We start from the raw sequence: 56581 nt of genomic DNA on the forward strand, positions 1-56581 counted from the left end.
CACCATCAGCATATTCGGGGCGGGCAGTTGCGCGTTACCTGGGCCGAACAGCTCACCGCGACTGCAGCGCAGCAGGTCTTCCCGGGTAAAGGCGTTTTGTTTGGTCATGCGAGCTCCTCAATAATCCCATGCGGCAGGGCCGGGTAAATCTTCCCGACCGACTGAAGCGTGCTTGCCTCACGTCGGCAGCCTACAGGTAGACTATTGCGTTGTAGTGAAAGTCACAGCATCAAGGACATGAATGTACACTTGTGCACTGAAATTTTAAACCGGACTTATTTATAGGCCCGCTTGGGTGCCTAAGACTGCCGCACTTTCGTCTTTCACGCCAGTCGCAGTTGGCTGATGGTGCCCATCTAATGCACCCAGCGTTGCAGGATTTGCTGCAAATCCGTGCGTTTGAACGGCTTGGCCAGGTAATCGTTCATTCCCGCGGCCAGGCATGCCTCGCGATCGCCTTGTAGCGCATTGGCGGTCAGGGCAATGATCGGCAGGTCGGCGCAGCCGGGCAACTGGCGGATCTGGCGTGTCGCTTCATAGCCGTCGATCACCGGCAGCCGGCAGTCCATCAGGATCGCCGTGAAAATCAGGCTTTCGGCGCTGCGAATCGCTTCGGCGCCATCGGTGGCGATGCTCACCTCGAACCCCAGGCTGCGCAGCATGGCTTCGACCACGGTGCGGTTGACCGGATTATCCTCCACCAGCAACACATGGCGGCCTTCACCGGCGCTGGCTTTGTGCTGGGTGTCCGGGGCGATCTGCGGCAGGCTCTGCTGGTAGATCGCCAAGGGGATTTCCAGGGTGAACACCGACCCCAGGCCTTCCTCGCTCTGGGCACGCAAGGTGCCGCCCATGCGCTCGGCCAGGGTGCGGGCAATCGGCAGGCCCAGGCCGGTGCCACCGTAACGCCTGGAGATAGAACTGTCCGCCTGCTGAAAGGCGTCGAACATCAGTTCCAGGCGCTCGGCCGAGATGCCAATCCCGGTGTCGCGCACCGTGCAGGTAAACCACAGCAGCTCATGGTCCAGGGTCTGCCAGTTGGGCTCGACGCTGACCGTGCCTTGCTCGGTGAACTTCAGCGCATTGCCGATCAGGTTCACCAGGATCTGGCGGATCCGCGTCGGGTCGCCCTGTACGCGCAAAGCGTCCATGCCCGGTGGGATCGACAATTCCAGGGCCAGCCCGCGTTGTATGGCGCTGTGCTGGAAGGACTGGGCGCAACTGTTGATCAGGTCCACCAGGTTGAACGGAATATGCTCAAGCTCCAGGGCTGAGCGTTCGATACGCGAGAAGTCGAGGATATCGTTGATGACTTTGAGCAGGTGCTCGGTGGACTCCGAAGCCAGTGCGGCGTACTCGGTCTGCTCGTCGGTCATGGACGTGGTTTCGAGCAATTGCAGCATGCCCAGCACACCGTTCATCGGTGTGCGCAGTTCGTGGCTCATCATCGCCAGGAAGTCGGACTTGGCACTGTTGGCGCGCTCGGCCTCTTCCCGTGTCTGGATCAATTGGGCCATGGCCTGCTGCTGTTCACGGCTGGCGTGGTGCAGGCCTTCGGCGAGGTTGTTGATGTGCCGTGACAGGTCGCCCAGCTCGGAGTCGTCGACAATCGGCAGTGGGGTCTTGTAGTCCCCCTGCTGGATCGCCTTGACCGCATTGCCCATGGCGCTGATCGGTTGCGACAGGCTGGCGGCCAGGCGCCGTGCCAGCAGGAAGGTAAAGAGCAGGGCAAACAGTGCGAGGATTGCGGCCTTGAAGAGGATTTCCTGTTGGCGCTGGCTGAAGGCGTCATTGGACATGCCGACGATCACCCGGCCCAGATAGTCGGCCCGTGGCGCCTTGGGTTGCGCGGTGCTGTCCTGGAAAAAGTCGTTGCCCAGCTGGATATGCTGCAGGCGGATCGGCGCCTGGAAGATCTTTACCGACAGCGAGCGGTCGTGCTTTTCCGAGGGCTGCTCGACGTACACCAGGATGTTTTCTGCGCTGTCCTGGATTTCCAGGAAGCGCACATGGGGCGTGGCCAGGGTGGCCCGCAGCAGGCTGTCGAGCACGTCGTTGTTGCCCGAAATCACGCCGTACTCGGTGGCCGGGGCCAGTTGGTTGGCGATCAGTTGGCCGGTGTGGTCCAGTTCCTGGCGCAGATCCTGGATCCGCACGAAGGTAAAAAAGCTGATTAAAAGCAAGGTCAGCAACAGGGCCGGGCCCAGGGTGATGATCTGAGTACGGGTGTTGATATCCCAACGGCGACGCAAGGTCATGGGTGTTTCTCCCCTTCGGCCAATCGGGTCGCGACGGCGGTTTCGTCCACCTGTTCGATTCCCAGCGAGCGCGCCACTTGCGGGTTGCCCACGACTTTGAAGTGATCCGGGTACAGCGAGCGCGGCCAACCGGCCTGCGGGCGATCGAGCAGGCGGTCAAGCACATTCAGCCAGTCGGCCTGGTCGCTGTAGGTGCTGGCCAGGCTGCCGGCCCGCACGAAGCCGGCGTTGGGCCCGATCAGTGGCAATTGCCTGGCGTAGCTGCTCAACAGCAGGTTTTTCACGGTTTTGGGGTTGTACAACTGCGGATCATCCAGCCCTAGCAACACATCGCTGTTTTTGAACAGGCTGAGCAGCGGGCGGCTGTCGTTGATGTTGTCCCAGTGCTGGGCGACGATTTCCAGGCCCAGGGCCGCCGCATGCTGGCGCAGCTCCGGCAGCAGGAATTCGCTATCGCTGCCGTACAGCACGCCAATGCGCCGGGCCTGGGGCAGGATATTGGCGATCAGGCGCAGCTGCCGGTCCACCGGCGGGTCGCTCCACAACAGGCTGATCTTGGCGGGCACATGATTGCCCAGGCGCTCGCGGGCTTGCAGGCGGCTGATGCGCAGCACCAGCGTCGCCGGGCCCTGGGTGTCCTGCAGGCGCCAGTCGAGGCTGGGCAGGTCCAGCAGGATCAGGCGGGTGTTGCCCGGCAGTTGGCCGGGGGCGGGCATGTCTGGCAGGGCCTTGAACGTGACGCTGTCGGCAGGACGTTGCTCGCGCAGGGCCTGGGCGAAGGCCTGTACACCGGGGCCATCCTCGGCAGCGGTCAGCAGGATTTCGGCGCTCCACGCGGGCATGGCCAATGCCAGGCTGGCAAGCAGCAGGCAGCGGCGCCAGAACCTGGCGCCAAAGAGGGCGCTCATCCTTGACTGGGCAGGGTTCATGTCAGAACTCTAACTCGGCACTGAAGTAGAGCACATGGCGCTGGTCGTAGTGATTGTCGAGCTGGGTGGTGGGCTGGTGGTCGAGGCGTTGTTGCAGCATGCCGGCCAGCTCCAGATTGGCCTTGCCCAGGGCGATGCGTTTGGCGACCCGCATGTCGACCCGTTCAAAGCGATATTGGTTGAGTGCATCGTTGCCATAATAGAACAGCGCACTGGACCAGCCATGGCCCCATTCGCGCATCCAGCCCGCCGAACCGCTGTTGCGCGCGGTCTGTTGCCGGTCCAGCGGGTTGCTGGCGTCGGCATCCACATAAGCATAGGTCAGGCGCAGGCGGTCGGCGGTACTCAGGTGCCAGTCCAATTGGGTCTCGGTGCCGGTAAAGCGCGAGCTGTTACTGTTGCTGGCGATGTATTGGTTATTGCGCAAGGGCTCGCTGATCATGCCGGTGATTTCGTCATAGAACAGTTTGACGTCGACGTTCAGCCCGATATCGGCAAAAAAACCGTTGTAGCCCAACTCCCGGGAGCGCATCAGCTCTTTGTCGAGATCGCCCGGGCCCCGGGTCTTGACGAAATACTGGCCGACGTTCTGCCCGTAGGTGGGGGAGCTGAGGTTCGTGACCTTATAACTCCAGTTGACGTTGTTCTCGAACATGTCCGGCGAGCGGATGGCTTCGGAGTACACCGCGCGCAACCCGTGGCGCGGGTTGATCAAGTAGTTGACCGCGACCCTGGGCGTCAGCGAGTTGCCGCTCAGGTCGGTGTTTTCGTACATCGCCCCACCCTGCAACAGCCAGTGCTCGCTGGCGCGCCATTCCAGGTGGCCGAACAGGCGCCAGGTGGTGTCGTCCAGCCGGCCATTGAAGTAGGTGTCGGAGTCGGCGCGGTCGTAGCGGTAATTCATGCCGCTGACCAGGCGCAGGCTGTCGGACAGGCTCAGGGTGTCCTGGACTTCCAGGTCGTAGCGGCTTTCCTTGGTGCTTTGGTCGATGTTGCCGCAGACACTTTCCTTGCCGCCGTTATTCCATTGTTTCAGGACTTCTTCGGCCAGCGCCTGCTCTGCTGCGGAGCCTTGCGGGGGCCTACCGTTTTCATAGTCCTTCATATGCCGCGCCAACTTTTCAGCGTAGTTGGGGTTCATTTGCCACAGTTGCGTCAACTCCGGGCTGAACGAGACCTTGGCATCACAGGCCGTCCAGACCTGGCGGCGATCCCATTGCTGCGCCGAACCCTGGACATACAGGCTATGGTCGGGGTTGAAATCGAAGTTCCAGCGCAGGGATGCGGCGTAGTCCTTGGCGCTGACGTCGGAATCATTGCCACCATCGGTAATCCCGGCAAACACCGGCTTGTAGGTATACGGCCGCTGGTTGGTCCCTTCCTTGGCGTTGATTTGCCAGTCGATGCTCTGCTGCTGGTCGAGGGTCTGGCTGACCTTCAGGCTGAAGCGGTTGAGGCGCCGGCTATCGCGGTAATCGGCGCCCACACGGTCGCTGTCGAAGCCGTCGTCCTGTTGCCCGGACAGCGATAGCCGCAGGTTGCCGGTGTCCCAGCCCAGGCCCTGGCTGGCATACCAGTCGTTGATCCCGCGCTCGCCCCGGGTCATTTTCATCCGCGTGCCCAGGCTGTTGGCTGGCGAGCGGGTGAGGATATTGACCACAGCCATCAGCGAATTGGCCCCGTAGCTGACGGTGTTGGGCCCACGGAACACCTCGATTCGCTCGATATCCTCCATGGCTACCGGAATATCGCTCCAGTCCACGGTGGCGAGGCCGGCGCGGTACACCGAGCGGCCATCGATCAGCACCTGCATGCGCCGGGCTTCGCTGGCGTTGGTGCCGTGATAATTGACGGCAGCCTGGTTGCCCGAGGTGTAGCCCACCATCATCCCGGGCACCAGGCGCAGCAACTCGGCAATATCCCGTGCGCCGCTGGCCTTGATCAGCTCGCTGTCGATCACCGTCATGCTGCCAGGCACCGCGGCGGCCGACTGCTTGAGTCGGGTCGCCGTGAGGACTTGGGGCAGCGGCTGGTTGTCGAGGAACAGATCGTCGGCCAGCAACGGCGTGCTGACCAACAGCGCCAGCAACAGAGATGAACGAGGAGGAGGGCCCAAATACACGGAACGGCCTTGATAATTGCGGATAGCCGCCCATGTTAACTGAGGCGGGCGCTTTTGCCAGTCGGCGCTATCGCAATTACTGTGGTCTATTCGGCCATTTTCCGACAATCGCGGGAAATTACGGAAGGGCTGGCCGCCATCGGGCCGGCCCGTATAATGCCGCCATCGCCACTGCTATGGATTAACGGATTGCATATGACTGAACAGCGCCCAATTGCGGTCCTGGGAGGCGGAAGTTTTGGTACCGCCGTGGCTAATCTGCTGGCCGAAAACGGCCATCAGGTCCGTCAGTGGATGCGCGATCCTGAACAGGCCGAGGCCATCCGGGTCAACCGCGAAAACCCCCGTTACCTCAAGGGCATCAAGATTCATCCGGCCGTTACGCCGGTCACGGACCTACAGGCCACCCTGGATGATTGCGACCTGTGCTTCGTCGCGTTGCCCTCCAGCGCTTTGCGCTCGGTGCTGGCGCCCCATGCCGAACGGCTGGCGGGCAAGATGCTGGTCAGCCTGACCAAAGGCATCGAAGCCCAGACCTTCAAGCTGATGAGCGAAATCCTCGCGGACATCGCGCCCCAGGCCCGCATCGGTGTGCTCTCCGGGCCGAACCTGGCGCGGGAAGTGGCCGAACACGCCCTGACCGCAACCGTGGTCGCCAGTGAAGACGAGGCGCTGTGCGAACAGGTACAGGCCGTGCTGCATGGCCGGACCTTCCGCGTCTACGCCAGTGCCGACCGCTTTGGCGTGGAACTGGGCGGCGCGTTGAAAAACGTCTACGCCATTATTGCCGGCATGGCGGTGGCCCTGGGCATGGGGGAAAACACCAAGAGCATGCTGATCACCCGCGCGCTGGCGGAAATGACCCGCTTTGCGGTCAACCAGGGCGCCAACCCCATGACCTTCCTTGGCCTGGCCGGGGTGGGCGACCTGATCGTCACCTGTTCGTCGCCGAAAAGCCGCAATTACCAGGTGGGCTTTGCCCTGGGCCAGGGTTTGAGCCTGGAAGATGCCGTCACCCGCCTGGGTGAAGTGGCTGAAGGGGTCAATACCCTGAAAGTGCTGAAGGCCAAGGCCCAGGAAACCGGGGTCTATATGCCGTTGGTCGCCGGCCTGCACGCGATCCTGTTCGAAGGGCGCACTTTGAACCAGGTCATCGAGTTGCTGATGCGTGCCGAACCCAAGACTGATGTCGACTTTATTTCCACCAGTGGTTTCAACTGAGGAACGCGCGATGAACGATCCCAAAGCAGCACCCAAGTATGAATCTATCGTCCTGCGCATCCTGTGGATGCTGGTGTTTGCCCTGGTCTGGCAAGTGGCGCAGTTTATCCTCGGCGCGTTGGTGGTGGTGCAGTTGATCTACCGCCTGATCTACGGCGCACCGAACCTGGGCCTGATGAACTTTGGCGACAGCCTCAGCCAGTTCCTTGCGCAGATTGGCCGTTTTGGCAGCTTCCACAGCGAGCAGAAACCCTGGCCCTTCGCCGATTGGCCAACCCCGCGCGCCCCGGAGGGCGAGGCCGCCCACAGCGTGCCGCCGGCCCCGCACCCGGTGCGCGATGAAGAGCCCAAGCTATGAAGCTGTGGGTGTTGCGCCACGGTGAAGCCGAGTCCCATGCTTCCAGCGATGCCCAACGCAACCTGACCGAGCATGGTCGCCAGGAGGTGCTGCATAGTGCCGCACACCTGATCGGCCAGCCCATCAGCGCGATCATCGCCAGCCCTTATGTGCGGGCACAACAGACCGCGCAACTGGTGCGCGAAGCGTTGGGGTTTGTGCCAGAGATCCGCACGGTGCCGTGGCTGACGCCAGACGGCAACCCCCTGCAAGTGCTGGAAAAACTCGATACCGATGACAATGTGCTGCTGGTCAGCCATCAACCGTTGGTGGGCAACCTGATCAGTTTTCTGCAGCACGGGCACCAGCGCCAGCCCCAACCGATGCACACCGCCAGCCTGGCAGAGCTGGAAGGGAATTTTCCGCTGGCGGGGCTGATGAGCCTCAATAGCGTCAAAAACCCCTGATTGTTCAGGCACGACACAATCAACTGTGGGAGCGGGCTTGCTCGCGAATACGGTGTATCAGCCAATGAATAGAGTGGCTGACACTGCGCATTCGCGAGCAAGCCCGCTCCCACACTTATTTGTGTTGTGTCAGTAAGGAACTTGCAGTGCTCCTTTGTGCATGGAATAGTCCACCAAGCAAGTGCTTGGTTGGCTACCGTCGGAACACACAGGAGCGCGTCCCATGTCTGTCGCTTTTCGTTTGCCGCTGCAGGTTTTCTTTGAACGTGAGGCGCGCCATCCGCGCCAGCGCTTCCTGGTCCAGCCCATTGGCGGTGGCGAGGTGCAGACCCTCACCTGGGGCGAAGCCGGTCACCAGGCCCGTTGTGCCGCCCATTGGCTGCGTGCGCGGGAACTGCCCCAGGGTTCGCACATTGCCCTGATCTCGAAGAACTGCGCGCACTGGATCATCGCCGACCTGGCGATCTGGATGGCCGGGCATGTCTCCGTGCCGCTGTATCCCAACCTTACCGCCGACTCCGTAGCCCATGTGCTGGAGCATTCCGAGGCGGCGTTGGTGTTTATCGGCAAGCTTGACGACTGGCCTGCCATGGCGCCGGGCATCAAGCCTGGGCTGGCGACCATCAGCCTGCCTTTGTGCCCCAAGGGCGAATTCGACTTCACCTGGGCCGACCTGCAAGCCAGTTCGCCGATTCAGGATGACCCCGCGCCTGCGGCGACAGACCTGGCCACCATCATCTACACCTCCGGTACCACGGGTCTGCCCAAAGGCGTGATGCACACCTTCGGCGGCCTGGCGTTTGCCGCGACCCGGGGCACCGAGTTGTTCGGCCTGGGGGAGGGGGATCGCCTGCTGTCCTACTTGCCACTGTGCCATGTGGCCGAGCGCATGTTTGTCGAGATGGCCGCGATCTATACCGGGCAAACGGTGTTTTTCGCCGAAAGCCTCGATACCTTCCTTACCGACCTGCAACGCGCCCGGCCCACGGCGTTGTTTGGTGTGCCGCGGATCTGGACCAAATTCCAGATGGGCGTGTACGGCAAAATCCCGGAAAAACGCCTGGACCTGCTGCTGCGCCTGCCGTTTGTCGGCAAGCGTGTCGGCCGCAAAGTCCTTGCCGGCCTTGGGCTGGACGCGGTGCGGGTAGCCCTGTCTGGGGCCGCGCCGGTACCCGAGGCGCTCCTGCGCTGGTACCAGCGCCTGGGCCTGGATGTGCTGGAGGTGTATGGCATGACCGAAAGCTGTGGCTATTCCCATGTCTGTCGTCCTGGCCAGCAGAAGATCGGTTGGATCGGCTTGCCGTGCCCGGACGTGGAGGTGCGCATCGACCCGGCCGGAGAGGTCCAGGTGCGTAGCGGCGCGACCATGCTCGCTTACTTCAAGGACCCACAGAAGACCGCCGAGACCCTCACCGAGGACGGTTTTCTGCGTACCGGCGACAAGGGCGAGCAGGATACCGAAGGCCGTTTGCGCCTGACCGGGCGGATCAAGGAAATCTTCAAGACCAGCAAGGGCAAGTACGTCGCGCCGGCACCCATCGAAAACCGCCTGGCAGAGCACGGGCGTATCGAACAGGTGTGCGTGGTTGGCGATGGCCTGAGCGCGCCGATGGGCTTGTGCGTGCTGTCTGCGGTGGGCCAGCAGGAGGCCGCCGGCGAGGCCCGGCAATCCTTGCACGCCAGCCTGGAACGCTTGCTGGAAGAGGTTAACCAGGTGCTGGATAAACACGAGCGCTTGCGTCAACTGGTGGTGGTGAAGGACAGTTGGGCGGTGGAAAACGGCTTTCTGACGCCGACCCTGAAGATCAAGCGCAACATTATCGAGTCAACCTACGGCCCACAGTTCCCGGCCTGGAGCGCGCGCTCCGAGGCGGTGCTGTGGCAGGATTGAGCATTCAATAAAATCAAGAAGGACACTGCAATGAGCCTGTGGCGCACCGTTCCCGATATCGAGCAAATCAATGCCAGACAGAAAAACACCATTGGTGAAGTGCTGGATATTCGCTTCGAGAGCTTCGACGACCAGTCCCTGACCGCGAGCATGGTGGTCGACCATCGCACCCATCAACCCTATGGGCTGCTGCACGGCGGGGCCTCGGTGGTGTTGGCCGAAACGGTGGGCTCCGTGGCCAGCTACTTGTGCATAGACCCCGCCAAGTTCTATTGCGTGGGCCTGGAAATCAACGCCAACCACCTGCGCGGCCTGCGTTCCGGGCGGGTGACGGCGGTGGCCCGGGCGATCCATATCGGGCGCACCACCCATGTCTGGGACATTCGCCTGACCAGCGACGAGGGCAAGGCCAGTTGCGTATCGCGCCTGACCATGGCCGTGGTGCCGCTGGGCGAGACCCCGCCGGTACGATAGGCGTGGCGTGAGTGACATCATTCCTGGCAGTTACAGTCATTGCTGTAGCGGCCAGGCGTGGGGACAATCGATTTCTGTTTTTGAAGATGGGCAGGCTATGTCGCAACATGTGTTTTTCACTCATGCCAATGGCTTTCCTTCGGCGACCTACGGCAAGTTGTTCGATGCCCTGGCGCCGGAGTACGCGGTGGCGCACCTGTCGCAGCACGGCCACGACCCGCGATTTCCGGTGGATGACAACTGGCAGAACCTGGTGGACGAACTGATCCATCACCTGGAGCAACAACCGGAGCCGGTGTGGGGCGTCGGCCATTCACTGGGCGGCGTGTTGCATTTGCACGCCGCCCTGCGCTGCCCGCAGCTGTATCGCGGGGTGGTGATGCTCGACTCGCCGGTGCTGACCCTGGCTGACCGCTGGGTGATTCGCGCGGCCAAGCGCTTTGGCCTGATTGACCGCCTCACCCCCGCCGGTCGCACCCTGGGCCGGCGCGAAGAGTTCAGCGACCTGGATGCCGCCCGCCAGTACTTTTCCGGCAAGACGCTGTTCCGCGGCTTTGACCCGGAATGCCTGGAGGCCTATTTGCAGCACGGTTTGCACCAGGTGGGCGATCGCCTGCGCCTGCGCTTCGACCCGGCAACGGAAATCAGCATCTACCGGGGCGTGCCGCACACCAGCCCCGGCCAGACCCGCCAACTGAAAGTGCCGCTGGCCGTGGTGCGCGGCCGGCAGAGCCGGGTGGTGATGCGCCATCACGCCAGCGGCGTCGCGCGCCTGCCCATGGGAGAGATGCTGACCATGCCCGGCGGGCACATGTTTCCCCTTGAACGCCCGCAGGACACCGCGACCTTGATCAAGAACCTGTTTACCCGCTGGGAAGCCCGCGCGCGTGAGCGCAGTTGCGCATGACCGCACCCGTCGAAGAAGTCCGCCTGAGCCTGCCGCATATCGAGCTGGCGGCCCATCTGTTCGGCCCCGAAGATGGCCTGCCGGTGATCGCCCTGCATGGCTGGCTGGATAACGCCAACAGCTTCGCGCGCCTGGCGCCCAAACTGCAGGGTTTGCGCATTGTCGCCCTGGACATGGCCGGTCACGGCCACTCGGCCCACCGCCCGGCCGGGGCAGGTTATGCCGTGTGGGATTACGTGTTTGATGTGTTGCAGGTGGCCGAGCAACTGGGCTGGAAACGTTTTGCATTACTTGGTCACTCCCTCGGGGCGATTGTCTCCACGGTGTTGGCCGGGGCCTTGCCAGAGCGTGTGACGCACTTGGGGTTGATCGACGGTGTGATCCCGCCGACCGCCACCGGCGAGAATGCCGCCGAACGCATGGGCATGGCGTTGCAGGCGCAAATCAACCTGCAAGACAAGCGTAAACCGGTGTACGGCACCCTTGACCGCGCGGTGGAGGCGCGGATGAAGGGCGTGGTCGCCGTCAGCCGTGAAGCCGCGGAACTCCTGGCCCAGCGCGGCTTGATGCCGGTGCCGGGCGGCTACACCTGGCGCAGCGACAGTCGCTTGACCCTGGCATCGCCGATGCGCCTGACGGAAGAACAGGCCATGGCCTTCGTGCGCCGGGTGGCCTGTCCCGCGCAGTTGGTGGTGGCGCAAGAGGGCATGCTGGCCAAACATCCCGAGCTGCTTTCCCAGCTTCCTTTCGCGGTAACCACCCTTGCAGGTGGCCATCATTTGCACCTGAACGACGAGTCGGGGGCGGCTCTTGTTGCAGACTGTTTCAATCGCTTCTTCACCGCGCCTTGACTTGGCGGGGGCAACTGTCGAGGCTGGGCGGATTGAAAGGGAGTCAACCATGAACAATCCGAATATCGCGAAGGCATCCACCGGCCAAGGCGCACCGATCCGATGAGTAGTGCCAAGGGAATTATCCGTGTGCTTGGGCTGTGCTGCATCAGCCCGTTGGTTTTCGCTGCTGATCTGCCGGGAAGCCAGGATCTGCCCAGCGTGGCTCGACAGGTGGATTCGCAGATTGTCGACTACCGTCCCGCCGAAGAAAAAGAACGCATCTACCCCATGGGCGCGATCCGCAAGATCAGCGGCCAGTTGCGCTACGAAGGTCAGGCCACGGCGCGGGGCCAAGTGACAGCCATCACCTATGAACTGCCCGCCGAGCACAGCTCCAGCGCGGCCTTCAAATCCACGCGCGAGGCGTTGCAAGAGCAAGGCGCGCAGTTGCTGTTCTGGTGCCAGGCACGCGATTGTGGCGAAAGCAGCTTGTGGGCCAACGAAGTGCTGGGCAACTCCAAACTGGTTGGCGCCGATGGCCAGCAGGAGTTCCTGTTGCTGCGCCTGGCAGCCCCCCAGGACAACTCCCTGGTAGCGCTCTACGGCATTACCCGCGGCAACCGTCGCGCTTACCTGCATGTGGAACAAATGGACGCCAGCGCGCCCCTGGGGCAATTACTACCCACCTCGGCCACCCTGCTGCGCGAATTGAAAAGCACCGGCGACCTGGATTTCCCCTTGCTGGGGGCAGAACCCGACGCAACGTGGCTGACCCTGATTTCCCGTGGATTGAACCTCGATACCACCTTGCGGGTCAGTGTGAGCGGGCCTGACGCCGAAGCCTGGCGCCAGGGCCTGATCGACAAGGGCGTGCGTGCGGCGCGATTGGAAACCGGCACGGGTGAGGCCAAGGGCCTGCACCTGCAAGTTATCCGCTGATCGTTCCAGGGCGAACGGACCCGCGCCGTTCGCCTAAGCTCTCCCTCAACAGACTTCTTTTCGAGAAACCACATGCTCAACAATGATCGCCTGCTGGTGCAGATCCTGCTCCTGGTGCTGTTTGGTGCCAGTTTCTGGGTGATGGCGCCGTTCTGGTCGGCGCTGTTCTGGGGCGCGGTGCTGGCATTTGCCAGTTGGCCGCTGATGCGCCTGTTGACCCGTGCCCTGGGTGGGCGCGAGTCACTGGCAGCGGGGATCCTGACCCTGGGCTGGATGTTGCTGGTGGCAGTGCCGCTGGTGTGGCTGGGCTTCAACCTGGCCGACCATGTGCGCGACGCCGTGGCGCTGATCAAGGATGTGCAGGTCGATGGCTTGCCCGAAGCACCCACTTGGCTGGGGGCGATCCCCTTTGTCGGGGAGCGGCTGGTGGGCATGTGGGACAGCATCGACCAACAGGGCGCAGCCTTGATGGTCACGATCAAGCCGTACCTGGGGCAGGTCGGCAACTGGTTGCTGGCCCGTAGTGCGCAGATCGGCGGCGGCATCCTGGAACTGACCCTGAGCCTGGTGTTCGTGTTCTTTTTCTACCGCGACGGGCCGCGCCTGGCGATGTTCGTCCACCGCCTGCTGGAGCGCTTGATTGGTGAGCGTGCCGGTTACTACATCGACCTGGTGGCCGGCACGGTACAGCGGGTGGTCAACGGCGTGATCGGCACCGCCGCCGCCCAGGCATTGCTGGCACTGATCGGCTTCCTGATCGCCGGGGTGCCAGGGGCACTGGTACTGGGTATCGTCACCTTCCTGCTGAGCCTGATCCCCATGGGACCGCCGCTCGTCTGGATCCCGGCCACCGCCTGGCTGGTGTGGAAGGGCGACTACACCTACGCGGTGTTCCTCGGCGTCTGGGGCACGTTCATCATCAGCGGCGTGGACAACGTGCTCAAACCGTACCTGATCAGCCGCGGCGGTAACCTGCCGCTGGTGATCGTGTTGCTGGGGGTATTTGGTGGGTTGATTGCGTTTGGCTTTATCGGCTTGTTTATCGGGCCGACATTGCTGGCGGTGGCGTACAGCCTGTTGACGGATTGGAGTGCGAGCCAGGCGCAGGTTCGCCGGGAAGACAAGGTGGGCTGATCCGTTGCCGGCGATGACGGCCTTGAGGGTTGCGGTGAATCTGCAGCCGTCATCGCCGGCAAGCCGGCTCCTACAGGGGTTAACCCCTGGGTAGCCACATTTTTGCCGTCAACCCTCCGCCCGGTGTTTCCTCCAGATCCAATCTACCGCCCAACCGCTCCACCGCCTCCTTGGCAATGGTCATGCCCAACCCCACGCCCCCGGAATTGCGATTGCGCGAGCCTTCCAGGCGGAAAAACGGTTCGAATACCGCCTCGCGCTGTTCGGCAGCAATCCCCGGGCCATGGTCGATTACCCGGATCACCAACGCCTGGGGGCTGTCCTGCAGTTCGATGCGTGCCGTACCGGCATAGCGCAGGGCGTTGTCGATCAGGTTGTTCAGGCATGAACGCAAGGCCATGGGCTGTACTTGCAGCGGCGTACTGTGGCCCTGGCACTGCACGTCCGCGCCCTGGTCCTGGGCGTTTTCGCTCAGGGACTGCACAAGTGCCTGCACGTCCAGCCACTGCCGGCTTTCGCCAGTGCGTTGTTCGTGCAGGTAGCTCAAGGTGGCGTCGAGCATGCCGATCATGTCGTCCAGGTCCTGGCGCATCTGGCCCTGCAGGCGCAGATCGTCGATCTGCTCCAGGCGCAGCTTGAGCCGTGAAAGTGGGGTGCGCAGGTCGTGGGAAACCGCGCCAAGCATGCGGGCGCGCTGGCTGACCTGTTCGCGGATGCGGCGCTGCATCAGGTTGAAGGTCGAGGCGGCCTGGCGCGCTTCAAGTGGGCCGGATTCGTCCAGGGGCGGGCTGTCCAGGTCCACACTCAAACGCTCGGCGGCCGCGCTCAAGCGCTGGATCGGGCGGCTGAGCAACTTGGCGCCGAACCACGCGGCGATGATCAGCGAGATAAACTGGAACGTCAGCGGCACCACCGGGCCGCCGAACCAGGGCCGTCCATGGGCCTGGGGCGCGGCCTGCAAAGAGCCGTCCGCCTGCTCGATCATGACGTCTACGGGCGGTGGTGGCGGCGGGCCGTAGTGGTGAAACCAAAAGAACGCCAGCACATGGGCCAGCACAATGGCTATCAGCAGCACCCCGAACAAGCGGCCAAACAAGGTGTTGAAGGCGTTGCGCATCAGCCGATGTCCCGCGCGTCGAGTAGCCTTCGCCGCGTACGGTCTTGATCAGTTGCGGGGCCTTGGGGTCGTCTCCCAGTTTCTGGCGCAGGCGCGAGACCAGCAGGTCGATGCTGCGATCAAAGGCTTCGATCGAGCGTCCACGGGCCGCATCCAGCAGTTGTTCACGGCTGAGCACCCGGCGCGGGCGTTCGATGAACACCCACAGTAAACGGAATTCGGCGTTGGACAGCGGTACTACCAGGCCATCATCCGCCACCAGTTGGCGCAGCACGCTGTTGAGGCGCCAGTGATCGAAGCGGATATTGGTGCGTTGCTCAGTGCGGTCATCACGCACCCGACGCAGGATGGTCTGGATCCGCGCCACCAGCTCCCGCGGTTCGAACGGCTTGGACATGTAGTCGTCAGCCCCCAGTTCCAGGCCGATAATGCGGTCGGTGGGTTCGCAGCGAGCCGTCAGCATCAGGATCGGGATATCCGATTCGGCCCGCAGCCACCGGCAAATCGATAAACCATCTTCGCCGGGCAGCATCAGGTCGAGCACCACCACATCAAAGGTCTCGGTTTGCATGGCCAGGCGCATGGCGGCGCCGTCGGTCACACCGCTGGCGAGGATGTTGAAGCGGGCCAGGTAATCAATCAGCAGTTCGCGGATCGGCACATCGTCGTCGACGATCAACGCGCGGGTGTTCCAGCGTTTGTCCTCGCTGGCAAGTTCATGGGGCAGGGCGGAAGGGATATGCATGGTGCGATCATCTGCCAGGTTGGCCGTCAGGCCCAAGGGCCGCAGCGGGGTAATTGCGTGAGCATAGGCGCCGTGTCGGGCCGTGCGGGCAAGGCTACTGCCGGGGCATGTTGTAGGCGTGTCGTGAATGTATCGACTTTGAAATATTAGCCGGTTATTCCAGGGAAATAGGCGCTTGCCGAGGATTTACCGATCATCGGATCCCGCAAAGCCGCTGCTTGCGCTACAATCCGCGCCGATTTCGACTTGCCTGAGAGCCCATTCCAATGTCCGTCTGCCAGACTCCTATCATCGTCGCCCTGGATTACCCCACCCGTGACGCCGCACTGAAGCTGGCTGACCAGTTGGATCCCAAGCTCTGCCGCGTCAAGGTCGGCAAGGAACTGTTCACCAGCTGCGCAGCAGAAATCGTCGGCACCCTGCGTGACAAGGGCTTCGAGGTGTTCCTCGACCTGAAATTCCACGATATCCCCAACACCACCGCGATGGCAGTCAAGGCCGCCGCCGAGATGGGCGTGTGGATGGTCAACGTTCACTGCTCCGGCGGCCTGCGCATGATGGCTGCGTGCCGTGAGGTGCTGGAGCAGCGCAGCGGTCCCAAGCCGTTGCTGATCGGTGTGACCGTGCTGACCAGCATGGAGCGTGAAGACCTGGCCGGCATCGGCCTGGATATCGAGCCCCAGGAACAAGTGCTGCGCCTGGCTGCCCTGGCGCAGAAGGCCGGCCTCGATGGCCTGGTCTGCTCGGCGCTGGAAGCTCAGGCGTTGAAGGCCGCCCATCCGGCGCTGCAGTTGGTGACGCCGGGGATTCGTCCGGCAGGCAGCGCCCAGGACGACCAGCGCCGTATCCTCACGCCGCGCCAGGCGCTGGATGCGGGTTCTGATTACCTGGTGATTGGTCGCCCGATCAGCCAGGCGGCTGACCCGGCCAAGGCCTTGGCCGCTGTGGTCGCCGAAATCGCCTGATGCCCTTGGGCTAAACACGTAGGAGCTGGCTTGCCTGCGATAGCATCACCTCGTGGTTACTGAAAAACCGAGGTGTCTGCATCGCAGGCAAGTCAGCTCCTACATTGGTTTGGGGTGTCAGTTGACCTTCAGCACCAACTTGCCGAAGTTCTCGCCGTTGAACAGCTTCATCAACGTCTCCGGGAACGTCTCCAGGCCCTCGACAATATCCTCCTTGCTCTTGAGCTTGCCTTGGGCCATCCAGCCGGCCATTTCCTGCCCGGCGGCGGCAAAGTTCGCCGCATGATCCATCACCACAAACCCTTCCATGCGCGCCCGATTGACCAGCAGTGACAGGTAGTTGGCGGGGCCCTTCACGGCTTCCTTATTGTTGTACTGGCTGATGGCTCCGCAAATCACCACCCGCGCCTTCAACGCCAGGCGGCTGAGCACGGCGTCGAGGATGTCGCCGCCAACGTTATCGAAATAGACGTCCACGCCTTTTGGGCATTCGCGCTTGAGGGCGGCCGGTACGTCTTCGTGCTTGTAGTCGATGGCCGCGTCGAACCCCAGTTCATCCAGCAAAAACTTGCACTTGTCGGCGCCGCCGGCAATCCCCACCACGCGGCAACCCTTGATCTTGGCGATCTGCCCGGCAATGCTGCCCACGGCACCAGCGGCCCCGGAAATCACTACGGTATCGCCGGCCTTGGGCGCGCCGGTGTCGAGCAGCGCGAAGTAGGCGGTCATGCCGGTCATGCCCAGCGCAGACAAATAGCGCGGCAGGGGCGCCAGTTTCGGGTCGACCTTGTAGAACCCACGCGGCTCGCCGAGGAAGTAATCCTGCACGCCCAGGGCGCCGTTGACGTAATCGCCTACGGCGAATTTCGGATTGTTCGAGGCAATGACCTGGCCTACGCCCAATGCGCGCATGACTTCACCAATGCCCACCGGCGGGATGTAGGACTTGCCTTCATTCATCCAGCCACGCATGGCCGGGTCGAGGGACAGGTATTCGTTGCGCACCAGCACCTGGCCATCCGCCAGGTTGCCCACCGGTACTTCCTGGTAGGTAAAGGTGTCCCGCGTGGCCGCGCCGACCGGGCGTTTGGCAAGCAGGAATTGGCGGTTGGTCTGGGCAGTCATGGCAAGGACTCTGGGTAAATGAGCCTCAAGTGATAGACCTTCCAGGCGCCGGGAGCAAGTTCGGCCGACCGCTGCGAATGCCCGTCGATAGGCTGGCTTGATAGTGGGCACGGCAGGCTTATCACTGCTACGCATGGGGGCTCAACTGGCCTTCTGATAGTGCTGACGCGCGGTGCCGGGCCCTGGCTATGCTGGGCCCACGGGCATTCATCCAAGGATATAAGCAATGAGCATGACGTTTTCCGGCCAGGTTGCCCTGGTCACCGGTGCCGCCAACGGTATTGGCCGCGCCACTGCCGTGGCATTCGCCGCAGAAGGCTTGAAAGTTGTGGTCGCCGACCTCGATGTGGCGGGCGGCGAGGGCACGGTCGCGTTGATCCGCGAGGCAGGCGGCGAGGCGCTGTTCGTGCGCTGTAATGTGACCCTGGAGGCGGATGTGCAACAACTGATGCAGCAGGTACTGCACAGCTATGGCCGCCTGGACTACGCGTTCAACAATGCCGGCATCGAGATTGAACAGGGCAAGCTGGCTGATGGCACCCTGGATGAGTTCGACGCCATCATGGGCGTCAACGTCAAGGGCGTGTGGTTGTGCATGAAGTATCAGTTGCCGTTGCTGCTGGCTCAGGGCGGTGGGGCCATCGTCAATACCGCATCGGTTGCGGGGTTGGGCGCTGCGCCGAAGATGAGTATTTATGCCGCATCCAAGCATGCGGTGATTGGCCTGACCAAGTCGGCGGCCATCGAGTATGCGAAAAAGAAAATCCGCGTCAACGCGGTGTGCCCGGCGGTGATTGACACCGATATGTTCCGCCGCGCCTATGAAGCCGATCCGCGCAAGGCCGAGTTTGCTGCCGCCATGCATCCGGTCGGGCGCATTGGCACCGTCGAAGAAATCGCCAGTGCAGTGCTGTATCTGTGCAGCGATGGCGCCGCGTTCACCACGGGGCATGCATTGGCGGTGGACGGTGGTGCCACGGCTATCTAGGACCTGCGGCGGTGTACCGCTGAGAAAGTGATTTTAAAGGCTGTGGGGCGTTTCCGTAGGTGGCAAGATGCCCTCGGTCATTGTGTTTCACTAGGTAAATAATTCAATAAAATCAATAATTTAATAAATTTATGAACAGGGCGACCCTGACCTTCTGTGCTTAACTGTTTTGAGTTAAATGCCAAACAGTTGAAGGGGGTGGCTCATGGATTTAGGGATCAATCGGCAGGCCCCGGTACCGGTGGTTCAGCAAATTGTCAGCGCCATTGCCGCATGGATTCGGGAGAGTGGGGTCAGCCCCGGGACGCGCCTGCCTTCCATCCGGCAACTGGCCCATGACAACCTGCTCAGTCAATCCAGTGTGATCGAGGCCCTTGAGCGAATGGTGGCCGCAGGGGTGCTGGCTTCAAGGGCCGGCTCGGGGTTTGTGATCGCCGCGCAACCGGTTGCCAGCACTCCCCTGGGGGAATACCAGTGGTATGAAGGGGCGGAGCGCCGGTGGGGGGCCTTTACCGATAACCAGTTGGGTGAGTTGAAGCTGGGGTGTGGCTGGCTTCCGGATGCCTGGCGTGAAAGCGATGACATCAGTTACGCCATCCGCGAAATCAGCCGTACCGACACCGCTGGCGTCTTCAGTTACAGCACCCCTCTCGGGCTGCCGGCGTTGCGCGAACAATTGCACAAGCGCCTGACGCAGATCCAGGTGAGCACCACTGCCGAGCGGATCCTCACCACCCACGGCGCCAGCCATGCGCAGGACTTGTTGATACGCACCTTGCTCAAGGCTGGCGATACGGTGGTGGTTGAAACCCCTGGCTACGGCAACCTTTATCGTCAGTTGGCTTTCCACGGTGTCACGATGCTGGAGGTTCCCAGGGCCCGCAGTGGCCCGGACATCCAGGCCCTGGAAGCGCTGCTGGTGACCCACCGTCCAAAATGCCTGTTCATCCATAGCCTTTACCACAACCCGACCGGCACCAGCCTGTCGCTGGCGGTGGCCGAACGTCTGTTGCATCTGGCCCATAGCCGGGACTTCCTGATTGTCGAGGAAGATGTCTATGGCGACCTGCAACACGCCTCGTGTGTCCGGCTGGCGGCGCTACCCCATGATGATCGGGTGATTTACGTCTCGAGTTTTTCCAAGACCCTGAGCAGCGCGCTACGGGTGGGCTATCTCACGGGCAGTACCGCGGTCATCACTCGTTTGCTCAAGCTCAAGACCCTGACCGGTATCGGCACCTCCCGCTTCGCTGAGGCGGTGGTGGCGAGCCTGTTGGCCAACGGCACCTACCGCAAATGGCTGCAACGCCTGCGCAGGCGGTTGAGCGCGGAGATGGCCAAGACCCTGCAGGTGCTGGAGGACGAAGAGTGGGAGGTCTTTGCGGTGCCCGCGGGCGGCATGTTTGTTTGGGCCCGCCCGCAGACGGGGGGCGCGGCAATGTTGCACGCGAGGGCCAGACGGCTGGGGGTCTTGCTGTCTTCCGGGGAGTTGTTCAGCCCTGTCGGCGAGCACGCGGATTGGCTGCGGATCAATGTGGCCTATGCCGGCGATCATCGAGCGTTGGCGTTGTTCAAGGCCATGGGGCCTGCGGGATCGACCTCTACCATCCTGAAAACGACGGGCGTGTAGCTTTTTGCCATTATTGTGGCGCCAACGTCTTGTGTTGCGGGGCCCGGGGTTGCGAATCTCGTCCCATGGAAACCCGGCATGCTGGCATTCGCCACGCCAAGAGGACTTTGCGCAATGATTTTGGCCGTGCAACGACGATTTGCCAACCTTGGGCTGGCGAGGAAGCTGGGGCTGGGGTTTGCCCTGGTATTGCTGTTGACTGCACTGGTGGCGGCGATTGGTGTGTGGTCTCTGCAAAGTGTTGGCCAGCGTTTTGTGGGGCTCAAGGGCATGTCCTCGCTCAATCAGGGGCTGCTGAACGTGCGCTTGATCGAGCAGGAGTATGCGCTGCGCACCGATACCAAGTCGGTCGAGGCCCTGCATGAACGGGTTGACAGCCTGGTAGCCGAAGCCCTGGCACTCGACATGACCGAGGTCGAGCAGGCCCTGGGCGCCTATCGCAAGGCGTTTGACGAGTTTGTCGAGCTGACCCAGGCCAAGGACCTGGCGCTGGAAATGGCCAGTTGGTCGGTGTCCAGTGTCGCCAACAACCTTGATGTATTGCAGGCCGGCCTGGCCGACGACGGGGCTTATGGCCTCAAGGAAAGCCAGGGCAAGGAGGGGGCTGAGTTTATCGAGCAGGCCGGGCAGGTGGGGCAGGTTTCGCGCCTGATGTTGCAGGCCATGAATGAAGCGCGGGTGCGCCTGGATCAAAGCCGCAAGGGTGATGAGGACAGTGCCGGGCAAGGCCGTATCGAACAGGCCGATCAGGCCCTGGCCCAGGCTGAACAACTCAAGACCCTGGTCAAGGACCCCGGCTATCAGACCGTACTCAGCGAAGTGGTCGGGCATATCGGCGCCTTTAGCGAAAAACTCACCGAATACACCGACCTGCTCGCCCAGGAGAAGATCGTCTACCAGCAATTGCATGAGCGGGCGGCGCAGGTGGTTTCGCAGGTCAACCGGGCCTATGCCGAGCAGGACCAGTCGATGCAGGCGCAGTTGGCCGAAAGTAGCTTGCTGATCATTGTTTCCTCGGCCCTGGCCTTGTTGGTCGGGGTGATTGCTGCGTGGCTGATTACCCGCTTGATCGTGATGCCACTGCGCAGTGTGATCGCCGTGGCCCGGCAGATCGCCGCCGGGGATCTCAGCGGGCGCATGGATGTGAGCCGACAGGATGAAATGGGCCAGTTGATGCAGGCGATGCAGCAGATGGGCAGCGGCCTGAGTAGCATGGTCAGCGGGTTGCAAGCGGGGATTGAGCAATTGGCCAGCTCGGCCCAGTCGCTGTCCAGCGTGACCGAGCAGACCAATATCGAAGTCAGCAGCCAGAAAGAAGAAACCGAGCAGGTCGCCACCGCCATGAACCAGATGGCCGCCACGGTGCACGATGTGGCACGCAATGCCGAGCAGGCCGCGCAAGCGGCGCAGACCGCCGACGACAAGGTCGACAGTGGTCAGCAGGTGGTGCGCCAGAGCCTGCAGCGTATCGAGTTGCTGGCCAGTTCCGCGACATCCGCCAGCACCAGCATCGAGAGCCTGAGCGCGGAAATCCAGAACATCGGCAGCGTCTTGGAGGTGATCAAAAGCGTCGCCGAGCAAACCAACCTGCTGGCGCTCAACGCCGCCATCGAGGCGGCACGGGCTGGCGAGCAAGGGCGCGGCTTTGCGGTGGTTGCCGATGAAGTGCGGGCGCTGGCCAGGCGCACCCAGCAATCGACAGAGGAAATCGAGCGCCTGGTAAGCACCTTGCGCAGTGCCGCGCAGTCTTCAGTGCGTGATATCCAGCACAGCGGCGAACTGGTGAAGCTGGCCGTCAGCGATGCCCTGGAAACCGAAAGCGCCTTGGGCAGCATTGCCGCAGCGGTCTCGCTGATCCAACAAATGAACCAGCAGATCGCGGCCGCGGCCGAACAGCAGAGCTCGGTGGCCGAAGAGATCAATCGCAGCGTCACCAGCATTCGCGCCAGTGCCGATCAATCGGCGCTGAGCATGCAGGGGAACGCCGCCTCGAGTATCGAGTTGGCGCAACTGGGGGCGGAGCTCAAGGGCATGGTGGGGCATTTTCGGCTGTGATCTGAATTAGCCGCGCTGGGGGCTGTTGTGGTGAGAGGGCTAGCCTTCTCGCCACAACAGCCTTGTCGCCTCAGGCGTGATTGGCCAGAAAGGTGAGCAGCGCTTCGTTGACGAAATCAGGGTTTTCCCTGCTGGAAATATGCCCAGCGTCCGGGATCAACACCAGGTCACAACCGATCAGGTCAGCCATTTCCTGTGCTTCTGCAGGTGGGCGTGGCTGGTCATCGGTGCCACACATTACCAATGTCGTATTGGGGTCCAGGCGGGATAAACCTTCCAGTGCATCGTCACGACCGAAGATCAGGCGACCCAGGGGCACGATGCTGTGTAGCAGGCGGTCCCGGGGCAGGGCACGCAGGGACTGGCGGAAGTCCTGATACAGCGCAGAGTCGGGGTCGATACCGGGGCGGAAGAAGATCGGTACGATGATATCCAGTAGCGCATCAGAGATAGCCCCCGTGGCCTCAATCGCGCTGAGCAGTACGAAGTATTTTTCGCGGGTAGCCTCAGGCTCTGCGCCCAGGTAGGTGTCCATCAGCACCAGGCTATTGACCCGCTCGGGCGCCAGCAACGCCAGCGGCGCGCCCCACATGCCGCCGACTGACAAGCCCACCAGGTTGACCTTGGCAACGCCCAGGTGGTCCAGCAATGCCAGGGTCTGGCGCGCTAGGTCGTCCAGGCTGTGGGTCTGTGCTGGCATTGGGCCGGACTCTCCGTGGCCCCATAGCTCTGGCACGATCACTCGGTACTGTTGCGACAGCGCGGCAATCTGCGGGGCCCACATCTGCTGGTCCCACAGGTAGCTATGGCCGAGCAGGACAACCGGGCCAGAGCCTTGGTCCACGTAGTGCAAGGGTTGGTCATCAATGATGGCGACAGGCATGGCGGGCCTCCTTGGTCAAGCGCATGAAGTGCACTTTTGTACGCGAATTATAGAAGAGGGGATAGGCGCAGGATGATGGCACCGAGTGCAAGAAATGCACCCGGTGACTCAGTACAGGAGGTGATCAATCGTAGATGACTTTCTTTTTCCATTCGGCATCCGCGTCATCGGCTTTCAAGCCTGCGGTCAGTTCATTGACTTCTTCTGCGGTCTGCTGGCTGTTGGTCAGCACCATGGAGTTGGCGCGCGCCAATTGTTTTTCCAGGAGTTGCAAGTGCTGGCTGTAAGTGGCCGGCTCGGGTTGCTTGCGCAGGTATTGCACGCCGCGCTCGAAGGCCAGGCGTGCCTGGCCGGGCTGCGCCTGTTGCAATGCGTGTTGCCCCAGATTGTTGAAGAACTCGATATGCAGCAGCACCAGCAGGTGACGGATCTCACGGATCCAGTGCTTGGCCTCATTGGTGGGCAAAAAACCGTCCTGGGCGGCGCGGGTGACCTGGCCGTGCAGGGCTTCGAGCAGGAAGCGCACATCCTTGGCTTTGGCTTCGGTCTGGATCGGCCCCGGGGGGTTGTTCACCGGGATCGATTCGCCCTGGCCCACGAGGGCTTCCAGCTCGGCAATACGTGCCTTGATGGTTGCGCTGGATTTGTTGAGGTGGAGCATGCGTTGGTTGACGTTCAGTTCCAGGCGGGTCAGCAGCAGCTTGAGCTGCGGCGTCATCAGTTGGCCGGGGAACGTCTCGGTGATCTCGCCACAGCGGCGCAGCCGATCGTTGAGCTCTATCTGGGCCCGGGCTTTTTCCAGTTTGTTGTTTTCCACCACATGGTTCATGTAGCCAATGGCGATCAGTATTACGATCCCGGCTATTACCAGCAGGGTGATCATGAGTGGTGTCACCGGTGTGACCTCTTTATAGGATGTGCGTTGAAGTGTAGTGATTGGCGCATGCGGCGGATAGGACTCTTCGACGAGATGAGTCAGTGCTTTCACCTGTATATGTAGGTATCGTCTGTATAGATGCACATTGCCATCATTTGCCGGGCAGGACTATAACGCCTTGTCGGGCGCCAGAATATAGGCGCCAAAGCCTGGACGGCGAGAAACCCCGGCAGTGCCTGTAAAGCATGGCGAAGTCATTGATTTAAATAAATTTATCCTTGGGGGTTGACGACCTTTCAATCCATCCATAGAATGCGCGCCACTTACAGCGTAAAGCACACAGCGAAACGCGGTAGGGAGTGAATGTTGTACGTGTGTCCCCTTCGTCTAGTGGCCTAGGACACCGCCCTTTCACGGCGGTAACAGGGGTTCGAGTCCCCTAGGGGACGCCATTGCGGGAATAGCTCAGTTGGTAGAGCACGACCTTGCCAAGGTCGGGGTCGCGAGTTCGAGTCTCGTTTCCCGCTCCATTTTTAAACAGTGTGGCTTTCGGGCGGCACTGAGTGAAACCAGGACCAAGTCTTCGGACAAGGCCTCTGGGCACTGGAATACACACCATGTGTTTCAGTTAGCGTGTCCCCTTCGTCTAGTGGCCTAGGACACCGCCCTTTCACGGCGGTAACAGGGGTTCGAGTCCCCTAGGGGACGCCATTTGCGGGAATAGCTCAGTTGGTAGAGCACGACCTTGCCAAGGTCGGGGTCGCGAGTTCGAGTCTCGTTTCCCGCTCCATATTCAACAAAAACGCCGATCAGAAATGATCGGCGTTTTTGTTTGTCCGGGATTTAAGCTCGCAGTCAATGGACCCGCCGCAAGGGCGGGTCCAGGCCTTGGCTCAGAGTTTCGGCAACTGCCCGATACGCCCCATCATTTCGGTGACGATCTGCAGGTCCAGCAGGAACTGCTCGGTGGTCTTGAACTCGTTGTCGGTGTGCCCGGTGTACTTGGCGTCCGGCCGGGCCAGGCCGAATTGCACGCCATTGGGCAGATCATGCACGGACGTTGCGCCAGCGGAGGTGCCGAACTTGGATTCCATGCCCAGGTTTTCCGTGGCCACGGCCAGCAGTGCCTTGACCCACTCACCCTCGGGGTTGCGATACATCGGTGCGGCCACCGAGTAATCAAAGGTCGGCGAAATATGGGTCTTGTTACTCCAGGCGCTAAGCTTGTCGGCGATCTCTTTCTTGAGCGTTTCCGGGGATTTGCCTTTTGGTACTCGCAGGTTGACCGCCAGCTTGAAGGCTTTTTCATCCATGCCGACAAACGTCAGGGATGTGGTCAACGGCCCCATGAACGCGTCGGAAAAGCCCACGCCCAATTTGCCACCCAGGTAATCCAGGCCCCAGTTATCGGCGGCGTAGCGCGCAGCGTCGGTGATCTCGTTGTGCTTGAGTGCAACCTTGCCGTCCAGGCTGTTGATAAAGACCAGCATCCGCGCCACTGGGTTGATACCGGATTCGGGCTCGGAAGAGTGGGCTGACACCCCGGTAACGGTGAGCTTGACGTCTTTGCCATCAACCTTGGCATCCACCGTGAAATCGCCACCATTGGCTTTGGCAAATGCAGTGCCGGCCTGTTGCAGGCTGGCGGCCAGCTCGGCAGGTTTATCGCTGCGCAATGTGGCTACTGACGCCGAAGGAATCTGGTTGGTTGCGAGGCCGCCGGTCATGGCGATGATTTCGGCGCCCTTGCCATCGGCCTTGCGCTTGGCAAAGGTCGCCATGACCGTGCCATAACCTTTCTCGGCGATGACGACCGGGTAGCCGCCATCCAGCGCCAGGTTGTAGTTCGGCGTTGGGTTGTGTTCAAAGTAGTAGGGGATGGCGTCGCCGGTGGTTTCTTCGGTGGTGTCTACCAGCAGCTTGAAGTTGCGCGCCAGTGGCAGGTTTTCTTCCTTGATCACTTTCATGGCGTACAGCGTTACCACGATACCGTTCTTGTCATCTTCGGTGCCGCGCCCATACATGCGATCGCCAATCAATGTGACCTTGAAGGGGTCGAGTCGGGTGCCGTCTTTCAACACCCAGTTTTCCGGTGTTACCGGCACCACGTCGGCGTGGGCGTGAATGCCGACCACTTCATCGCCGGCACCTTCCAGGGAGATTTCGTAGACGCGATCATCGACATTGCGAAAATTCAGGTTGAAGGACTGCGCCAGGGCCTTGATTTTTTCGGCAATCTTTTTGAATTCGGGGTTGTCGTGCTGGGCAACACCCTCAACCTGGAAGGTCGGGATGGCCACCAGTTCACGCAGGGTTTCGGTGGCGGCTGCACCGTATTTCACCCGGGCATAGAGGCCTAGCAGGCGATGGATATCGTTCTGTTGCTCGGCGGTCAGCGGCTTGTTGTCGAGAAAGGCAGTGATGGCCGGGCCGAGATTGGCGGATTTCGCCATGTCGCTTTTGCCCAGGTTGCCGAGGAACGTGCGGAAGTCCTTGATCGAGGCGTCATTCAGCGTTTTGAGAATAGTCGCACTCTGTTGCGGGTTGATGCTGGCGACGGCAGACACACTAATTGAAGACAGGCTGGCGACCATCAGGGTGGCGGCGGCCAGGTGCTTGAGGGAGAAGTCCATTGCTGGGGCATTCCTTTGCAGGTGGTGAGTAAGAAGTTTCCGATTTTTATGTCGGAAACATTTTCACACACTAGCACCACCCACCTGCTGGAGGGGAGCCCCCCGGCAGGGTGATGTCCTATCTCAATAAGAAAACGCCGCCCGCCATCAGCCTGTCAGTCCAGGCTGTAGCGCACCGACAGCGTGCCCTTTTTCTCCGACAGGCCGAGGATCGTGACCTGGCCTACCTGGGCGAGGGCTTGTACATGCGTGCCGCCGCAGGCGTAGGCCGGCAGGTCACCGAAACCGACTTCCCGGGTGCCGCCGTCCAGCGTCATATGGCGTGGCAGGTCGGCGCCGATCCATTGGTTGACCTGTTCCTGCAAGGCATCAGCATGCATGTCTTGGGCCGATTCCCCACGGATAAAACTGATCTTGCCTTCACCGGGCCAGTGGTGGGCCTTGATCGGCATCCAGCCCAGGGTTTCACCGGCATTGCCGATCAAGTGCCCGGCAGAATGCAGGCGTGTATGCAGGGTGCGACGTTGGCCGTCGACCCGCGCTTGCACGGGGCCAAGGGCGACGGGCTGGTCGACGTAGTGCACGATGCGCTCTGCTTCCTGCACTACTTTCAATACGGTGCTTTGTCCCAGCCAGCCCGTGTCAAAGGGTTGACCGCCCCCCTGGGGGTGGAAAATGGTGGACTGCAGGACCACCGCAAACTGCTGCTCAACGGGCGTGCACTCCAGCACATCAACATCGGCAACCAGGTGGTCATGGGTAAAAAACAGGCGCTGGGTCATCGTCTACATCCGCATCAGGGTTCTACACAGCAGTATAAGTAGTGCGCCAATGGGTGATAATCCGCTGAAATCTCAATGGACTTATGCGTCATGAGCATCAATCTTCCTTTGCCACTGCTGGGCGAAATGGCGATTTTCGTCAGGGTGGTAGAAACCGGCAGTTTCTCTGCAGCAGCGCGCCAACTGGGGGCTTCGCCGTCGGCGGTGAGCCGCAGCATCTCGCGCCTGGAAAAGGCCCTGGCCACCCGGCTGTTGCAGCGCACCACGCGCAAGCTGCGCTTGAGCGAAGGGGGCGAAGAAGTCTTCAAGCGCTGCCAGGACATGGTCAATGCCGCGCGCTCGGTGATGGAAATCAGCGGTCAGTACACCCACGAGGCCGAAGGGCTGGTGCGTATCAGCGTGCCCAAGGCGGTGGGGCGGTTTGTGGTGCATCCGCATATGCCGGAATTCCTGCGACGTTATCCCAAGGTCGATGTGCAGTTGATCCTTGAAGATCGGCAGGTAGATTTGATTGATGACAATGTCGACCTGAGCATCCGCATCACCGATAGCCCGCCGCCGGGGTTGGTAGGGCGCCAGTTACTGCCCATCGAGCATCTGCTGTGTGCCACGCCGCAGTATCTGGCTGCCCATGGCACGCCGCTGCATCCCCATGACTTGCTGGAGCACAGTTGTATCTACCTGGGCGAAACCCCTGGGGACGCGCGCTGGAAATTCCGCCAGTCTGGCAAGACAGTGACGGTGGGCGTGCGCGGTCGCTATGCGGCCAATCACACAGGGGTGCGGTTGGATGCGGTGTTGCAGGATGTGGGGATTGGCAGCCTGCCGTATTTCACTGCTCGGCATGCCTTGGAGGAGGGGCGGTTGGTACAGGTGCTGGCGCAATGGGATTTCATTGCCTCGTACCATGGGGATGCCTGGTTGCTGCATTCACCCACGCGGTATTTGCCGCCAAAACTGCGGGTGTTTATCGATTATCTGGTGGAGTGCATGGCCAGGGAGCCGATATTGCGCCGGCGGTAGGAGCACGCTCGGAAATGTGTGCGGGCTTGTGTGGGAGCGGGCTTGCCCGCGATGGCGGTGTATCAGTCAACCAATGCATCGACTGACACTCAGCCATCGCGGGCAAGCCCGCTCCCACACAAGCCCGCTCTCACATTTGCTATTCAGTGTGTTCGGGATCAGTGCTTGGACTGGTCTTGGGGCATGGCCAGCAGCTGTTTTTCCTGGTTCCAGTCGAACGGTTCATCGTTCTGTTCGGCTTCGAAGCGGCGTTCTTCCAGGGCCTGGTACATATCCAGTTCTTCATCGGGCATGAAGTGCAGGCAATCACCGCCGAAGAACCAGAGCAGGTCGCGCGGCACCAGATGGGCAATCTGTGGGTAGCGCAGGATGACCTGGCTCATCATGTCCTGGCCCAGGTATTGGCTTTCGATCGGGTCGATGGGCAGCATGGCCCGCAGTTCATCAAAGCGTTCCAGGAACAAAGCGTGGCTTTCCTCGGGAACCTGTTCGGCTTCGCCGACGGCAACCAGGATACTGCGCAGGTGGTCGAGCAAGACGAGATGATCGGCAACGACGTTGGACACGAGAGTAAGTCCTCAAAAGCAAAAACGGGCGCGAGAGTATATAGCTCTCGCGCCCGCTTTTATATGACCGCCGGTATCAGCGGACTCGGCCAGGTGCCTGGGCCAACTCCTCTTTGCTGAAATCATCCACGTCGATCACCTTGCGCCGCGCAGCTTCCGCGTCCCGCAGGGTTTGTGCTTCAGCCGGTTGCAGCACGCCAGCTTCCAGTGCGGCATCGATGGCGTGTTCCCCGGCCCGTGGCTTGACCTGCCCGCTCTTGAGGGCGGCGTGCAGTGTTTTTTGCAACGGATGGCTGGCACCCAGCAGGTCGTAGGCATGTTGCAGCGCGCCAACCGGATCTTCCGCCGACTGTGGACGGTAGCAGCCTGCCAGCAGCTCTTCGAGGGTCGGATCGCCCTTGGCGCGTCCAATCACCGCCGCGACTTCGGCGTCCAGCGCATCGGATGGGCCTTTGTGGCGACGACCGAACGGGAACACGATGACCCGCATCAGGCAGCCCAGCACTTTGTTGGGGAAGTTGCTGAGCAACTCATCCAGCGCGCGCTCCGACTGGCCAAGGCTTTCCTCCATGGCCCAGGCAAACAGCGGTTCCAGATGGTCAGGGTAGTCGAGGTCGTGGTAACGCTTGAGCGCAGCCGACGCCAGGTACATATGGCTGAGCACGTCGCCCAGCCGTGCCGACAGGCGTTCGCGTCGTTTCAACTCGCCACCCAGCAGCATCATGCTCAGGTCCGCAAGCAGGGCGAACGCCGCGGCCTGGCGATTGAGTGCACGGAAGTAGCCCTGGCTCAAACGGTTGCCTGGAGCTTTTTCGAAGTGACCCAGGCCCAGGTTCAACACCAGGGTGCTGGCGGCGTTGCTCACGGCAAAGCCGATATGCTGCATCAACAGGCCATCGAACTCCTTGAGCGCCTGGTCGCGGTCTTCACGACCGGCCAGGGCCATTTCCTTGAGCACGAACGGGTGGCAGCGGATCGCGCCCTGGCCGAAGATCATCAGATTGCGCGAAAGGATGTTCGCACCTTCCACGGTGATGAAAATCGGCGCCCCTTGCCAGCTGCGACCCAGATAGTTATTGGGGCCCATGATGATGCCTTTGCCGCCGTGCACATCCATGGCGTGGCTGATGCACTCGCGACCGCGCTCGGTCAGGTGGTACTTGAGGATCGCCGAGAGCACCGAGGGTTTCTCCCCCAGGTCGACGGCATTGGCGGTGAGCATCCGTGCGCTGTCCATCAGCCAGGCATTGCCGCCGATTCGGGCCAGGGCTTCCTGGATGCCTTCGAAGGCGGAAAGTGGCACGTTGAACTGCTCGCGCACCTGGGCGTACTGGCCAGTCACCAGGCTGGTGAACTTGGCCGCACCAGTACCCACCGCCGGCAGGGAAATCGAACGGCCAACCGACAGGCAGTTCATCAGCATCATCCAGCCCTTGCCGAGCATCTCCTGGCCGCCGATCAGGAAGTCCAGGGGAATGAATACATCCTTGCCGGAGTTGGGGCCGTTCATGAAAGCGGCGCCCAGGGGCAGGTGACGGCGGCCGATTTCCACGCCAGGGGTATCGGTGGGGATCAGGGCCAGGCTGATGCCCAGGTCTTCTTCTTCACCCAGCAGGTGATCCGGGTCATGGGCCTTGAAGGCCAGGCCGAGCAGGGTCGCGACCGGGCCCAGGGTGATATAGCGTTTTTCCCAGTTCAGGCGCAGGCCGAGGGTTTCCTTGCCTTCCCATTCGCCTTTGCAGATCACCCCGGTGTCGGGCATCGCGCCGGCATCGGAACCGGCCAGCGGGCCAGTCAGGGCAAAGCACGGGATGTCATCGCCACGGGCCAGGCGTGGCAGGTAGTGGTTGCGTTGTTCATCGGTGCCGTAGTGCAGCAGCAGTTCGGCGGGGCCCAGGGAGTTGGGGACCATGACGGTGGAAGCGAGGTCGCCGCTGCGGGTCGCCAATTTCATCGCCACCTGGGAGTGGGCGTAGGCTGAAAAGCCCTTGCCGCCGTACTCCTTGGGGATGATCAGGGCGAAGAAGCCATGTTGCTTGATATGGTCCCAGGCCGCTGCCGGCAGGTCCATGGCCTGGCCGATTTCCCAGTCGGTGACCATGGCGCACAGCTCTTCGGTAGGGCCATCGATAAAGGCCTGTTCTTCTTCGGTCAACTGCACCTTGGGGTAGGCCAGCAACTTGTCCCAGTCGGGGCGGCCGCTGAACAGTTCACCGTCCCACCACACGGTACCGGCGTCGATGGCGTCGCGCTCGGTCTCGGACATTGGCGGCAGTACTTTCTGGAACCAGTTGAACAACGGTGCGGTGAAATACTGGCGGCGCAGGTCGGGCAGCAGCAGTGGCGCGGCGACTGCCGCCAGCAGGACCCAGAACACCAGCAGCAGCCAGCCCGGCGCATGGCTGAAGGCGCCCATCGCCAACAGATAGACGGCGACCACACCCAGGGCGGGCAGGGGCGCGGTACGACGGTGTGCCAGGTAGGCAATGCCGAGCACCAGAACCAGTATCCACAACAACAGCATATTCAATCCTCCGTGAAACCAGGGGCAGAAGCACCCTCAGAGCTTAGCCGGCATCCGGAAAAGCGGTGCCTGAGGGTGTTACGTGGTGTGGCGGGAAATGCTCTCCAGTCACAGGCAGCAGGCGCCGACATTTGGCCGAATCGTCGTTATCCCTCGGTCGGGCCTGTGGTTAGACTCCAGGCTCGCCTCGGAGAAAATCCCCATGAATGCGTACTTGAGTCCCAGCCGCTTCATCGATAGTGACCACCCTGCGGTGGTGGAGTTCGCCGAAAAACACCGCGGTGTGAGCCGCGATCCCCGTGACCAGGCAGTCAGTCTGTATTACGCCGTGCGTGAAGCGGTGCGCTACAACCCTTACACCTTCAGTCGCGATCCGCAAACCCTGGCGGGCAGCTACGCCCTGGCCGCCGGGCAGAGTTATTGCGTGCCCAAGGCCACCCTGCTGGCCGCCTGCGCCCGGCATTGCGGCATAGCGTCGCGTATTGGCCTGGCGGACGTGCGCAATCATTTGTCGACCCCGCGCCTGATCGAGTTGCTCAAGAGTGATGTGTTCGCCATGCACGGCTACACCGAACTGTATCTGGACGGGCGCTGGGTCAAGGCCACGCCAGCGTTCAACAGCCAACTGTGCGAATTATTCGATGTGCCGCCACTGGATTTCGACGGGATCAATGACAGTGTGTTTCACCCCTTCAACCGCCAGGGACAGCGCTCCATGGAGTACGTGGTGGACCATGGGCAATTTGCCGAGGTGCCCGAGGAGTTCTTCTTTTCCCACCTGGAGAAATGTTACCCACACCTGTTTGGTGAGCAGTCGCCGAAAGTGTTAGGCGATATGCAGAGTGATTTGAGTCGCGGCTGAACCGGCGTATGCTGCTGCGGCATTCATCCACTGGGAGGCGGTCATGCTGAAGATCTGGGGTCGTAAAAATTCGTCAAACGTCAGGAAGGCACTGTGGTGCGCCGAGGAGCTCGGCCTGGACTATGAGGCAATTGATGCGGGCGGGGCCTTTGGTGTGGTCGATACGCCGCGATATCGGGCGTTGAACCCTAATGGCCGGGTGCCGATGATCGAGGACGGCGAGTTCGTGTTGTGGGAATCCAACACCATCGTGCGTTACCTCTGCGCCAAACAGGCATCGAGCTGGTACCCCACGGATCTGCAGGCGCGAGCCAGCGCCGAGAAGTGGATGGACTGGACCACTTCGACCTTTGCCGAACCGTTCAAGACGGTGTTCTGGGGCATTCTGCGAACCCCGGCCGAGCAACAGAACTGGGACAACATCCATGCCGGGCGCAAGGCCTGTATCGAGGTGTTGAACACCGTGGACCAGGCCCTGGCCGAGCAGCCCTACCTGTCCGGCAGCGAGATCGGCATGGGTGACATTCCCCTGGGCAGCTTTATCTATGCCTGGTTCGAGATGCCTATCGAGCGCCCGTCGATGCCCCATCTGGAGGCGTGGTACCAGCGTTTGCAGCAACGCCCGGCCTATCAAAAAGCGGTTATGACCGCGTTGACTTAATACTGACTATTAATACAGGTGACTGTACTTGTGCGGCGCGGGCAAGCACCATGCTTGCCGTGCGCCGCAGTTGTATTGCGTAGGGCGCGCCCTTATCTATTCTTTCTATTCCCTTCCTTGGTGCGTAATCCGATATGAGTTCCGCTCTGTCCATCCGGCAGCTAACCAAAACCTACGGCAACGGTTTCCAGGCCCTGAGTGGTATCGATCTGGATGTCGCTGAAGGTGACTTTTTTGCGTTGCTCGGCCCCAACGGTGCCGGCAAATCCACCACCATCGGCATTCTGTCGACCCTGGTCAACAAGACCAGTGGCACGGTGAATATCTTTGGTCACGACCTGGACAAATCCCCGGCTGCCCTCAAGCGCAGCATTGGCGTGGTACCCCAGGAGTTCAACTTCAACCAGTTTGAAAAGACCTTCGATATCGTAGTGACCCAGGCCGGTTACTACGGCATCCCGCCGAAGGTCGCCAAGGAGCGCGCCGAGCAGTACCTGACCCAACTGGGGTTGTGGGACAAGCGCGACGTGCCATCACGTTCCCTGTCCGGCGGCATGAAGCGGCGCCTGATGATCGCCCGTGCCCTGGTGCACGAGCCGCGCCTGCTGATCCTCGACGAGCCGACGGCGGGGGTGGACATTGAGTTGCGTCGCTCGATGTGGACCTTCCTCACCGAACTGAACCAGAAAGGCATCACCATCATCCTCACCACCCATTACCTGGAAGAGGCTGAACAGTTGTGCCGCAACATCGGCATCATCGACCACGGCACCATTGTCGAAAACACCAGCATGCGCAACCTGCTGGGCCAGTTGCATGTGGAGACGTTCCTCCTCGACCTGAAGAACAACCTGTCGGTGCCGCCGCAACTGATCGGCTACCCAAACCGCCTGGTAGATAGCCATACCCTGGAAGTACAGGTCGATAAAGCTGTGGGCATCACCGCGCTGTTCAGCCAGTTGGCCTTGCAGAATATTGAGGTGTTGAGCCTGCGTAACAAAACCAATCGCCTTGAGGAGTTGTTCGTGTCCCTGGTGGAGAAAAATCTGGCGAAGGTGGCGGTATGAGTTCCGAGTTCCAACCCAACCTGGTAGCGCTCAATACCATCGTCTACCGCGAAGTGAAGCGCTTCATGCGCATCTGGCCGCAGACCCTGCTACCGCCAGCGATCACCATGGTCCTGTACTTCGTGATCTTCGGGAACCTGATCGGCCGGCAGATTGGCGACATGGGCGGCTTCACCTACATGGAGTACATCGTGCCGGGGCTGATCATGATGTCGGTGATCACCAACTCCTACGGCAACGTGGTGTCGAGTTTCTTTGGCAGCAAGTTCCAGCGCTCCATCGAAGAACTGATGGTCTCGCCGGTCTCGCCGCACACCATCCTGATCGGCTACACCCTGGGCGGCGTATTGCGCGGCCTGATGGTCGGGGCGATTGTGACGGTGCTGTCGATGTTCTTCACCGACCTGCAGGTGCATCACCTGGGGGTGACCATCCTGGTAGTGGTGCTGACGGCGACGATCTTCTCGCTGCTGGGCTTTATCAACGCAGTGTTTGCGCGCAACTTCGATGATATTTCGATCATCCCGACCTTTGTGCTGACACCGCTGACTTACCTCGGCGGGGTGTTTTATTCGATCACCTTGCTGCCGCCGTTCTGGCAGACCGTGTCGATGGCCAACCCGGTGTTGCATATGGTCAATGCCTTTCGCTACGGGATCCTCGGGGTGTCGGATATCAAGATCAGCGTGGCGATCACCTTCATGATCGTGGCGACGGTGGTGTTGTATATCGGCTGCGCGCGGTTGCTGGTGAGCGGGCGTGGTATGCGTACCTAAGCAAGGTCTAAAAATGTAGGGGCTGGCTTGTGTAGGAGCGGGCTTGTGTGGGAGCGGGCTTGCCCGCAATGGCAGTGGGTCAGTCAACTGTATCTAACCTGACACTCCGCTATCGCGGGCAAGCCCGCTCCTACACAAACCTGCTCTCACATTTGGATTTGTGTGTAGCTCAGGGCTGCAGGGCGATTTCGATCAGCTCATGCAACTCCTCAACCCGCATCGGCGCAGCGCCAAACAGAATCCGAAACACCGTCGGCGCCGCCAGCAGATTGATCAGCCGATCCACGCTGGGCAATGCCTGGCCGCTACCCTGGTAACGATCCAGGATCACCTGCAACTGCCCGCCCAGAATGGTCACGCAATACCCCGGCGTCTGGCTGCACTGCACGTCGCGCATCATGTTGCGCCCCGGTTCCGAACTCATCTCGTCCAGATACTGCTCGGCCCAGGCTTGCAGATCGCCGCGCAGGTTGCCGGTGTTGGCCGGCTCGCTGTCCGGGCGCATGCGGGCCAAGGCGACGTCGGCGAGCAGGGCGGCGAGGTCGCCCCAGCGCCGGTAAATGGTCGACGGAGTGACCCCGGCACGTGCAGCGATTTGCGGCACGGTCACGCTGGCGCGCTCTTGCTCTTGTAGCAACTGGCGCACCGCCGAATGAACTGATTCTTGTACCCGGGCACTTCGGCCCCCCGGGCGGAGGCCTTCTTTTATCGCCATGCCAAAACCTTAACACAAAGAATTTGCTTTAAGCCCGATGCAGTAGCACACTCCGCAAAAGCAAAATATTAGCTTTAGCGGAGCGTGCCCATGTCCACCGTCACTTCTTACCGTTCCAGCCTGGTGTTCCTGGCGATCACCCTGCTGACGTTTCTCGCCGCCTCCAGTGCGCCGACGCCGTTGTATCACCTTTACCAGGAAGGCCTGCATTTTTCCGCCGGCACCCTGACCCTGATCTTCGGCGTCTATGCCTTGAGCCTGCTGGCAGCGTTGCTGACTGTCGGCTCGCTATCGGATCACCTGGGACGCAAACCCGTGATCTTCGCCGCGCTGGTCTTGAATATGCTGGCGATGCTGCTCTTTATCCACGCAGACAGTGTCGCCTGGCTGATCGCTGCCCGCACCTTGCAGGGGTTTGCCACAGGCATGGCTACCGCCGTACTCGGTGCCGCCTTGCTCGACACTGACCGCCAGCAGGGCCCGTTGGTCAACAGTGTTGCGCCCTTGCTGGGCATGGCTTGTGGCGCCATGGGCAGCAGTTTGCTGGTGGAGTTCGCGCCGCTGCCGACCCAGTTGATCTATTGGGCCTTGTTTGCGCTGATGCTGGTGCAGAGCCTCTATGTCTGGCAGCTACCGGAAAGCGTCAGCCGCATGCCGGGCGCGCTAGCCTCGCTATGGCCCACCTTGCACGTGCCGCCCCAGGCGCGTCGGGCCTTGTGGCTGTCGCTGCCGGTGGATATCGCCGTGTGGGCGATGGGCGGTTTTTACTTGTCACTGGCACCGTCGCTGGTGCGCGCGGCGACCGGTTCGACTTCCAACCTGATCGGTGGCGGTCTGGTCGCCGTGTTGACCCTCAGTGGCGCGGTGATGATCTTCAGCCTGCGCAATCGCCCGGCAGATAAGGTATTGCGCTTGGGAGCAGGCCTGTTGGCCACGGGTGTTGCGCTGATTCTCGGCGCGGTCCACAGCGCCAGCCTGCCACTGTTTTTTCTCGCGACGCTGGTCGCCGGTAGCGGTTTTGGCGCGGGTTTCCTCGGCGCGGTGCGCAGTGTGGTGCCCCTGGCGTTGCCCCATGAGCGGGCCGGGTTGATGTCGGCGTTTTACGTTCTCAGTTACCTGGCGTTTTGCCTGCCGGCCCTGCTGGCGGGCAACCTGACCCGTAGTTTTGGCCTGATTGCTACCACCGACGGCTACGGTGCGGTGCTGATCGTATTGGCGCTCGGGGCCTTGATTGGCTTGATGAAGCAAGCACCGGTCAAGGCTGTATATAGGTGAAATAGATAACAGTTAGAGATATTACCCGTTATATAGATATTCGCTGCGCTTCTATCATGGGCTCAACCTCATACGAGGAAGAGGATTGAACCATGACGTGCCCCAATAGCATTGCCACTCGTTACAAACCGTTCAGCCACTTGGCGGGCCCCAGGGAGGTGATTCGCCAGTTCACCCCCAACTGGTTCGCTGCCACCATGGGGACCGGCGTGCTGGCGTTGGCCCTGGCGCAATTGCCGGTGCAACTGCCGGGCGTCTATGCCATCGCCGAAGGGCTGTGGTTGCTGACGATTTTCCTGTTTGTGTTGTTCAGCGGCTTATACGCGGCGCGCTGGGTGATGTTCTACGACGAGGCGCGGCGGATTTTCGGGCACTCCACGGTCTCGATGTTTTTCGGCACCATTCCCATGGGGCTGGCAACCATCATCAACGGCTTGCTGCTGTTTGGCCTGCCGCGCTGGGGCGAGGGCGTGGTGCAATTGGCCGAAGCCCTGTGGTGGATAGACGTGGCGATGGCCCTGGCGTGCGGGGTGTTGATCCCGTTCATGATGTTTACCCGTCAGGAGCACAGCATCGACCAGATGACGGCTGTCTGGCTGCTGCCGGTGGTGGCTGCCGAAGTCGCCGCCGCCAGTGGTGGCCTGCTGGCGCCGCACCTCGCCGACGCCCATTCGCAACTGGTGATGCTGGTGACCAGCTACGTGCTCTGGGCATTTTCCCTACCGGTTGCATTCAGCATTCTGACGATCCTGATGCTGCGCATGGCCCTGCATAAACTGCCCCACGCCAATATGGCTGCATCGAGCTGGCTGGCCCTTGGCCCGATCGGCACCGGCGCCCTGGGTATGTTGTTGCTGGGCAACGATGCGCCGGCGATTTTCGCCGCCAATGGGTTTGCCGGTATCGGCGCGATTGCCGAAGGCCTGGGGCTGGTGGCCGGTATCACCCTGTGGGGCCTGGGCTTGTGGTGGATGTTGATCGCGGTGCTGATCACCCTGCGTTACCTGCGCGCCGGTATTCCATTCAACCTGGGCTGGTGGGGCTTTACCTTCCCGTTGGGGGTGTATGCCCTGACCACCTTGAAACTGGGCAGTACCTTGCACCTGGCATTTTTCAGCGTGACCGGCAGCGTGTTGGTCGCCGCCCTGGCCCTGATGTGGCTGGTTGTCGGCAAGCGCACCGTGCAGGGTGCCTATAAAGGCGAGCTGTTTGTTTCACCGTGTATTGCAGGATTGGGGAATAAGTAAGCGGGATTAGGTAAAGTCGTGGCCTGAAAAATCAATAAAGCCTTCCGGCCACCAGGAACACGGACGATGAGCCACCCCTCGCAATTCACCTTGCTGCGCAAACGGCGCTTTTTGCCGTTCTTCATTACTCAGTCCCTGGGCGCGTTCAACGACAATATCTTCAAGCAATCGTTGATCCTCGCCATTCTCTACAAGCTGGCGATCGAGGGCGACCGCTCGATCTGGGTCAACCTCTGCGCCTTGTTGTTTATCCTGCCGTTCTTCCTGTTTTCGGCCCTGGCCGGGCAGTTTGGCGAGAAATTCAACAAGGATGCATTGATTCGCGCGATCAAGATCGGCGAGATCGTGATCATGGCCGTCGGCGCCGTGGGCTTTATGACCAATCACCTGGAACTGATGCTGCTTGCGCTGTTTGCCATGGGTACCCATTCAGCGCTGTTTGGCCCGGTGAAGTACTCGATCATGCCGCAAGCCTTGCACGAAGAGGAATTGGTCGGCGGTAATGGCTTGGTGGAGATGGGCACGTTTCTGGCCATTCTCGCCGGGACCATCGGCGCCGGGGTCATGATGTCCTCAACCGACTACGCGCCTGTGGTGTCCACCGCCATTGTCGCGATTGCGGTGCTGGGTTACCTGGCCAGCCGCGGCATCCCTCGCGCTGCGGCATCGAGCCCCGAGATGCGCCTGGACTGGAACATCTTCAGCCAATCCTGGGCCACCTTGCGCCTGGGCCTGGGGCAAACGCCGGCCGTGTCGCGCTCGATTGTCGGCAACTCGTGGTTCTGGTTTGTCGGGGCGATTTACCTCACGCAAATCCCGGCCTACGCCAAAGAGTGGCTGTATGGCGATGAGACAGTGGTGACCCTGATCCTCACGGTGTTCTCGGTCGGTATCGCGTTGGGCTCGATGCTCTGTGAAAAACTCTCCGGGCGTAAGGTGGAAATCGGCCTGGTGCCCTTCGGGTCGTTTGGCCTGACAGTGTTTGGCCTATTGTTGTGGTGGCATTCCGGCGGCTTCCCGCAGAACGTCCAAGCCAACGATTGGCTTGCTGTCCTGGGTTACAGCCAGGCCTGGTGGGTGTTGATCGATATCCTCGGCCTGGGGGTATTTGGCGGTTTCTATATCGTGCCGCTGTACGCCTTGATCCAGTCGCGCACCGCCGAGAACGAGCGGGCGCGGGTGATTGCCGCCAACAATATTCTCAATGCGTTGTTCATGGTGGTCTCGGCGATTGTCACCATCCTGCTGCTGAGTGTGGCCAAGCTGTCGATCCCCGAGCTGTTCCTGGTGGTGTCACTGCTTAACATTGCGGTCAACACCTACATCTTCAGGATCGTGCCCGAGTTCACCATGCGCTTCATGATCTGGCTGCTCGGCCACTCCATGTACCGCGTGCAGCATCGCGGCCTGCAACACATCCCGGACGAAGGCGCGGCGTTGCTGGTGTGCAACCATGTGTCGTTTGTCGATGCATTGCTGATTGGTGGGGCGGTGCGTCGGCCGATTCGTTTTGTGATGTATTACAAGATCTACCGTTTGCCGGTGCTCAACTTTATCTTCCGCACGGCGGGGACGATTCCGATTGCCGGGCGCCATGAAGACCTGGAGATCTACGAAAAGGCCTTCCAGCGTATCAGCCAATATCTGAAGGACGGGGAGCTGGTGTGTATCTTCCCGGAAGGCAAATTGACCGCCGACGGTGAGATCAACGAGTTCAAGAGTGGGGTGACGCGGATTCTTGAGGAAACCCCGGTGCCGGTGATTCCCATGGCGTTGCAGGGGTTGTGGGGGAGCTTTTTCAGCCGCGATCCGAACAAGGGCATCTTTCACCGGATCTGGTCGCGGGTGACGTTGGTGGCGGGGCCGCCGTTGGCGGTGGAGCAGGCGACGCCAGAAGCCTTGCAGGAACAAGTGCTGGCATTGCGTGGCACCACCCTGTAGGACCCGGCTTGCCGGCGATGGCGTCCGCAAAAAGGGCCTCATCGCCGGCAAGCCGGCTCCTACAACAGCATCAGGCGCTGACCTTGAGACCAATCAGCCCGGCAATGATCAGCGCTACGCTGGCCAGCCGGAACAGCGCCATGGACTCGCCAAACAGGATAATCCCGGCGATCACCGTGCCCACGGCGCCCACACCGGTCCAGATGGCATAGGCGGTGCCCAGCGGCAGCTCCTTCATGGCCAGCCCCAGCAGGCCGAGGCTGACGGCCATGGCGGCAATCGTCAGGGCGGTAGGCAGCGGCTTGCTGAAACCGTCGGTGTATTTCAGGCCGACAGCCCAGCCAACTTCAAACAGCCCGGCGAAAAACAGAATGACCCAGGACATAAAGACCTTCCTTTTAGAAGTGGGGTCGTCCCCGGATTGAATGCTCGAACGAGTCGCGGGGTCGTCCCCGCGAAGGTTCGTAGAGTGCCGAAAAGCCAGCATCCGATCAAGTTTCGGCGAGGGCCTTGCGGTCTTCTTTCTCGCTCATCCGGCGGAAATACGTCGACAACAACGCCCCGGAAATATTGTGCCAGACGCTGAACAGCGCACTCGGCACCGCCGCCAGCGGCGAGAAGTGCGCACTGGCCAGTGCGGCACCCAGCCCTGAGTTCTGCATGCCTACTTCCAGCGCCAGCGACTTACGTTGGGCCAGTGGCAGCTTGAACACGCGGCCGGTGAAGTAACCGAGCAAATAGCCGAAGCTGTTGTGCAGCATCACCACCGCCATGATCAGCAGGCCCGATTCGGCAATCTTCGCCTGGCTCGCCGCGACCACGGCCGCGACAATAATCACGATGCTGACCACCGATACCAGCGGTAATACTTCGACGGCATGCCGTACGCGATCACCCAGTAAGCGTTGCGCCAATACCCCGAGGACAATGGGCAGCAGCACCACTTGCAGGATCGACCAGAACAACTCCATGAACGATACCGGCAGCCACGCGGAAGCCAGCAGCCAGATCAGCGCCGGGGTCAGCAGCGGGGCGAGGAGGGTGGTGACGGCGGCGATGGCCACCGACAATGCGAGGTCGCCCCGGGCCAGCCAGGTCATCACGTTGGACGAGGTGCCGCTTGGGCAGCAACCGACCAGGATCACGCCGACGGCGATTTCCGGTGGCAGGTGGAAGGCCTGGCACAGCAACCAGGCCACACCGGGCATGATCACAAAGTGCGCGACCACGCCCAGGGCTACGCGCCATGGATGGCGAGCAACCTCGGCGAAATCTTCAAGTTTGAGGGTCAACCCCATGCCAAACATCACCAGGCCCAGCAGCGGCACAATGGCGCTTTTCAGGCCGATGAACCAACTGGGCTGAAGGAACGCGACCACGGCAAAGATCAGCACCCAGTAGGCGAAAGTATTGCCGACGAAACGGCTCAAGGCGGCGAGTGCGCGCATGGCGATGTCCTTATTATTAGAGTGCTGGGAGTGGTAGCCCAATCAACTGTAGGCGCTGGCTTGCCAGCGATAGCGTTGGGTCAGTCAGTGACTCTGCAACTGATACACCGCCATCGCTGGCAAGCCAGCTCCTACATTGAGTGTGTGCGTTTAGATACCTTGCGGGGTCTCTTCACCGCCCAATGCTTGCACCAACGCCGGCAGGAAGTCGCCAAAGGTCAGCATCATCAGGGTGAAGCTGGCATCCAGTTGGCCCAGGGCTTCGTCGCCGCCGTCCTGTTCGGCCTGGTCTTGCAGCAGGTCTTCGAACTTCAGGCGCTTGACGGTCATTTTGTCGTCGAGCATGAAGGACAATTTGTCCTGCCAGGCCAGGGACAGTTGGGTCACGACCTTGCCGGTGGTCAGGTGCAGCTGGATTTCTTCGCCGGTCAGGTCCTGGCGCTTGCAGCGCACAATGCCGCCGTCTTCGTGGGTGTCGCGCAGTTCGCATTCGTCGAGCACGAAGAAGTCATCGGCCGGCTTCTGGGTGGTGACCCAGTCGGTCATGATTGCGGTTGGCGCGGTTTTCACGGTCAGCGGACGTACCGGCAGGGTGCCGATCACTTCACGCAGGGTCGACAGCAGGTCTTCGGCGCGCTTGGGGCTGGCCGAGTTCACCAGGATCAGGCCCTGTTTCGGCGCGATGGCCGCAAAGGTCGACGAACGACGGATAAACGCGCGTGGCAGGAAGGCCTGGATGATTTCATCCTTGATCTGGTCCCGTTCCTTTTTGTAGACCTTGCGCATTTGCTCGGCTTCGATCTCTTCGACCTTTTCCTTCACCGCATCACGCACCACGCTGCCTGGCAGGATACGTTCTTCCTTGCGCGCAGCGATCAGCAGGAAGTCACCGCTGACGTGCACCAGGGGCGCGTCTTCACCTTTACCAAAAGGTGCGACGAAACCGTAAGTGGTCAACTCCTGGCTTGCACAAGGGCGCGCCGGTTTGGTGGCCATTGCAGTTTCCAACGCCTCGGCATCAACAGGCAGATCTTGGGTCAGGCGATAGATAAGCAGGTTCTTGAACCACATGGGGTGAGTCTCTCCTTTATACAAAGTGGGGCATTATTCTCTTGATAAGGCCGCAGGCCAACCCTGCCTAAGCCATTGGAAGGGCTGAAAAAAAAGATTTAAGAAAGTGCTTGCCAGACTTGGGGTCGCTCCGTAGAATGCGCGCCACACCGAAACGAAGGGTGATTAGCTCAGCTGGGAGAGCATCTGCCTTACAAGCAGAGGGTCGGCGGTTCGATCCCGTCATCACCCACCATTCGCTTCATGTGTTACGCGCAGCGGTAGTTCAGTCGGTTAGAATACCGGCCTGTCACGCCGGGGGTCGCGGGTTCGAGTCCCGTCCGCTGCGCCATATTCGGTAACCTGGAACACTGAACGCCAGGTCACCACAGAAAGCCCGCTCATTGAGCGGGCTTTTTGCTGTCTGGGGTTTGCGTTTGTGCTTTTGTAGGAGCGAGCTTGCTCGCGAAGATTGTTAACGATGATGCGGGCATCCTGGGTGCACGCGGTGCTCTCAGGTTCTTCGCGAGCAAGCTCGCTCCTACAGGGATTGCAAAAAAACGCCCCCGGTCATTGCCGATGACCGGGGGCGTTTTTTATTGGGGGTTTAGAAATCCCAGCGCGTGGTGACCATGAAGTTGCGCGGTTCACCATAGGCGGCGGAGTTATAGAAACCGATATTGGTGTAGTAGGACTTGTCGAAGATGTTGTTGACGTTCAGCGTTGCCGACAGGTTCTTGGTGACCTGGTAGCGGGTCATCAGGTCCACCAGCCAGTAGGCCTCCTGGGAGAACTCCTCATACCCGCCATGTGGGTTGTTGTAGATATCCTGCCAGCCCACGCTCTGCCAGCGCACGCCACCGCCGACGGTCAATTTGTCGAGGTCGCCCTTGAGTTTGTAGGTGGTGTACAGCTTGATCTGGTCTTCAGGCTCGAACGTGGAGATTTTCACGTCCTTGTCATCGCGCACGATCTTGTGGGTATAGCCCGCCTGTAATTGCCAGCCGGGGGCAATCTCGCCGGACATTTCCACTTCGTAGCCCTTGGTCACAGCCTTGCTGCTCTTATAGGCGTAGTTGGACGGGATTGGCGTCTGGTTGTTGTACTCGTCATCGGAGAGGGCGCGATTGGACTCGTGGATTTCAAAGTACGCCGCGCTGGCGTTTACCCGGCCGTCGAGGAAGTCGGCTTTCACCCCCAATTCCCAGTTCTGGCCTTCATCGGGCTCAAGCAGCTTGTTATCCCGGTCGCGGTTGTAGTTTTCCTGGGGCATGAAGATGTCGGTGTAGCTGGCATACACCGAGTAGGTGTCGTTCAGGTCGTAGACAGCACCGACATACGGCACGAAGCGCCCGGATTCACGATAGTTGGGGTTGTAGCCCGTGACCTGGTAGTTGACCACTCGACCGCCCAGCAGCAGCTTCAGGTCATCGGCCAGATTCAGGCGGGTGGTTACATAGGCGCCGGTCTGGCGCACGGTGTCGTCGGTCAGGGATTGGGCATTGCCCCAGTCCGGGAGGGTCGCGTGGCCGTGCCAGTTATTGAAGTCGACGATGTTCGGGCTCAGGTTCCAGTAGCCTTTACCTTTCCACTCCGAGGCGCTGATGGATCCGCCCAGCACCAGTTCATGTTCGCGGCCGCCCAGGCTGAACGGGCCGCTCACGTACAGGTCGGCGGAATCGCTGACCGTTTCCCCGGTGTATTTGCCCGAGGTCAACTGTGCGGTGCCGTCCGGCTGTGGCTGGTCGCCCTGGATCGAGCCCATCAGTGCGTGGTAGCCGTTGATCTTGTGGTCCAGTTGCAGCTTGGTCACCCAGCCATCACCCAGGTCATGTTCGAGCATGGCGAATACGGTGCGCGTGTACTGCTCCCAGCTGCTCCATTCGGCGGCGTTGTTGAACGAGCGCTTGACCTTGTTGCGATCACCCTTGGAGTTGATCAGCGGGAAGCTGCCTGACCAGGAAGAACCCTTGGGCAACGTGTCCTGGTAATCACCGCCGACGGTCAGCAAGGTGTCCGGTGACAAGTCGAACTCCATGATGCCGTAGTACGTCGGGCTCTTGCGCGAGTAGTGGTCCATGAACGAATGCTTGTCCTGGTAGGCTGCGACCGCCCGGCCGCGCACATTGCCGCTTTCGGTCAGTGGGCCGCTGACGTCCAGTTCGCTGCGATAGTTGTCCCAGGAACCGGCGCCGAGGGTGGCGTGCCCCTGGAAATCGGCGGTGGGCTTCTTGCGTACCAGGTTGATCGTCGCGCCCAGGGAGCCGGCGCCGGTCAGCAGGCCAGTGGCGCCCTTGAGCACTTCGACGCGGTCATAGATCGCCATGTCGCTCAGGGTATTGCCCGCCGAATAGGCGACGTTACGCGCCGTCGAAGGAATGCCGTCGTACTGGAAGTTATTGATCGAAAAACCGCGGGCGTAGTAGTTGCTGCGCTCGCTGTCGAAGGCCGACACGGTGATGCCCGGGGTATGGCGCATCACGTCGTCGACGTTGTTCAGGCCGAAGTCATCCATGTGCTGGCGCGTAACAACGCTGACGGACTGTGGGGTTTCCTTGGGGGTCAGCACCAGGCGCGTGGCGGTGGCGATGCTGCCGGGCGTGTAGGAACCGCTGTCTTCAGTGACGTTACCCAACTGATTGCCGGTGACCTGGGTCGGGCCCAGTTCCATGCTGCCGTTGCTGGCAGCGGGCGCGGGTTGCAGTGCATACACTTGGTCGCCCTTTACCGCGATGTAGCCGCTGCCCTGCAGCAACCGGTCGAAACCGTCCTGTATGCCGTAATTGCCTTGCAAACCCGGGCCATTGAGGCCTTCCAGTTCCCTGGACTGGAACACAATCGCCACGCCGGCTTGCTGGGCGAAGCGGTTAAGCGAGCTGCCCAGCGGCCCGGCGGGAATGTTGTAAGCCTGGGCAGCGGTGCTTGGCGTATCCGCCTGGGCCAGGTTGATGTGCAAGGCGCCAACGGTGGCGGCGAGCATGGCCAGGGAAAATGGCGCGCTTCTTAGCAGGGCAAAGCGCCCGCGAAGGTAGGAAGGGGTGTGCATGGTGAAGGCAATCCTTTATGTGTCGAATTACCTTGCTTGACGGGCAACTGCGAAAAAACCGGAAGCAAATGCGAATAATTATTTATTGGCTGTGTTGGACGGGTTCACGATCACCAGCCAAGGGGTATAGGTTTGCACCGTTATCGGTAGGGTTTGCGCCAAAAGTTGCAGGGCATGGTCGCTGTCGTCCAGGGGGATCACGGCCGACACCCGCAGGCTTTGCAAGGCGGCACGGTCAAACTGCAGGCGGCCAGAACGATGCCGTGCGATTTCATCCAGCACCTCGGGCAATGGCCGGTTTTCCACCACCAGTTGATGGCGACGCCAGGCTTCATTGATGCCGGCCGGGTCAATGCTACCGGTCAGGCGGACGCTGTCGGTACTGATCAGGGCCTGGGAACCAGCGGCGACTTCCAGGCTCTGCCGCGCATCGGCGCTGTGGGCTGCCACGCGCGATTCGAGCATGCTCAGCACGGTGCTATCGCCCTCGCGCTTGACCACAAATCGCGTGCCCAGCGCGCGCATGCTGCCTTGGGCGGTCTGTACGATAAACGGCCGTGCCTGATCGTGGGCCACTTCCACGAGGATTTCGCCTTGCAGCAGTTCGATGCGCCGTTGCGTGGCGTCGAAATGCAGGTTGGCCGCACTGATGCCATTGAGGCTCAGGGCCGAACCGTCGGCCAGGCGCAGGGTTTGCCACTGGCCGGGGCCGTTGCGCACGTCGGCCATCCAGCGCTGCGGGTAGGGGCTGAGCAGCAGCGCCGCGGCTGGCACTGCCAGGCTGCATGCCAGCAGCAGGGTGCGCACTGCGCTTTTGCTGCGGCGCGATTGCTGATTGGCGAACGCAGCATTCAGCGCTGCCCGTGCCGGTGACTTTTTCCCACGCAGGGCCTGCATCCGCGAAATCACCGCTTCCATGCGTGCAGCGGCAGCGGCGTAGTGCGGGCCTTGTTGTTTCCAGCAATCGAACGCCAGGCGCTGGGCTTCGCTCAGCTCACCTTCATGCAGGCGCAGCATCCATTCGGCGGCTTGTTCTTCGATCTGTTGGCGGGCGTCGGGCATGGGGGGCTCAGGTGTCCATACTATGGCCGCAATGCACCAGGGCCTGGATCAGGTATTTGCGTACCGTGCGTTCCGAGAGCTTGAGTTGCCGGGCGATCTGCTGTTGGGTCAGTTCTTCGAGGTAATAGAGCACAAATGCCTGGCGCGAATACTCATGCATGCCTTCGAGGATAAACGCGATCTGCTCCAGAGCTTCAAGGGTCGTGTTGATCTGCTCCGGCGACTGGAACCCCTCAAGCGCGTCCATCGTCAGCGCCAGTTCCTGCAGGTAGGCGTGTTCAATCTGTTTGCGTCGGGCCTGGTCGATGATCAGCCGCCGCGCGGTGGTGCTCAGGTAGGCCCTGGGTTCGCGGATCGTCGCTACCGATTCACGGGTGTTGAGGATGCGCGCGAAGGTGTCCTGCGCCAGGTCGGCAGCGTTCTGCCGGCAGCCCAGCTTGCGCCGCAGCCAGGTGAGTAGCCAGCCATGATGCTCGCTGTAGAGCTGGGTTATTTCCCGTTGGAATGGCGGTTCACCCACAGACATAGGCGTGGCTCAGGTGTTATTGAGAATGGTTTCTAATTGTGAGCCCAGGGCTGGGTAAACGCAATAGACTCGCGTTTACCCGCTACAAGCGCCGGTTTTCCTGGGTGTAGCCTGCTGGCGAAAAGATATTTCAAATAAATTGCATTTAAATCAACACATTGCGAAATTTTCGTATATGATGCGCCCCGCACCAAACGTAAAGGGTGATTAGCTCAGCTGGGAGAGCATCTGCCTTACAAGCAGAGGGTCGGCGGTTCGATCCCGTCATCACCCACCATTACGTCCAATGCTACGCGCAGCGGTAGTTCAGTCGGTTAGAATACCGGCCTGTCACGCCGGGGGTCGCGGGTTCGAGTCCCGTCCGCTGCGCCATATTCGGTAACCTGGAATGCTGAACGCCAGGTCACCACGCAAAGCCCGCTCATTGAGCGGGCTTTTTTGTGCCTGGGATTCTGTGGCCAGGGACAAATCCTCCCATACACGTTGACCTGCGCCTACGCGAAGAGGCGCCAGCGTGCCGGCGAAGGCGTGCGATAAAACGCCGCGGGGCGTCAGGCAACCAGCGTTATCGTTAACGAACATCGCGGGCAAGCTCGCTCCTACAGGTCAACGATCAGAGGGGGTATTGCGGCTATGCCGATAATCACTCACCGCCTCGTACACCGCCTTGCGCAGCCGATTGATCCCCCCAATCGGCCGGTGTTCCTCCACGCCAAACCATGGGTTGAACGATTGGTTGTCACAGGCCAGGTTCAAGGCCGGAGTATCAAAGTCCTGCGCCGGGATGTGGATTTTTGCCACGCTCTCGTAGGGCGCGTCGCTTTCTTTCCATTCAATGCTGGTGTCTTCGATGGGCATGTATTTCTGCGGGTTCTGGCGCTGGATCTGCAGCACAAAACACGCGTCGATGCGGTCCGTGGACAGTTGCTGGCTCAAGGCGCTGCGCAGGAAGTTCGGCAAGTCCTGGTTTTGCTTGGGCAGGCTGTACTCCGGGCAGCTTTGCGGGTCTGGGGCGACGCGGAATTTGGCATTTGCGCTGCCGAACTTGTAGGGCGATACCGAAAAGTACGTCGCCTCGGTCGGGCTGGCCGGTGCGGGTGCAAGTGTCGCCAGGGCGATAAACAGATGCCGCACCTGCCAACTGCGTGGGTCGAGGCTTGGGAAAAACGCCATGGCTTTTTTGCCATCGGCCTGGGCCCCGACGTTCTGCGCGTATTCGGCCACGTCGCTGACGAAGAAATTCGGGTGGCTGAACATGACAAAGTCCTGCTCGGTGCGCGCCTGCTGATCGGCCAGCAATTGCTTGCCCGGCACGTCCAGCAACTTGATCGCCATGCCGCGAGCATCGCGGATGCTGTCGAACTGTGGATAAGCGTTGCCGTTGGACAGGCGCATCATCGCCTGCCAGGTCTTGCCCGGTTCGGCGAACACGCCCTGGCGCAGCGCCGGCTCAAGGTCCGGCAGCACGCGGACTTCGGCCTTCACGCAGCCGTGGGCCTTGGCATGGGCATCGCGCAGGTAACGGGTGCCTTCGCGATGCTGGTCGACGATGCGCACCGCCGTCTGGATGATGCCTTGGGTCATGGCCGCTTCGCCCGGCGGTATCTGCTCCTCGGTAGGCACCGGGCCGCTGTGGTGCCAGGCAAACCACAGGGTCGACAGCAACCAGCCGAGCAGGCCCAGGCCTACCAGCCATAACAGCGTCTTGCCGAGAAACGCGCCGAGGCGCAGCCACAGTCGAGCGAGCATGGAACGGTCCTTGTATCGAAATGGGGAAGTCATGGCAGTTGCTGCTCCAGCGGGCCGCCCAGTACTTTCAGGTATTCCAGCAACGCCCAGCGTTCCTCAGGCTCCAGGCCCCGGCCAATCACCCCGTTGCCACGCTTGCCCGCGCGGAACTCGTGGCCGCTGTTATGGTTGCCGGTGATGCTCGTATCGAACAGGAATGCGTTTTTAAAAGCCTCGGTGCGATAGCCCAGGTGACGTGGGTTGTAGTCGAAGGTGCCTTTATAGAAGGTGCGGCTGCGCTCGTACTGGGGTGATAGCAATTGGTAGAGCGTCGGCACCGAGCCGTTGTGCAGGAACGGCGGCGTGGCCCACACACCGGCCAGCGGGCGGGCCTTGTAGGCGCGCAGCTCGCGCACGCCGATGGGCAGGCCGAAACCGTCCAGGCGCGGGCGTTCGGTTGGGGTGATACCGGCGGCGCGGTAAGCATGTTCTTCGACAAATGCAGTGACATAGGCCAGGCCTTTGGCCACGGACAGGCTACGCAGGTCCAGCGGTTCGGTCGGCGCGGGGTGCAGTTCGACGTTTAACTGTGCCAACTCGGCCGGGTCCCATTGCAGGGCGCTGAGGTCGTAGCGCTGGTCGGCAATGTTGCTGGCGGTGCCAGGGTCGGTGCCGATGTAGTCCACCGCCAGCATCTTCAACTGCTGTACCGGGCGCCCGTTGACTTCACTCACGCTGGGCACATGGCAGGCCGCGCAGTTTTCGGCGAACAATACGCGGCCACGGGAAGCCAACGGTTTGTCGATGGTGCCGAACAGCGCTTCAGGCCAGGTCGGGGGTTTTAGCCGTTGCAGGGTTTCTTCGATCAGGTTCAAGTCACGCACGCGTACGCTGGAAGGGTAGCGCGCATCGCCCTGCAGAGGCTGGCCGGCACTGTCGAAGAACGCCAGGGTCGCGCCTACGCCCAGCGCCTCGCCGATATTGCGCGCCATGGGTTGTTGGGCCGAGCCGTTCCATTGCACCCAGTCGAAGGTCCACATGTCCCACAACTGTGGGTAGTCCACCGGCGCGTTGGCGATACGGTAGTTTTCCGGCGAAATGGCATCGCCGAAGCTGGCGTTGGCGATGCGGCCGAACGCATCGGTGCGCCCCGGGCCTTCTTCGGTGGGGTAGAGGCCACGGTGGGTATCGTTCCAGGCCACCTTGAGGAAGTTGTCCAGGGACTTCTTGAAGTCCTGGCGCAGTTGATCGTATTGGGCGTCGTATTGATCGCCCAGTACGCGGTGGGCGAAGCGCCTGAACTTCAACGGGTTGTAATAAGTGGACGCGAGGCTGGCCACCAGGGCCTGGCCAAAGCTGCCACCGCGCAGGGTCGGGACACTGGAGGGCAGCACGTGTTGCGCCGAGCCGCCGTCGATGCGCAGGGCCTGGCCGTTGAAGCGCAACTCGCCGGTGTGGCAGGCGGCGCAGGTTATATCGAGAAACTCATCGTTGCTGCCGGCATTCTTGTGCCGGGCGAAACCTACGGGCAGGTTGCCGGGGTTCTGGGGTGTGGCCTGTTGCCGCGGGTCTACCAGGAAACCAAAGCGCGCCAGGTTGGCCGGCTCGGCGAATCGCTGCTCGGAAAACGGCAGCTCCAGCGCAGAGAACCAGTTGTAACGCAGGCCCTTGACCTGGGTGCCCTGGGGGGTGAAGTAGTAGACCTGGCGGTCGGCGGCGCTCCATTGGTCCTGGTAGTGCACCTGCTGTACCGGCACGTAATCCGGTAGCTTCGGGTTGGCCACGTAATAGAACACGACGGCCAGCCCCAGTCCCAGAAGTGACAGGATCAGGCGTAAAGCACGGGAAAAAATGCGCAAGATAACTATCCTTGTCGAGTGGTTGTGTCCTTATGCCACTGAGCGCGGTAGGCGGCAAGTAGCCATGATCCGTCTACGCAGGCGGTTTTCGGTACATCGGCTGTCCTTCGCCGGGCTTTGTGGCAGATGAAAATGCTTTTAAACACGTGAACTTATCAGAAGTTTCCTGCTCACATGCCGGTAGCCATTGGTCGTGGCCGCCTGATAAGCTCGCGACTTTATTCGAATGCCCTTTTGGCGCATGAACAAGGAAATAGCATGAAACAGCATCGGTTGGCGGCGGCGGTGGCCCTGGTTAGCCTGGTACTTGCGGGTTGTGATTCGCAAACCAGCGTAGAGCTGAAAACCCCGGCGCAGAAAGCTTCCTACGGTATCGGCCTGAACATGGGCAAAAGCCTGGCTCAGGAAGGTATGGATGACCTGGACTCCAAGGCCGTTGCCCAAGGCATCGAAGATGCCGTCGGCAAGAAAGAACAGAAGCTGAAGGACGAAGAACTGGTTGAAGCGTTTTCCGCACTGCAAAAGCGTGCTGAAGAACGCATGACCAAGATGAGCGAAGAGTCGGCAACCGCCGGCAAGAAATACCTCGAAGACAACGCCAAGAAAGACGGCGTCGTCACCACCGCTTCCGGTCTGCAATACAAGATCGTGAAGAAGGCCGAAGGCGCGCAACCCAAGCCTACCGACGTAGTGACTGTGCACTACACCGGCAAACTGACCAACGGCACCACCTTTGACAGCTCCGTGGATCGCGGTAGCCCGATTGACCTGCCGGTCAGCGGCGTGATCCCGGGTTGGGTCGAAGGCCTGCAACTGATGCACGTAGGCGAGAAGGTCGAGTTGTACATCCCGTCCGACCTGGCCTACGGCGCCCAGAGCCCGAGCCCGGCGATTCCAGCCAACTCCGTACTGGTCTTTGACCTGGAGCTGCTGGCAATCAAGGACCCGGCCAAGGCTGACGCTCCTGAAGCACCTGCTGCCAAGTAAGCAGCAGTTGAACACCCAACGCCCCGTTTATACGGGGCGTTGTTGTTTCTGCGGGTTCTATTTATCTGTGGTGAGCGGGCTGATTGTGGCAAGCCTGCTCTCCACAGGGTGAATTCGCTGAAAACCGGATCCCTTGCAATCCGAACGAACACCTGCGATTTAGAGCAGTCTGATGCTATACCTCGGCACGGGTAGCCGCAGATGCACCCCAAGTCAATGAAATCTTGGGATTTTTTTATGTGCGCAAAAAACGCCCGATCTGACTGTAGGCCTTGTATTACGTGGCTTTCAGCCGCGAAAATGGGCTCTGTTCACAAGGTTATCCACAAGTTGTGTGGATAACCTTTTCTCTCGCCTGGAACTGGAGTGACGATGAAAGCACCCTGGAATTTCACCCGTTTCCTACCGTTGGCCGCACGCCTGATTGGGCGTGGACGCCTGCCGACCCTGTTGTTCGCGGTCGCTGCCAAAGGCTCAAGCCAGGGCAGCCGCCTGGGCAAGCTCAAGGACGACCTGAAGCTGCTCCAGGCGTTGTGCCTGGCCTACTGGCGCGGCGAGTACCGGGCCATCAGCCCCAAGGCGCTGATATCGGTGGTGGCGGGCTTGATGTATTTCCTCAGCCCGATTGATGCGATCCCGGATTTCCTGCCGATGTTCGGCATGCTCGATGACATCGCGGTTCTGGCCTGGGTCATGAAGTCCCTGGACGGTGAACTGAGTGCTTTCCGCGCCTGGCGTGAACGCCAGCGCCCGGAGAAGTTGGTGGTGGTTGAGCGCTTGCCCGCCACGCCACAGCTTCTGGAGCAGGAAAACCCGAAAAAAAACTGAAGACGCGGATTATCCCCCTGCGCTCTTTGTGGCTGTTAGGATTACACTCCTAAGGAAAGTACTTACTTCGTAAGTGTTGTGATCCTACGGGGCAGTCATGGATATACAAATCATTTCACGGGATGGCGAACCCGAATACGCGGTTCTGCCATGGGCTCAGTACCAGGCGCTGTTGACAGCCGCCGGCCTGCAGCAACCAGCCACGCCTTCTGCACAGATCCCACCCATCGCTACCGAGCAGGATCTACGCCCCCTGGAGCAATTACGCAGCCTGCGCGAAGCCAAGGGGCTGGCGATCGAGACATTGGCCCGTACTGTGGGTATCAGCCCGTCCTACCTGGGTTTGATTGAAAGTGGTGAGCGTCAGCCGGATGCCGCGATCCGTCGCAGCCTGGCCTGGGAGTTGGGGATTTCGGGTTGGAGGGATGCAGTGTGAGTGTGCGCATCAGCCGTCAGCATTGGGATGGATTGCTCAACGAACTTGATCAGGCCCGTCGCCAACGCCATCTTTTGACCTATCGCGCATTGCTTGAGCGCCTGCAGTTTCCGACGCCGGCGATGCAAACCCTGACCGCTGCACTTGAGCACTTGGCCGCCCTGGATGCCAAGGCAGAGCAACCCCTGCGCAGTTCCCTGGTGATCAGCCAGGGCGCGAGTCGCTTGCCGCGCACCGGTTTTTTTGAATGTGTCGAACGCCTTGGGCGTTTCTGCGGGCCATCCGATGGCGTCGCCGCGGCGTCGTGGCACGCCTCGGAAGTGGTCCGTGTGTTCGAGTACGAATATCCTGAATCAGCGGAGGCTTGAGTGTTCTGGAAGCTCAAAGCGTATGCCAGCTACTGGTTGGCGCGCAGGTTGTTTCATTGGTCATGGTTCGTGCGTCAGCCCCGTGGATGGCACTGGCTGGAGGGGCAGTTTGCACGCATGGCCAACCTGGGTAATGTCGAGGCCCAAAGTTTCTATGGGCACATCCTGACCTTTCGCGGCCAGGGTCTTGGCGCACGGGAGGAGGGCGTGCGCTTGCTGCGCTTGGCCGGCCAGGCTGGAGATGGCAAGGCTGCCTATCAAGTCGGCGTGCTGAGCCTGGCTGGCAGCCTGGGCAAGGCCCCAGACCCGGTCGAAGCCGCGCGCTGGTGGACTCTCGCCGCCAAGGCCGGGCATCCGCTGGCGCAGATGCGTCTGGAACAATTGTAGGAGCCGGCACGCCGGCTCCTACAGGAGTTCGCGGCTGTCGATTACGTGGATGCTGTAGCCGGCCACGTTCTTGGCGTGATGCTTGGCCTGTGAGGCCAGTTCCGCCAACTGGCTGGCATCCAAGTGTCCACAACTCAGCGGATGCAGATGCACCACGCCGATGGACAGCGACAGCAAGGCAAACTCCTGTCGCGCCCCTTGGCGATTGAGGGCGATAAAACATCCCGCCTCCAAATGCTCACTGCGGTAAAAACGCCGGCACTGGGTCTGGAAATCATCCACCAACTGGTTAAGACGCTTGCGCCAATCCTGGGCGCCCAGCACCAGTAAAAAGTCATCGCCGCCAATATGCCCGACAAAATCGCGACTGGGGTCCACCCGGTCGTTCAGGCATTGCGCCAGGCACAGCAACACTTCATCGCCACGGCCATAGCCGTAGATATCGTTGAACGGCTTGAAGCTGTCGATATCCACATAGCAAATCACCGATTCGCGCTGCTGCTGCAACAGCCGCGTCAGGCACTGCTGGATCGGCACATTGCCCGGTAGCAGGGTCAGTGGGTTGGCGTAGCGCGCCTGCTGGATTTTCAGTTCGGTAATCAGCTTGAGCACGTCGATCACCCGGCCCAATCCCAGGTAGTTGCCGTTCTGGGTGATGATGAAGTCTTCTTCGATGCGCTGCCGCGCGCGGCTGGTCAGCAGGCGGCTGACCTGTTGCAACGACTGGCTCAGCTCCACGGCCAGGAAGTCGTCGCTCATCAAGCGGCTGATGGGCTTGCGCGCAAACAGATCAGTGGCAAATGGCTTGAGCAGGGCGTCGGACAACGAATGCCGATGCACGATGCCGATGGGCTGGCCGCGCCCATCGAGGACCGCCAGGGAGTTGAGGTTGGCCTGGCTGCGGAACGCTTCCAGCACTTTTGCTGTGGCAATGTCCTGGGCCACGGCCGGTTGTTCGTTGAGCAGGGCGCTGAGGTCACTGGCGTCCTCGTTGAGCGAGACGCTGGTGCTGTCGGGCCTGGCCAGCATCAACCGGGCTTCGGTCGGCGGGTGCTCCTGGGGACGGCACAGCAGGTAGCCCTGGATCAGATCCACGCCCATCTCTGTGAGCACCGCCAATTCTTCTGGCAATTCGATGCCTTCAGCAATTACCTGCGCACGGGAAGCCCTGGCGATCTGCAGGATGGAGCCGACAAACTCGCGCTTGAGCGCATCCTGGTGAATGCCGTCGATAAAATGCCGGTCGATCTTCACGTAGTCCGGGCGCAACTCGGACCACAAACGCAAGCTGGAGTAACCGGCGCCCAAGTCATCCAGGGCAATTGAAAAGCCCATGTCGCGATAGTGGTGCAGGGCGGTCTGCAGTAGCTGGAAATCGTCGGTCGGCGCTTGCTCCGTGAGTTCGATCACGATCTGGCTGGGTGCGATCCCGTACTCGCGCAGCATCTGCAAGGTGCGCCCCGGTTGATGGGTGGTTTCCAGCAGCGACTCGGGTGAGACGTTGAGAAACAGCTTGCCCGGCAGCTTCTGCTCGCTGAAGCGCTTGCAGGCGCTTTGCCTGCAGGCCATCTCCAGCTCATTCAGGCGTCCGGCCTGGCGCGCCACGCTAAACAGCGCGAGGGGCGAGTGCAGCGGGCTGTTGGAGGGGCCGCGGCTCAGGGCTTCGTAGCCGAGGATGCGGCGTTCGCAGAGACTGATGATGGGTTGGAACAGACTGTGCAAACTGCCCTGAGCCAGGATGGAGCCCAGGGCATTCAGCTGTTCGGTCATGGTCATGATGATCTCGGTCGAAAAAAAAGGACCGGGTGCCTGGGGCGCCCGGTCCTTCATTTCACGACAGAATGATGTCTGTTTGATGACGCTCAGTGGAGCGGCAACATTAAATTGCCATCATTTACTGCTTGGCCACCGTCTTACTGATTTTCAGGTAGTCCAGCAGAATCCGCCCGGTTTCGCTCAGGTAGGCATCATCTTCCGGCTTGGTCTTTTCAGGTTCGGTCGGCAGCGCGTCTTCGTCTTCTTTCTTCAGCTCCTTGAGCGGGGCTTCACCCTTGGCCTTGCGGCGGATGTTTTCCAGGGCAAGTTGCTGGTTCTCGATATCGGTGTGCTGCGCGCGGCGGTCCACTTCATTGAGGCTGACGGTCTTCTCGGCCATCAGCTTCTTGGCCAGGGCCAGCTTGTCGCGGATAAACACGAACTCGGCATCCTTGGCGGAGCGCAGGTCATGTTCGGCCTTGAGCTGGGCCAGGTATGGCTTGAACGGGTCCGATGCGGGCTTGATGGCTGGGCGGATGGTGTCCCATGGCATGGCTTCGGGCAGGGCGCTTTCGCCGATTTCCTTGGTGTCGATGAGCGACGGGAAATCGATGTCCGGCAGTACGCCCTGGTGCTGGGTGCTCTGCCCGGAAACCCGGTAGAACTTGGCCAGGGTCAGCTTCAGCTCGCCATGGTTGAGCGGCTGGATGGTCTGCACCGTACCTTTGCCGAAGGTCTGGCCACCGATGATCATTGCGCGGTGGTAGTCCTGCATTGCACCGGCGAAAATCTCCGAGGCCGAAGCCGAGAGACGGTTGACCAGCAGCGCCATCGGGCCTTTGTAGAAGGCGCCGGGGTTTTCGTCTTCCAGCACATCCACGCGGCCGTCAGCGTTGCGCACCAACACGGTAGGGCCCTTGTCGATAAACAGGCTGGTCAGCTCGGTGGCTTCCTGCAACGAGCCGCCACCGTTGTTGCGCAGGTCGATGACCACACCGTCGACCTTCTCTTTGGTCAGCTCGGTGAGGATTTTCTTCACGTCGCGGGTGGTGCTCTTGTAGTCCGGATCACCGGCACGGAAGGCCTTGAAGTCCAGGTAGAACGCCGGAATCTCAATCACGCCCAGCTTGTA

49 protein-coding genes, 8 tRNA genes and 2 pseudogenes (2 of these 59 cut by a window edge) are annotated in these 56581 nt (G+C 61.0%); 35 read left to right on the forward strand and 24 right to left on the reverse strand.

Annotated elements, in window-relative coordinates; all coding sequences use genetic code 11:
* The 4 genes from fabA to GDV60_RS08940 all read right to left on the reverse strand — a co-directional run.
* Window positions 1-108: the start of a 3-hydroxyacyl-[acyl-carrier-protein] dehydratase FabA gene (gene fabA, locus GDV60_RS08925; RefSeq protein WP_010211704.1), read on the reverse strand. It extends 408 nt beyond the left edge of the window; the window shows 108 of its 516 coding nt (coding positions 1-108); its start codon is at window positions 106-108; its stop codon lies off the left edge, out of view.
* A gap of 248 nt (window positions 109-356) precedes the next feature.
* Entirely contained in the window at window positions 357-2258 is a 1902-nt protein-coding gene (locus tag GDV60_RS08930) for an ATP-binding protein (protein WP_070995396.1), read from the reverse strand.
* The gene (locus GDV60_RS08935) at window positions 2255-3187 is read right to left on the reverse strand and encodes an ABC transporter substrate-binding protein (RefSeq protein WP_222934631.1); all 933 of its coding nucleotides are present in this window, start codon (window positions 3185-3187) and stop codon (window positions 2255-2257) included. Before GDV60_RS08935 ends, GDV60_RS08930 begins: the two co-directional genes overlap by 4 nt.
* A 1-nt stretch (window position 3188) precedes the next feature.
* Window positions 3189-5309: a TonB-dependent siderophore receptor gene (locus GDV60_RS08940; protein ID WP_159906897.1), complete on the reverse strand. Its 2121-nt coding sequence runs from the start codon at window positions 5307-5309 to the stop codon at window positions 3189-3191.
* A gap of 195 nt (window positions 5310-5504) precedes the next feature.
* Between GDV60_RS08940 and GDV60_RS08945 the strand changes: the two genes are divergently transcribed.
* From GDV60_RS08945 to GDV60_RS08985, 9 genes are all read left to right on the forward strand, one after another.
* Window positions 5505-6530 (forward strand): NAD(P)H-dependent glycerol-3-phosphate dehydrogenase, encoded by a 1026-nt coding sequence (locus GDV60_RS08945; protein WP_029292720.1) that lies wholly within the window; start codon window positions 5505-5507, stop codon window positions 6528-6530.
* A 10-nt stretch (window positions 6531-6540) separates the two neighbouring features.
* Window positions 6541-6888 (forward strand): DUF4389 domain-containing protein, encoded by a 348-nt coding sequence (locus tag GDV60_RS08950; RefSeq protein WP_029292722.1) that lies wholly within the window; start codon window positions 6541-6543, stop codon window positions 6886-6888.
* Window positions 6885-7334: a phosphohistidine phosphatase SixA gene (gene sixA / locus GDV60_RS08955; protein WP_092234749.1), complete on the forward strand. Its 450-nt coding sequence runs from the start codon at window positions 6885-6887 to the stop codon at window positions 7332-7334. Before GDV60_RS08950 ends, sixA begins: the two co-directional genes overlap by 4 nt.
* A gap of 223 nt (window positions 7335-7557) precedes the next feature.
* On the forward strand, window positions 7558-9225 hold the full coding sequence (locus GDV60_RS08960; RefSeq protein ID WP_159906899.1) for an AMP-binding protein: 1668 nt from the start codon (window positions 7558-7560) through the stop codon (window positions 9223-9225).
* Window positions 9226-9255: 30 nt separating this feature from the next.
* Window positions 9256-9699: a hotdog fold thioesterase gene (locus GDV60_RS08965; RefSeq protein ID WP_070995390.1), complete on the forward strand. Its 444-nt coding sequence runs from the start codon at window positions 9256-9258 to the stop codon at window positions 9697-9699.
* A 97-nt stretch (window positions 9700-9796) separates the two neighbouring features.
* Complete coding sequence (locus GDV60_RS08970; RefSeq protein ID WP_070995389.1) at window positions 9797-10606, forward strand: alpha/beta fold hydrolase; 810 nt, start codon at window positions 9797-9799, stop codon at window positions 10604-10606.
* Entirely contained in the window at window positions 10603-11457 is an 855-nt protein-coding gene (locus tag GDV60_RS08975; RefSeq protein ID WP_029292733.1) for an alpha/beta hydrolase, read from the forward strand. Before GDV60_RS08970 ends, GDV60_RS08975 begins: the two co-directional genes overlap by 4 nt.
* A gap of 102 nt (window positions 11458-11559) precedes the next feature.
* Window positions 11560-12378, forward strand: a complete 819-nt coding sequence (locus tag GDV60_RS08980) for a DUF4892 domain-containing protein (RefSeq protein ID WP_070995388.1) — start codon at window positions 11560-11562, stop codon at window positions 12376-12378.
* A gap of 72 nt (window positions 12379-12450) precedes the next feature.
* The gene (locus GDV60_RS08985; RefSeq protein WP_159906901.1) at window positions 12451-13512 is read left to right on the forward strand and encodes an AI-2E family transporter; all 1062 of its coding nucleotides are present in this window, start codon (window positions 12451-12453) and stop codon (window positions 13510-13512) included.
* Window positions 13513-13591: 79 nt separating this feature from the next.
* On the opposite strand, the gene GDV60_RS08990 is transcribed toward GDV60_RS08985, so the two are convergent.
* Window positions 13592-14629: an ATP-binding protein gene (locus GDV60_RS08990; RefSeq protein ID WP_159906903.1), complete on the reverse strand. Its 1038-nt coding sequence runs from the start codon at window positions 14627-14629 to the stop codon at window positions 13592-13594.
* Window positions 14629-15374 (reverse strand): annotated as a pseudogene (locus GDV60_RS08995) (response regulator). The gene GDV60_RS08990 and the pseudogene GDV60_RS08995 overlap by 1 nt, the downstream one beginning before the upstream one ends.
* A gap of 266 nt (window positions 15375-15640) precedes the next feature.
* Between GDV60_RS08995 and pyrF the strand changes: the two are divergent.
* Entirely contained in the window at window positions 15641-16339 is a 699-nt protein-coding gene (pyrF, locus tag GDV60_RS09000; protein WP_029292743.1) for an orotidine-5'-phosphate decarboxylase, read from the forward strand.
* A gap of 117 nt (window positions 16340-16456) precedes the next feature.
* Here pyrF and GDV60_RS09005 read toward each other — a convergent pair whose 3' ends face one another.
* Window positions 16457-17464: an NADP-dependent oxidoreductase gene (locus GDV60_RS09005; RefSeq protein WP_092234766.1), complete on the reverse strand. Its 1008-nt coding sequence runs from the start codon at window positions 17462-17464 to the stop codon at window positions 16457-16459.
* Window positions 17465-17690: 226 nt separating this feature from the next.
* Here GDV60_RS09005 and GDV60_RS09010 point away from each other — a divergent pair, with 226 nt between their 5' ends.
* From GDV60_RS09010 to GDV60_RS27070, 4 genes and pseudogenes are all read left to right on the forward strand, one after another.
* Window positions 17691-18452, forward strand: coding sequence for an SDR family oxidoreductase (locus GDV60_RS09010; protein WP_029292747.1), 762 nt, complete (start codon window positions 17691-17693; stop codon window positions 18450-18452).
* 205 nt (window positions 18453-18657) lie between these two features.
* Window positions 18658-20082, forward strand: a complete 1425-nt coding sequence (locus tag GDV60_RS09015; RefSeq protein WP_092234772.1) for a PLP-dependent aminotransferase family protein — start codon at window positions 18658-18660, stop codon at window positions 20080-20082.
* A 1074-nt stretch (window positions 20083-21156) separates the two neighbouring features.
* Window positions 21157-21225, forward strand: a pseudogene (locus GDV60_RS27065) (hypothetical protein); the annotation flags it as partial.
* A 207-nt stretch (window positions 21226-21432) separates the two neighbouring features.
* The gene (locus GDV60_RS27070) at window positions 21433-22137 is read left to right on the forward strand and encodes a methyl-accepting chemotaxis protein (RefSeq protein WP_371923399.1); all 705 of its coding nucleotides are present in this window, start codon (window positions 21433-21435) and stop codon (window positions 22135-22137) included.
* A 70-nt stretch (window positions 22138-22207) separates the two neighbouring features.
* Here the strand turns inward: GDV60_RS27070 and GDV60_RS09025 are convergent, their stop codons facing one another.
* Together GDV60_RS09025 and GDV60_RS09030 are read right to left on the reverse strand one after the other, a co-directional pair.
* On the reverse strand, window positions 22208-23020 hold the full coding sequence (locus tag GDV60_RS09025; protein ID WP_159906905.1) for an alpha/beta fold hydrolase: 813 nt from the start codon (window positions 23018-23020) through the stop codon (window positions 22208-22210).
* Between the two features lie 124 nt (window positions 23021-23144).
* Entirely contained in the window at window positions 23145-23915 is a 771-nt protein-coding gene (locus tag GDV60_RS09030; RefSeq protein ID WP_092234781.1) for a hypothetical protein, read from the reverse strand.
* A 358-nt stretch (window positions 23916-24273) separates the two neighbouring features.
* Here GDV60_RS09030 and GDV60_RS09035 point away from each other — a divergent pair.
* From GDV60_RS09035 to GDV60_RS09050, 4 genes are all read left to right on the forward strand, one after another.
* Window positions 24274-24349, forward strand: a tRNA-Glu gene (locus tag GDV60_RS09035).
* Window positions 24350-24351: 2 nt separating this feature from the next.
* A tRNA-Gly gene (locus GDV60_RS09040) sits at window positions 24352-24427 on the forward strand.
* 105 nt (window positions 24428-24532) lie between these two features.
* Window positions 24533-24608: transfer RNA gene (locus GDV60_RS09045), tRNA-Glu, on the forward strand.
* A gap of 3 nt (window positions 24609-24611) precedes the next feature.
* Window positions 24612-24687 (forward strand) — tRNA-Gly (locus tag GDV60_RS09050).
* A 103-nt stretch (window positions 24688-24790) separates the two neighbouring features.
* Here the strand turns inward: GDV60_RS09050 and GDV60_RS09055 are convergent.
* Entirely contained in the window at window positions 24791-26530 is a 1740-nt protein-coding gene (locus GDV60_RS09055) for a dipeptidase (RefSeq protein WP_029292758.1), read from the reverse strand.
* 155 nt (window positions 26531-26685) lie between these two features.
* Window positions 26686-27312, reverse strand: coding sequence for an alanyl-tRNA editing protein (locus tag GDV60_RS09060; RefSeq protein ID WP_159906907.1), 627 nt, complete (start codon window positions 27310-27312; stop codon window positions 26686-26688).
* Between the two features lie 90 nt (window positions 27313-27402).
* Here GDV60_RS09060 and GDV60_RS09065 point away from each other — a divergent pair, with 90 nt between their 5' ends.
* Window positions 27403-28335, forward strand: coding sequence for a LysR family transcriptional regulator (locus GDV60_RS09065; protein ID WP_159906909.1), 933 nt, complete (start codon window positions 27403-27405; stop codon window positions 28333-28335).
* Window positions 28336-28493: 158 nt separating this feature from the next.
* On the opposite strand, the gene GDV60_RS09070 is transcribed toward GDV60_RS09065, so the two are convergent.
* Complete coding sequence (locus tag GDV60_RS09070) at window positions 28494-28901, reverse strand: PA2817 family protein (RefSeq protein ID WP_159906911.1); 408 nt, start codon at window positions 28899-28901, stop codon at window positions 28494-28496.
* A gap of 76 nt (window positions 28902-28977) precedes the next feature.
* Window positions 28978-31425, reverse strand: coding sequence for an acyl-CoA dehydrogenase (locus GDV60_RS09075; protein ID WP_159906913.1), 2448 nt, complete (start codon window positions 31423-31425; stop codon window positions 28978-28980).
* A 202-nt stretch (window positions 31426-31627) separates the two neighbouring features.
* Between GDV60_RS09075 and GDV60_RS09080 the strand changes: the two genes are divergently transcribed.
* The 4 genes from GDV60_RS09080 (at window position 31628) to GDV60_RS09095 (ending at window position 34791) form a co-directional block, all read left to right on the forward strand.
* Window positions 31628-32287 carry a transglutaminase family protein gene (locus GDV60_RS09080; RefSeq protein WP_029292768.1) on the forward strand — a complete coding sequence of 220 codons (660 nt, stop codon included), beginning with the start codon at window positions 31628-31630 and terminating at the stop codon, window positions 32285-32287.
* A gap of 43 nt (window positions 32288-32330) precedes the next feature.
* Window positions 32331-32948, forward strand: coding sequence for a glutathione S-transferase family protein (locus GDV60_RS09085; protein ID WP_104911887.1), 618 nt, complete (start codon window positions 32331-32333; stop codon window positions 32946-32948).
* A gap of 134 nt (window positions 32949-33082) precedes the next feature.
* The gene (locus GDV60_RS09090) at window positions 33083-34015 is read left to right on the forward strand and encodes an ABC transporter ATP-binding protein (RefSeq protein WP_029292772.1); all 933 of its coding nucleotides are present in this window, start codon (window positions 33083-33085) and stop codon (window positions 34013-34015) included.
* Window positions 34012-34791: an ABC transporter permease gene (locus GDV60_RS09095; RefSeq protein WP_029292774.1), complete on the forward strand. Its 780-nt coding sequence runs from the start codon at window positions 34012-34014 to the stop codon at window positions 34789-34791. The genes GDV60_RS09090 and GDV60_RS09095 overlap by 4 nt, the downstream gene beginning before the upstream one ends.
* A 169-nt stretch (window positions 34792-34960) precedes the next feature.
* Here GDV60_RS09095 and GDV60_RS09100 read toward each other — a convergent pair whose 3' ends face one another.
* Window positions 34961-35506 (reverse strand): TetR/AcrR family transcriptional regulator, encoded by a 546-nt coding sequence (locus GDV60_RS09100; RefSeq protein ID WP_159906915.1) that lies wholly within the window; start codon window positions 35504-35506, stop codon window positions 34961-34963.
* Window positions 35507-35596: 90 nt separating this feature from the next.
* Here GDV60_RS09100 and GDV60_RS09105 point away from each other — a divergent pair, with 90 nt between their 5' ends.
* From GDV60_RS09105 to GDV60_RS09115, 3 genes are all read left to right on the forward strand, one after another.
* Entirely contained in the window at window positions 35597-36781 is a 1185-nt protein-coding gene (locus GDV60_RS09105) for an MFS transporter (RefSeq protein WP_104911889.1), read from the forward strand.
* A gap of 92 nt (window positions 36782-36873) precedes the next feature.
* Window positions 36874-38028 carry a TDT family transporter gene (locus GDV60_RS09110; protein ID WP_092235002.1) on the forward strand — a complete coding sequence of 385 codons (1155 nt, stop codon included), beginning with the start codon at window positions 36874-36876 and terminating at the stop codon, window positions 38026-38028.
* Between the two features lie 66 nt (window positions 38029-38094).
* Window positions 38095-39969 carry an MFS transporter gene (locus GDV60_RS09115; RefSeq protein WP_029292781.1) on the forward strand — a complete coding sequence of 625 codons (1875 nt, stop codon included), beginning with the start codon at window positions 38095-38097 and terminating at the stop codon, window positions 39967-39969.
* 70 nt (window positions 39970-40039) lie between these two features.
* Here the strand turns inward: GDV60_RS09115 and sugE are convergent, their stop codons facing one another.
* From sugE to rdgC, 3 genes are all read right to left on the reverse strand, one after another.
* Window positions 40040-40354 (reverse strand): quaternary ammonium compound efflux SMR transporter SugE, encoded by a 315-nt coding sequence (sugE, locus tag GDV60_RS09120; RefSeq protein WP_032859283.1) that lies wholly within the window; start codon window positions 40352-40354, stop codon window positions 40040-40042.
* A 106-nt stretch (window positions 40355-40460) separates the two neighbouring features.
* Window positions 40461-41417, reverse strand: a complete 957-nt coding sequence (locus tag GDV60_RS09125) for a bile acid:sodium symporter family protein (RefSeq protein WP_092235007.1) — start codon at window positions 41415-41417, stop codon at window positions 40461-40463.
* Window positions 41418-41567: 150 nt separating this feature from the next.
* A complete protein-coding gene (gene rdgC, locus GDV60_RS09130; protein WP_092235010.1) occupies window positions 41568-42488 on the reverse strand; it encodes a recombination-associated protein RdgC in 921 nt (306 codons plus the stop codon).
* Between the two features lie 159 nt (window positions 42489-42647).
* Here rdgC and GDV60_RS09135 point away from each other — a divergent pair.
* Both GDV60_RS09135 and GDV60_RS09140 read left to right on the forward strand, forming a co-directional pair.
* Window positions 42648-42723 (forward strand) — tRNA-Val (locus tag GDV60_RS09135).
* Window positions 42724-42742: 19 nt separating this feature from the next.
* Window positions 42743-42819 (forward strand) — tRNA-Asp (locus tag GDV60_RS09140).
* Window positions 42820-43074: 255 nt separating this feature from the next.
* Here the strand turns inward: GDV60_RS09140 and GDV60_RS09145 are convergent.
* The 3 genes from GDV60_RS09145 to GDV60_RS09155 form a co-directional block, all read right to left on the reverse strand.
* The gene (locus GDV60_RS09145; RefSeq protein ID WP_159906917.1) at window positions 43075-45513 is read right to left on the reverse strand and encodes a TonB-dependent siderophore receptor; all 2439 of its coding nucleotides are present in this window, start codon (window positions 45511-45513) and stop codon (window positions 43075-43077) included.
* Window positions 45514-45591: 78 nt separating this feature from the next.
* Entirely contained in the window at window positions 45592-46575 is a 984-nt protein-coding gene (locus tag GDV60_RS09150; protein ID WP_070995370.1) for a FecR domain-containing protein, read from the reverse strand.
* 7 nt (window positions 46576-46582) lie between these two features.
* Window positions 46583-47101 (reverse strand): sigma-70 family RNA polymerase sigma factor, encoded by a 519-nt coding sequence (locus GDV60_RS09155; RefSeq protein ID WP_029292794.1) that lies wholly within the window; start codon window positions 47099-47101, stop codon window positions 46583-46585.
* 201 nt (window positions 47102-47302) lie between these two features.
* On the opposite strand from GDV60_RS09155, the gene GDV60_RS09160 reads away from it, so the two are divergent.
* A tRNA-Val gene (locus tag GDV60_RS09160) sits at window positions 47303-47378 on the forward strand.
* Window positions 47379-47396: 18 nt separating this feature from the next.
* Window positions 47397-47473 (forward strand) — tRNA-Asp (locus GDV60_RS09165).
* Window positions 47474-47707: 234 nt separating this feature from the next.
* Here GDV60_RS09165 and GDV60_RS09170 read toward each other — a convergent pair.
* Window positions 47708-48850, reverse strand: coding sequence for a catalase family protein (locus tag GDV60_RS09170; protein WP_159906919.1), 1143 nt, complete (start codon window positions 48848-48850; stop codon window positions 47708-47710).
* Window positions 48851-48879: 29 nt separating this feature from the next.
* Complete coding sequence (locus GDV60_RS09175; RefSeq protein WP_159906921.1) at window positions 48880-50688, reverse strand: di-heme-cytochrome C peroxidase; 1809 nt, start codon at window positions 50686-50688, stop codon at window positions 48880-48882.
* A 258-nt stretch (window positions 50689-50946) separates the two neighbouring features.
* Here GDV60_RS09175 and GDV60_RS09180 point away from each other — a divergent pair, with 258 nt between their 5' ends.
* The 5 genes from GDV60_RS09180 to GDV60_RS09200 all read left to right on the forward strand — a co-directional run bounded on the left by GDV60_RS09180 (window position 50947) and on the right by GDV60_RS09200 (window position 53694).
* Window positions 50947-51675 (forward strand): FKBP-type peptidyl-prolyl cis-trans isomerase, encoded by a 729-nt coding sequence (locus tag GDV60_RS09180; RefSeq protein WP_092235022.1) that lies wholly within the window; start codon window positions 50947-50949, stop codon window positions 51673-51675.
* A 372-nt stretch (window positions 51676-52047) separates the two neighbouring features.
* Entirely contained in the window at window positions 52048-52503 is a 456-nt protein-coding gene (locus GDV60_RS09185; RefSeq protein ID WP_029292802.1) for a YkvA family protein, read from the forward strand.
* A 97-nt stretch (window positions 52504-52600) separates the two neighbouring features.
* Entirely contained in the window at window positions 52601-52939 is a 339-nt protein-coding gene (locus GDV60_RS09190; RefSeq protein WP_104911899.1) for a helix-turn-helix transcriptional regulator, read from the forward strand.
* A complete protein-coding gene (locus tag GDV60_RS09195) occupies window positions 52936-53307 on the forward strand; it encodes a hypothetical protein (protein ID WP_029292807.1) in 372 nt (123 codons plus the stop codon). The genes GDV60_RS09190 and GDV60_RS09195 overlap by 4 nt, the downstream gene beginning before the upstream one ends.
* Window positions 53308-53694, forward strand: a complete 387-nt coding sequence (locus GDV60_RS09200) for a tetratricopeptide repeat protein (protein ID WP_029292809.1) — start codon at window positions 53308-53310, stop codon at window positions 53692-53694.
* An 18-nt stretch (window positions 53695-53712) separates the two neighbouring features.
* On the opposite strand, the gene GDV60_RS09205 is transcribed toward GDV60_RS09200, so the two are convergent.
* Entirely contained in the window at window positions 53713-55470 is a 1758-nt protein-coding gene (locus GDV60_RS09205; RefSeq protein ID WP_029292811.1) for a bifunctional diguanylate cyclase/phosphodiesterase, read from the reverse strand.
* A 118-nt stretch (window positions 55471-55588) separates the two neighbouring features.
* On the reverse strand, window positions 55589-56581 hold the 3' portion of the coding sequence (locus GDV60_RS09210) for a carboxy terminal-processing peptidase (RefSeq protein ID WP_169852119.1). 1089 nt of this gene lie beyond the right edge of the window; the window shows 993 of its 2082 coding nt (coding positions 1090-2082); the start codon falls outside the window, past its right edge; the stop codon is at window positions 55589-55591.

Origin of the sequence: Pseudomonas sp. DTU12.1 (assembly GCF_009873475.1) — a bacterium.
GTDB lineage: Bacteria > Pseudomonadota > Gammaproteobacteria > Pseudomonadales > Pseudomonadaceae > Aquipseudomonas > Aquipseudomonas proteolytica.

Coding starts and splice junctions, on each gene's coding strand:
- GDV60_RS09185 (WP_029292802.1), top strand. CDS start 52,048: ATGAAAGCACCCTGGAATTTCACCCGTTTCCTACCGTTGGCCGCACGC.
- GDV60_RS09055 (WP_029292758.1), bottom strand. CDS start 26,530: ATGGACTTCTCCCTCAAGCACCTGGCCGCCGCCACCCTGATGGTCGCC.
- GDV60_RS08935 (WP_222934631.1), bottom strand. CDS start 3,187: ATGAACCCTGCCCAGTCAAGGATGAGCGCCCTCTTTGGCGCCAGGTTC.
- GDV60_RS09065 (WP_159906909.1), top strand. CDS start 27,403: ATGAGCATCAATCTTCCTTTGCCACTGCTGGGCGAAATGGCGATTTTC.
- GDV60_RS08990 (WP_159906903.1), bottom strand. CDS start 14,629: ATGCGCAACGCCTTCAACACCTTGTTTGGCCGCTTGTTCGGGGTGCTG.
- GDV60_RS09155 (WP_029292794.1), bottom strand. CDS start 47,101: ATGTCTGTGGGTGAACCGCCATTCCAACGGGAAATAACCCAGCTCTAC.
- GDV60_RS09060 (WP_159906907.1), bottom strand. CDS start 27,312: ATGACCCAGCGCCTGTTTTTTACCCATGACCACCTGGTTGCCGATGTT.
- sugE (WP_032859283.1), bottom strand. CDS start 40,354: ATGTCCTGGGTCATTCTGTTTTTCGCCGGGCTGTTTGAAGTTGGCTGG.
- GDV60_RS09085 (WP_104911887.1), top strand. CDS start 32,331: ATGCTGAAGATCTGGGGTCGTAAAAATTCGTCAAACGTCAGGAAGGCA.
- GDV60_RS09150 (WP_070995370.1), bottom strand. CDS start 46,575: ATGCCCGACGCCCGCCAACAGATCGAAGAACAAGCCGCCGAATGGATG.
- GDV60_RS08930 (WP_070995396.1), bottom strand. CDS start 2,258: ATGACCTTGCGTCGCCGTTGGGATATCAACACCCGTACTCAGATCATC.
- pyrF (WP_029292743.1), top strand. CDS start 15,641: ATGTCCGTCTGCCAGACTCCTATCATCGTCGCCCTGGATTACCCCACC.
- GDV60_RS09015 (WP_092234772.1), top strand. CDS start 18,658: ATGGATTTAGGGATCAATCGGCAGGCCCCGGTACCGGTGGTTCAGCAA.
- GDV60_RS09005 (WP_092234766.1), bottom strand. CDS start 17,464: ATGACTGCCCAGACCAACCGCCAATTCCTGCTTGCCAAACGCCCGGTC.
- GDV60_RS09190 (WP_104911899.1), top strand. CDS start 52,601: ATGGATATACAAATCATTTCACGGGATGGCGAACCCGAATACGCGGTT.
- GDV60_RS09180 (WP_092235022.1), top strand. CDS start 50,947: ATGAAACAGCATCGGTTGGCGGCGGCGGTGGCCCTGGTTAGCCTGGTA.
- GDV60_RS09080 (WP_029292768.1), top strand. CDS start 31,628: ATGAATGCGTACTTGAGTCCCAGCCGCTTCATCGATAGTGACCACCCT.
- rdgC (WP_092235010.1), bottom strand. CDS start 42,488: ATGTGGTTCAAGAACCTGCTTATCTATCGCCTGACCCAAGATCTGCCT.
- GDV60_RS09025 (WP_159906905.1), bottom strand. CDS start 23,020: ATGCCTGTCGCCATCATTGATGACCAACCCTTGCACTACGTGGACCAA.
- GDV60_RS09075 (WP_159906913.1), bottom strand. CDS start 31,425: ATGCTGTTGTTGTGGATACTGGTTCTGGTGCTCGGCATTGCCTACCTG.
- GDV60_RS09205 (WP_029292811.1), bottom strand. CDS start 55,470: ATGACCATGACCGAACAGCTGAATGCCCTGGGCTCCATCCTGGCTCAG.
- GDV60_RS27070 (WP_371923399.1), top strand. CDS start 21,433: ATGGCCGCCACGGTGCACGATGTGGCACGCAATGCCGAGCAGGCCGCG.
- GDV60_RS09110 (WP_092235002.1), top strand. CDS start 36,874: ATGACGTGCCCCAATAGCATTGCCACTCGTTACAAACCGTTCAGCCAC.
- GDV60_RS08970 (WP_070995389.1), top strand. CDS start 9,797: ATGTCGCAACATGTGTTTTTCACTCATGCCAATGGCTTTCCTTCGGCG.
- GDV60_RS08945 (WP_029292720.1), top strand. CDS start 5,505: ATGACTGAACAGCGCCCAATTGCGGTCCTGGGAGGCGGAAGTTTTGGT.
- GDV60_RS09095 (WP_029292774.1), top strand. CDS start 34,012: ATGAGTTCCGAGTTCCAACCCAACCTGGTAGCGCTCAATACCATCGTC.
- GDV60_RS08975 (WP_029292733.1), top strand. CDS start 10,603: ATGACCGCACCCGTCGAAGAAGTCCGCCTGAGCCTGCCGCATATCGAG.
- GDV60_RS09145 (WP_159906917.1), bottom strand. CDS start 45,513: ATGCACACCCCTTCCTACCTTCGCGGGCGCTTTGCCCTGCTAAGAAGC.
- GDV60_RS08965 (WP_070995390.1), top strand. CDS start 9,256: ATGAGCCTGTGGCGCACCGTTCCCGATATCGAGCAAATCAATGCCAGA.
- GDV60_RS08960 (WP_159906899.1), top strand. CDS start 7,558: ATGTCTGTCGCTTTTCGTTTGCCGCTGCAGGTTTTCTTTGAACGTGAG.
- GDV60_RS09010 (WP_029292747.1), top strand. CDS start 17,691: ATGAGCATGACGTTTTCCGGCCAGGTTGCCCTGGTCACCGGTGCCGCC.
- GDV60_RS08950 (WP_029292722.1), top strand. CDS start 6,541: ATGAACGATCCCAAAGCAGCACCCAAGTATGAATCTATCGTCCTGCGC.
- GDV60_RS09090 (WP_029292772.1), top strand. CDS start 33,083: ATGAGTTCCGCTCTGTCCATCCGGCAGCTAACCAAAACCTACGGCAAC.
- GDV60_RS08985 (WP_159906901.1), top strand. CDS start 12,451: ATGCTCAACAATGATCGCCTGCTGGTGCAGATCCTGCTCCTGGTGCTG.
- GDV60_RS09170 (WP_159906919.1), bottom strand. CDS start 48,850: ATGCTCGCTCGACTGTGGCTGCGCCTCGGCGCGTTTCTCGGCAAGACG.
- GDV60_RS08980 (WP_070995388.1), top strand. CDS start 11,560: ATGAGTAGTGCCAAGGGAATTATCCGTGTGCTTGGGCTGTGCTGCATC.
- GDV60_RS09100 (WP_159906915.1), bottom strand. CDS start 35,506: ATGGCGATAAAAGAAGGCCTCCGCCCGGGGGGCCGAAGTGCCCGGGTA.
- GDV60_RS09105 (WP_104911889.1), top strand. CDS start 35,597: ATGTCCACCGTCACTTCTTACCGTTCCAGCCTGGTGTTCCTGGCGATC.
- GDV60_RS09115 (WP_029292781.1), top strand. CDS start 38,095: ATGAGCCACCCCTCGCAATTCACCTTGCTGCGCAAACGGCGCTTTTTG.
- GDV60_RS09125 (WP_092235007.1), bottom strand. CDS start 41,417: ATGCGCGCACTCGCCGCCTTGAGCCGTTTCGTCGGCAATACTTTCGCC.
- sixA (WP_092234749.1), top strand. CDS start 6,885: ATGAAGCTGTGGGTGTTGCGCCACGGTGAAGCCGAGTCCCATGCTTCC.